Source organism: Rivularia sp. UHCC 0363, assembly GCF_034931125.1.
Taxonomy (GTDB): domain Bacteria; phylum Cyanobacteriota; class Cyanobacteriia; order Cyanobacteriales; family Nostocaceae; genus Rivularia.
This window is the reverse complement of record NZ_JAYGHM010000002.1, coordinates 160,180-206,844: the sequence shown is the minus strand read 5'-3', so window position 1 is coordinate 206,844 and position 46,665 is coordinate 160,180. Positions and strand designations below refer to the sequence as shown.

General features: G+C 38.5%; 38 protein-coding genes and 1 tRNA gene. 21 read left to right on the top strand and 18 right to left on the bottom strand.

Features of this window, described 5'->3' with window-relative positions:
• Window positions 1–139 precede the first annotated feature (139 nt).
• Window positions 140–769, bottom strand: coding sequence for a phosphoribosylglycinamide formyltransferase (gene purN, locus VB797_RS02125; RefSeq protein WP_323235969.1), 630 nt, complete (start codon window positions 767–769; stop codon window positions 140–142).
• Between the two features lie 111 nt (window positions 770–880).
• On the opposite strand from purN, the gene VB797_RS02120 reads away from it, so the two are divergent.
• The 3 genes from VB797_RS02120 to VB797_RS02110 all read left to right on the top strand — a co-directional run bounded on the left by VB797_RS02120 (window position 881) and on the right by VB797_RS02110 (window position 3,509).
• Window positions 881–1,441, top strand: a complete 561-nt coding sequence (locus tag VB797_RS02120) for a putative dsRNA-binding protein (RefSeq protein ID WP_323235968.1) — start codon at window positions 881–883, stop codon at window positions 1,439–1,441.
• Between the two features lie 37 nt (window positions 1,442–1,478).
• A complete protein-coding gene (locus VB797_RS02115) occupies window positions 1,479–2,378 on the top strand; it encodes a sugar ABC transporter permease (RefSeq protein ID WP_323235967.1) in 900 nt (299 codons plus the stop codon).
• A 477-nt stretch (window positions 2,379–2,855) separates the two neighbouring features.
• Entirely contained in the window at window positions 2,856–3,509 is a 654-nt protein-coding gene (locus tag VB797_RS02110; RefSeq protein ID WP_323235966.1) for a pentapeptide repeat-containing protein, read from the top strand.
• Window positions 3,510–3,798: 289 nt separating this feature from the next.
• Here the strand turns inward: VB797_RS02110 and VB797_RS02105 are convergent, their stop codons facing one another.
• The 3 genes from VB797_RS02105 to fraC form a co-directional block, all read right to left on the bottom strand.
• Window positions 3,799–4,578, bottom strand: coding sequence for an ABC transporter permease (locus VB797_RS02105; protein WP_323235965.1), 780 nt, complete (start codon window positions 4,576–4,578; stop codon window positions 3,799–3,801).
• A gap of 69 nt (window positions 4,579–4,647) precedes the next feature.
• Window positions 4,648–5,709 (bottom strand): septal junction protein FraD, encoded by a 1,062-nt coding sequence (gene fraD, locus VB797_RS02100; RefSeq protein WP_323235964.1) that lies wholly within the window; start codon window positions 5,707–5,709, stop codon window positions 4,648–4,650.
• 61 nt (window positions 5,710–5,770) lie between these two features.
• The gene (gene fraC, locus VB797_RS02095) at window positions 5,771–6,343 is read right to left on the bottom strand and encodes a filament integrity protein FraC (protein WP_323235963.1); all 573 of its coding nucleotides are present in this window, start codon (window positions 6,341–6,343) and stop codon (window positions 5,771–5,773) included.
• 208 nt (window positions 6,344–6,551) lie between these two features.
• Between fraC and VB797_RS02090 the strand changes: the two genes are divergently transcribed.
• Window positions 6,552–7,688 carry a cob(I)yrinic acid a,c-diamide adenosyltransferase gene (locus VB797_RS02090; RefSeq protein WP_323235962.1) on the top strand — a complete coding sequence of 379 codons (1,137 nt, stop codon included), beginning with the start codon at window positions 6,552–6,554 and terminating at the stop codon, window positions 7,686–7,688.
• 384 nt (window positions 7,689–8,072) lie between these two features.
• Entirely contained in the window at window positions 8,073–10,643 is a 2,571-nt protein-coding gene (locus VB797_RS02085) for a penicillin acylase family protein (protein ID WP_323235961.1), read from the top strand.
• On the opposite strand, the gene VB797_RS02080 is transcribed toward VB797_RS02085, so the two are convergent.
• Both VB797_RS02080 and VB797_RS02075 read right to left on the bottom strand, forming a co-directional pair.
• Window positions 10,640–10,909, bottom strand: coding sequence for a type II toxin-antitoxin system RelE/ParE family toxin (locus VB797_RS02080; protein ID WP_323235960.1), 270 nt, complete (start codon window positions 10,907–10,909; stop codon window positions 10,640–10,642). The genes VB797_RS02085 and VB797_RS02080 overlap by 4 nt on opposite strands.
• On the bottom strand, window positions 10,902–11,120 hold the full coding sequence (locus tag VB797_RS02075; RefSeq protein WP_323235959.1) for a hypothetical protein: 219 nt from the start codon (window positions 11,118–11,120) through the stop codon (window positions 10,902–10,904). The genes VB797_RS02080 and VB797_RS02075 overlap by 8 nt, the downstream gene beginning before the upstream one ends.
• A 197-nt stretch (window positions 11,121–11,317) precedes the next feature.
• Here VB797_RS02075 and VB797_RS02070 point away from each other — a divergent pair, with 197 nt between their 5' ends.
• Complete coding sequence (locus tag VB797_RS02070; protein WP_323235958.1) at window positions 11,318–12,520, top strand: metallophosphoesterase; 1,203 nt, start codon at window positions 11,318–11,320, stop codon at window positions 12,518–12,520.
• A gap of 162 nt (window positions 12,521–12,682) precedes the next feature.
• Entirely contained in the window at window positions 12,683–13,753 is a 1,071-nt protein-coding gene (gene pstS / locus VB797_RS02065) for a phosphate ABC transporter substrate-binding protein PstS (protein WP_323235957.1), read from the top strand.
• 223 nt (window positions 13,754–13,976) lie between these two features.
• Here pstS and VB797_RS02060 read toward each other — a convergent pair whose 3' ends face one another.
• Window positions 13,977–14,309: a Mo-dependent nitrogenase C-terminal domain-containing protein gene (locus VB797_RS02060; protein WP_323235956.1), complete on the bottom strand. Its 333-nt coding sequence runs from the start codon at window positions 14,307–14,309 to the stop codon at window positions 13,977–13,979.
• A 319-nt stretch (window positions 14,310–14,628) separates the two neighbouring features.
• Between VB797_RS02060 and VB797_RS02055 the strand changes: the two genes are divergently transcribed.
• The 5 genes from VB797_RS02055 (at window position 14,629) to VB797_RS02035 (ending at window position 18,601) form a co-directional block, all read left to right on the top strand.
• Window positions 14,629–15,006, top strand: coding sequence for a hypothetical protein (locus tag VB797_RS02055; RefSeq protein ID WP_323235955.1), 378 nt, complete (start codon window positions 14,629–14,631; stop codon window positions 15,004–15,006).
• Window positions 15,007–15,788: 782 nt separating this feature from the next.
• Window positions 15,789–16,595 carry an Rpn family recombination-promoting nuclease/putative transposase gene (locus tag VB797_RS02050; protein ID WP_323235954.1) on the top strand — a complete coding sequence of 269 codons (807 nt, stop codon included), beginning with the start codon at window positions 15,789–15,791 and terminating at the stop codon, window positions 16,593–16,595.
• A gap of 57 nt (window positions 16,596–16,652) precedes the next feature.
• Window positions 16,653–17,291 carry a Uma2 family endonuclease gene (locus VB797_RS02045; protein WP_323235953.1) on the top strand — a complete coding sequence of 213 codons (639 nt, stop codon included), beginning with the start codon at window positions 16,653–16,655 and terminating at the stop codon, window positions 17,289–17,291.
• A 204-nt stretch (window positions 17,292–17,495) separates the two neighbouring features.
• Window positions 17,496–17,684, top strand: a complete 189-nt coding sequence (locus VB797_RS02040) for a type II toxin-antitoxin system HicB family antitoxin (protein ID WP_323235952.1) — start codon at window positions 17,496–17,498, stop codon at window positions 17,682–17,684.
• Between the two features lie 119 nt (window positions 17,685–17,803).
• Window positions 17,804–18,601 (top strand): class I SAM-dependent methyltransferase, encoded by a 798-nt coding sequence (locus tag VB797_RS02035; RefSeq protein ID WP_323235951.1) that lies wholly within the window; start codon window positions 17,804–17,806, stop codon window positions 18,599–18,601.
• Window positions 18,602–18,627: 26 nt separating this feature from the next.
• Here VB797_RS02035 and modB read toward each other — a convergent pair whose 3' ends face one another.
• From modB to alr, 10 genes are all read right to left on the bottom strand, one after another.
• The gene (modB, locus tag VB797_RS02030; RefSeq protein WP_323235950.1) at window positions 18,628–20,505 is read right to left on the bottom strand and encodes a molybdate ABC transporter permease subunit; all 1,878 of its coding nucleotides are present in this window, start codon (window positions 20,503–20,505) and stop codon (window positions 18,628–18,630) included.
• 94 nt (window positions 20,506–20,599) lie between these two features.
• Window positions 20,600–21,400 (bottom strand): molybdate ABC transporter substrate-binding protein, encoded by an 801-nt coding sequence (gene modA, locus VB797_RS02025; protein ID WP_323235949.1) that lies wholly within the window; start codon window positions 21,398–21,400, stop codon window positions 20,600–20,602.
• A gap of 365 nt (window positions 21,401–21,765) precedes the next feature.
• Window positions 21,766–24,636: a methyl-accepting chemotaxis protein gene (locus VB797_RS02020; RefSeq protein ID WP_323235948.1), complete on the bottom strand. Its 2,871-nt coding sequence runs from the start codon at window positions 24,634–24,636 to the stop codon at window positions 21,766–21,768.
• Window positions 24,637–25,352: 716 nt separating this feature from the next.
• Entirely contained in the window at window positions 25,353–28,403 is a 3,051-nt protein-coding gene (locus tag VB797_RS02015; RefSeq protein WP_323235947.1) for a hybrid sensor histidine kinase/response regulator, read from the bottom strand.
• A 344-nt stretch (window positions 28,404–28,747) separates the two neighbouring features.
• On the bottom strand, window positions 28,748–31,570 hold the full coding sequence (locus tag VB797_RS02010; protein ID WP_323235946.1) for a methyl-accepting chemotaxis protein: 2,823 nt from the start codon (window positions 31,568–31,570) through the stop codon (window positions 28,748–28,750).
• A 62-nt stretch (window positions 31,571–31,632) separates the two neighbouring features.
• Window positions 31,633–32,136 (bottom strand): chemotaxis protein CheW, encoded by a 504-nt coding sequence (locus VB797_RS02005; RefSeq protein WP_323235945.1) that lies wholly within the window; start codon window positions 32,134–32,136, stop codon window positions 31,633–31,635.
• A 4-nt stretch (window positions 32,137–32,140) separates the two neighbouring features.
• Window positions 32,141–32,518: a response regulator gene (locus tag VB797_RS02000; RefSeq protein ID WP_323235944.1), complete on the bottom strand. Its 378-nt coding sequence runs from the start codon at window positions 32,516–32,518 to the stop codon at window positions 32,141–32,143.
• A gap of 82 nt (window positions 32,519–32,600) precedes the next feature.
• On the bottom strand, window positions 32,601–33,677 hold the full coding sequence (locus VB797_RS01995) for a response regulator (protein WP_323235943.1): 1,077 nt from the start codon (window positions 33,675–33,677) through the stop codon (window positions 32,601–32,603).
• A gap of 1,442 nt (window positions 33,678–35,119) precedes the next feature.
• Window positions 35,120–35,201: transfer RNA gene (locus tag VB797_RS01990), tRNA-Leu, on the bottom strand.
• Between the two features lie 142 nt (window positions 35,202–35,343).
• Window positions 35,344–36,531 (bottom strand): alanine racemase, encoded by a 1,188-nt coding sequence (alr, locus tag VB797_RS01985; RefSeq protein ID WP_323235942.1) that lies wholly within the window; start codon window positions 36,529–36,531, stop codon window positions 35,344–35,346.
• 419 nt (window positions 36,532–36,950) lie between these two features.
• Here alr and VB797_RS01980 point away from each other — a divergent pair, with 419 nt between their 5' ends.
• The 9 genes from VB797_RS01980 (at window position 36,951) to VB797_RS01940 (ending at window position 45,750) form a co-directional block, all read left to right on the top strand.
• Window positions 36,951–37,448, top strand: coding sequence for an HNH endonuclease (locus tag VB797_RS01980; RefSeq protein ID WP_323235941.1), 498 nt, complete (start codon window positions 36,951–36,953; stop codon window positions 37,446–37,448).
• A gap of 773 nt (window positions 37,449–38,221) precedes the next feature.
• Window positions 38,222–39,517: a bifunctional oligoribonuclease/PAP phosphatase NrnA gene (locus VB797_RS01975; RefSeq protein ID WP_323235940.1), complete on the top strand. Its 1,296-nt coding sequence runs from the start codon at window positions 38,222–38,224 to the stop codon at window positions 39,515–39,517.
• 138 nt (window positions 39,518–39,655) lie between these two features.
• Window positions 39,656–40,150: a phosphohistidine phosphatase SixA gene (gene sixA / locus VB797_RS01970; RefSeq protein ID WP_323235939.1), complete on the top strand. Its 495-nt coding sequence runs from the start codon at window positions 39,656–39,658 to the stop codon at window positions 40,148–40,150.
• A 114-nt stretch (window positions 40,151–40,264) separates the two neighbouring features.
• On the top strand, window positions 40,265–41,404 hold the full coding sequence (locus VB797_RS01965; RefSeq protein WP_323235938.1) for a citrate synthase: 1,140 nt from the start codon (window positions 40,265–40,267) through the stop codon (window positions 41,402–41,404).
• 398 nt (window positions 41,405–41,802) lie between these two features.
• The gene (gene nuoH / locus VB797_RS01960) at window positions 41,803–42,921 is read left to right on the top strand and encodes an NADH-quinone oxidoreductase subunit NuoH (protein WP_323235937.1); all 1,119 of its coding nucleotides are present in this window, start codon (window positions 41,803–41,805) and stop codon (window positions 42,919–42,921) included.
• A gap of 186 nt (window positions 42,922–43,107) precedes the next feature.
• Window positions 43,108–43,689 carry an NAD(P)H-quinone oxidoreductase subunit I gene (gene ndhI, locus VB797_RS01955; RefSeq protein WP_323235936.1) on the top strand — a complete coding sequence of 194 codons (582 nt, stop codon included), beginning with the start codon at window positions 43,108–43,110 and terminating at the stop codon, window positions 43,687–43,689.
• A 126-nt stretch (window positions 43,690–43,815) separates the two neighbouring features.
• Entirely contained in the window at window positions 43,816–44,421 is a 606-nt protein-coding gene (locus tag VB797_RS01950) for an NADH-quinone oxidoreductase subunit J (protein ID WP_323235935.1), read from the top strand.
• Between the two features lie 95 nt (window positions 44,422–44,516).
• Entirely contained in the window at window positions 44,517–44,822 is a 306-nt protein-coding gene (gene nuoK / locus VB797_RS01945; RefSeq protein WP_323235934.1) for an NADH-quinone oxidoreductase subunit NuoK, read from the top strand.
• Window positions 44,823–44,826: 4 nt separating this feature from the next.
• Window positions 44,827–45,750 carry an NAD(+) kinase gene (locus VB797_RS01940; RefSeq protein WP_323235933.1) on the top strand — a complete coding sequence of 308 codons (924 nt, stop codon included), beginning with the start codon at window positions 44,827–44,829 and terminating at the stop codon, window positions 45,748–45,750.
• A gap of 445 nt (window positions 45,751–46,195) precedes the next feature.
• On the opposite strand, the gene VB797_RS01935 is transcribed toward VB797_RS01940, so the two are convergent.
• On the bottom strand, window positions 46,196–46,549 hold the full coding sequence (locus VB797_RS01935) for a phage holin family protein (protein ID WP_323235932.1): 354 nt from the start codon (window positions 46,547–46,549) through the stop codon (window positions 46,196–46,198).
• Between the last annotated feature and the right edge of the window lie 116 nt (window positions 46,550–46,665).

The following is a 46,665-nucleotide window of genomic DNA, read 5'->3' as shown; positions in this document are numbered from 1 at the left end:
GAGTTAGGAGTTAGGAGTTAGGAGTTAGGAGTTAATTAAGAATAATGTTCCCCTTGTCCCCCCATCTCCCCATCTCCCCATCCCCCCATCTCCCCATCCCCCAATCTCCCCATCCCCCATCTCCCCATCCCCCATCCCCTCACCCCTTCGCTGCTAAACCGATCGCTGCGGGCAAAATCCGATGTTCTTGAATTTGAATTCTGGTGTGAAGCGTATCGGGGTTATCGTCGGGTAGGACTGGTACGGCTGCTTGCATGAGAATTTTACCGCTATCCATTTCTAAGCAAACTAGATGTACGGTACAGCCAGTTATTTTTACTCCGGCTTCTATTGCTTGTTCGATTGCTCCTACTCCTTTGAAGCTGGGCAATAAGCTGGGATGAATATTAATTATTTTGTCGGGGAATGCATCGATTAAGGTTTGAGTTGCTAAGCGCATCCAGCCAGCCATAATTACCCATTCCACGTCATGGGAACGCAATGTTTGGACGATTTGCTTATCTAGGTCTTTTCGGTACTTGTAGTCGCGATGATTGATGAGTACGCTCTTGATATTCCATTTATCGGCTCGTACTGCGGCGTAAGCATCGGGATTGTTGTAAATTAAAACTTGAATCTGAGCGTTTAATTGTCCGTTTTGAATCGCTTGGGCAACTGCTTCAAAATTACTTCCACTACCACTTGCCATAATTCCCAATTTTAAAGGTGTTGATACCTGCGGCTGTGTGGGGATATCGGGAGATATTAAACTTGGGGATACAGAATTCATAGCTATAGAAAAATTGGTAACAGGTAAAATCTTAATTCTTTTCTTGCCCCCAACTCTATTCCCGACTTACCTTAAAGCTGGAACTAACAGGCTTGTTTAAGCTCAAATTAGATGAATGAAAATGCAATTAATAAACTTCTAGAATTATTTAAAAATCTTGGCTACCTTGAGAATGATGTTAAGTTTGAATTCAAATCCGCGTGTCCTGCTTTACACTACTGCACTGTAAAAATAAAAATAAATGGTCGTACATTTGAAGCAAATGGTGTAGGTCGAAGCAAAACCGATGCGAAGATTGCAGCAGCAGAGACTTTGCTCAAAGAATTGCAAAACCATCCAGAACTTGTAATTAATTGGGAAGAAATAAATGTCGATGCACAAAGGGGTGATGCTTTAATTAAGCTTGCAGTGTATCTTTGTGCGGAGTGGCAAAGTGCAGATGATAAATCTAAAAAACTACAGAATCTCGAAGCTGACTCTCACCTTGTAAAAGTATTCGATCAATGGAAATCAAATGGCGATCGAGATTTAGCAATTTGGGGAGGTCACTTAAGCGTAAAGCGTAAAGCTACATTAGTAGAAGCTTTGCTATGGCAACGTTTCAGGATGCAAGTTATGACTGCAAATGCACCTACACAACTAGAATCTCTGTTAAAAATTTTGCGATCGTAACGGTAAAATAGCTGTATGCCAAATATCACCGCATTTCATGCAGCAAAATACTAAGTCTTCCCATTCTTTCAAAAATCTACTAGACAACGAAACCTTTGCAGCTTGGTTTTTCCTCGCTCCCGCACTGATATTATTAGGTATATTTGTCATCGGTCCGATCGCCTATTTGTTTTACCTTAGCTTCACAAATGGTAGTTTTACGAATGTTGGTATGACTTGGGTAGGATTAAAAAATTATTTACGTTTAATACTCGATCCTGATTTTTATCAAGTGATGTGGAATACAGCTTATTTCACAATTGCGACGGTGATACCTAGTATCGTTATCCCTTTAGGATTGGCTGTGTTATTAAACCGGGATATCATTTTGCGGGGATTTTTACGAACTGCTTATTTTTTACCTTCGATTGTGTCTTTAGTGGCTGCTGGTCTGGGGTTTCGCTGGCTATTTCAAAATGACGGTCCGGTGAATGTACTTCTCTCAAATATTGGTATCGAACCTATTCCTTGGTTGAGCAGTACTGTATGGGCAATGCCGGTAATAATTTTATTAAGTATTTGGAAACAGCTTGGTTTTAATATGGTGGTGTTTCTAGCTGGTTTGCAAGCTATTCCAGTTAGCCGTTATGAAGCAGCAGAACTTGATGGAGCTAGCGGTTGGGAACAGTTTTGGTACGTGACTTTACCGGGATTGCGACCGACTTTGATTTTTACAACTATAACCACTGTTATTTTCACTTTACGCAGTTTTGAGCAAGTTTACGTAATTACTGGTGGTGGTCCTTTAAATTCGACAAATTTGCTGGTTTACTATATCTATCAAGAAGCTTTCGGTCAGTTTGATTTCGGTTATGCTGCTGCTGCTGCAACTGTATTACTTGCGATCGCAATGGTGTTGGTTTATTTCCAACTACGGACTTGGAGTGAAGATAGTTAATTTTTTGTTTGTAGTGAGGCTTTTAACCCTCTTGAATCGAAGACTAACAAAATCTTTCATCCTAAAAGTTATTTCTAATATCTTGGTTAATAAAACATTAAATTTTAATTAGGATTATTATAATTTTTGATACTAGTATCAATATGTTTTATATTGTTAAGTTTTTACTTTAAATTTAAAGCGCGATCGCCAATAAAATGAGTTAAAAATAAGACTCTCAAAAGTCATAATATCGTGACTTATTGTATTTATATATCTTTAACTGTGGGGTTTTGGTGATTTTATCAGGATGCTTTGACAAATGATTTTACTGTAAAACAGCTATTTTCAGTTGCTTGAAGATTCTTTGATGGTTTTTTTGCATAAATTTTAAAATTGATTGTTTCAATCTTTTACTTTTAGGGTGTAACCTCGAAATACAGTAATTGTCGGGATGGCGATTTGAAAAATTTACACTCAGAGGAAAGCAAAAAGAATATGAGTAATTGTGCTGACAAAGAATTTCTGTTAAGTCAAATTACTGACAGTTTTGGTCTAAGGGATTTTAGCGGATACGATTTAACTGGAATCGATTTAAGAGAAGTTGATTTGAGCGGAGTCAATTTTACAGGAGCGGATTTAAGTAATGCAAATTTAAGCGGTGCAATTCTTACTAGAGCTAAATTAGATCGTGCAAATTTAATTCAAGCTAATTTACGAGAAACTTATATGCACGAAGCATCTTTCCGTGAAGCAAATTTAACTAAAGCAGATCTAAGACAAGCTTCTTTATGTGGGACTATATTTTCGGGTGCAAATTTGTGTGGTAGTAATTTACGAGAAGCTTCGTTGTGCGATGCTGATTTACAAAAAGCAAACTTAAATCAAGTTGAACTAATAGAAGCATCTTTAATTGAAGCGAATTTATTCAAAGCTAATCTTCAAAAAGCTAAATTATGTGGTGCGAATTTATTAGAAGCAAACTTGAATCAAGCCGATTTAACTGATGCTGATTTAGCTTGGGCTAATTTGACACAAGCAAACTTAAGAGAAGCAAATTTACAAGACACTAACTTAATAAATGCTAATTTAGATCAAGCAATTATGCCTGATGGTAGAATTAAACAAGTGAGAATTTTCTGTTTTAGTTGATATTTAATGATCGTAACATTCACAAACCCGGCTTTTTCAAAAAATCGGGTTTCTCGATATTAGAAGAATAGGGAATAGGGAGTAGGTAATAGGGAATTGGTAATAAGTAATAGGTAATAGGGGATAAAAAAAATTAAATGAGCATACTAAGTTTACCGAAAAATCTGCCGATAAATTTTATATTGATTATAATTATTAACTCCTAATTCCTAACTCCTAACTCCTAACTCCTAACTCCTAATTCCTAACTCCTAACTCCTAATTCCTAACTCCTAACTCCTAACTTTTTTTAAAATTCCTTTTGTGAAAAGATTAAAATAGCTAAAGCTAGAACCATTGCAGTGTAAATCAAACTGTATCCAGCATTTATAAATAGTGTTGTAGAATCTGGTAATGCTGATAAACCGTATACAGCTTCATTTTTCAAATCTAAACGTGATAAATCGGGTAAAAGTAAATATAAAGCTTGAGCTATTCTTTTAAGACCGGGATTTTCACCAATCCGAGTCAAATTAAGTAAATCTTGGGTGATATTTCCCATTAAATATACTGCAAATGTTAAAGCTGTTGCTAATATCGAAGCCGTAAATACACCAAAAGTAATAGCGATCGCGCTAATTAAAGATAGCTGCAATACTAGAAAAATAGCATTGACTATAATACTTGTGGCTGAATAACTGATGTTATTGATTTGTAAGAAAATTAAATAAATAGCGGTCATTGCGGCGACAATTAATGTTATAACAGCCGATAACCCCAAATATTTACCGACAACAAATTCATTTCGACTTACTGGTTTAGCAATCAACATTAAAATAGTGCGTTTTTCTATTTCTTTGTTAATTAATCCCGTACCTACAAACACCGCAATAATTAGACACAGGATGCTCATTGCGGCCAAACCTACGTCTAAAAACATTTTATCTTCAGTAGTTGCTGCAATTTGCGGTAAGAAATTAACTGCAACTGCCAAAATAACTGCGTAAAATCCGATAATGTATAGTATACGATCGCGGACTACCTCCAAGAAAGCATTATTCGCGATCGTAAATATTCGATTGACATTCATAGTGATTTAAGAATTAATCATTTTCACATATCAGTTATCAGTTATCAATTGTTAATTGTCAATTTATTGCTACTGATTGGGAGGTTTTCCCGTAAAGTAAGATATTTTAGGTGAACACTCTACTTCTGCAACAGTTATTTTTTCGTTTTGAGGATTGAGGGTGTCAACAGGTTCTGCGATCGGTTCAATCTGACATGACTTTTGCAGATAATATCCATTAGGTGCAGCGCTTGGACCATCCCAAACACTAAATAAATCCAATCTGTATCCAGAATTTAAATCTTCTGGGTCAATATTCTCTACATTTGCTTGAGTTTTCCATAAATCTTTTTCTTCAAACTCAGCTAGATGAATTGCTATAACTGCTTCTCCAAGTTCATTAACTCTTTCATTGGCATTCTTTAACCATAGTTCGACGTTAGACCAAGATTTTCCTCTTAACGCTGTTTCTACCGCTGGCTGAAGTTTGTTTAAGATTAAAATTCCGTTTTGAGGAATTTGATCTTCAGGTCGTAAAAAGGTCAATAAATCATTACGTTGAGAATCTTTCTTGGTAGCAATCGGATATCTTGCGCTGGGATATTCCTTCATCCATTCATCTGAAACTTCGTAGATATTTAACCAACAACTTAATAACATACAGCAACCAATCAAAACTATGACACTTTCGCGGTCTTCTAATTTTGGTAGCTGAGCGTTAACATCCGTACCCGTTCCTTCAAAAAATTCGGGAACCGCAGCAATTAATGCAGATATTGTTGGCCAAAAAACAATTGTTCTAGATATAACTTGGTCGTTTTGTTGAAAAGCAAAAATGCTGACTATACCTCCTGTAATCACTGCTCCAACAGGCATAACTGTACCAGGTATATATAAAGGTTTATCGGTGGTATACCAAGAAGTACCGCCAATTAAAAACACCCAACCAAAAAAGGCAATAATATCTCGAATCGCTCCTTCATAAGCTAAAGATGACATCAACCAAGAAAATATACTTAAATAAATTAATGTTTGCCAAGAAAAAGCTCTTGGTGGAATAAAGAAACGTTTAATCCGCTCAATAGCATCTTTTAAAAAATCAAATAAAACTGCTAAACCAAGTAAATCTAGAGTCTCCTTTACTACGCCCATTTTTTTCTCCTATTAATTACTGTTATTCCAAAATTAAATACTTTAACCAAATAATTAGTGATCACTGTACATTTGTGCGAGCGAACATCCGAAAGATTAAAACCAAAGTAATCGCACTATAGCTAAGAGAATTAGCGATTAATGTAGTAGTCAACAAACTAGTAGCTTGAAAGCTTTTTCTGGAACCACGGTGCATTTTTCTCGATAAAAGAATTGTGTCTTCTGGTTCTGGTTCTGCATTCTTTTCTGGCGGATCGCTTAATGCTAAAATAAATAATCTTAGCAATCCAAACTTTACCATTAAAGTGCCAAAGAAAGCGATGAAAGCAGTAAGAACAATACTGCTGTAAACATTATCCCCTAAGCTATTGTAGAGTAAAAAACTTATTAACTCTAACTTATATCTATCAAATAAACTACTTGCCTCCACCAAAAAGAAAATTATCCAACCAATTACATTAGAAAAGACATTTATTGAGATTGCATAAAAAACACTAGTCCTTTTATCAAACTTCAGTCTTTTATTTAGAATGTATGCTTCTATTGGAATAGCTACTAATATAAATAGAAAGTCGAATAAAATTACCCCAAAAGGAAAAGCTCGAAAATATCCAGAAAAGTCATAACCTAACATATGTTTACTTCCAAATTGCTTGTAGTTTGATTTGTTACAAATGTAATACGATAGTTGTACCAAAAAATAATATTAAACGGAATATACGTGTTTTACCATTTTTTACACCGGAACCGGATTCCTATAGATAAAAATTTTTATCCCTTCCTGATGGTACATAACCTTCGGTAAGATAAAAGACTGCCACATTACAGCGAGTAGAGTTGAAATGACAAGGAACGGCATAGGTATTCGCACGGCACAACTGCGTCCCACAAGGCTTAAAGGTCAAATTCACATTTATGATGGCGCGGGTAAAGGTAAATCTCAAGCAGCCTTGGGAGTAGTTTTACGTTCAATTGGTTTAGGTATCAAGAACTTAAATAACTACAATCGGGTCTTGCTGCTGCGGTTTCTCAAGGGTCCAGAAAGAGATTATGACGAAGACGGTGCGATCGCCGCTTTGCAAAGAGGATTTCCCCATCTAATTGACCAAGTACGTACTGGTAGGGCAGAATTCTTTGATAAAAATGAAATTATCCCTTTCGATAAACTTGAAGCAGTCAGAGGCTGGGATGTTGCTAAAGGTGCTATAGCTTCGGGGCTATATTCGGTTGTTGTATTGGATGAAATCAACCCCGTATTAGACTTGGGTTTATTAGAAGTTGATGAAGTAGTAAAAACTTTAAAATCCAAACCTCAAGAATTGGAAATCATTGCGACCGGGAGAGGTGCGCCCCAACAGTTATTAGATATTGCTGATTTACATTCAGAAATGAAGCCCCAACACAATTCCGCAGCAAAACTATATGGTTTGGAAGGAATCGAAATATACACTGGCTCGGGTAAAGGAAAATCTACCAGCGCTTTGGGCAGAGCTTTAAAAGCCATCGGTAGAGGCATTAATCATCCCGGTTCCACTCGTGTATTAATTATGCAGTGGCTCAAAGGTGGCAGTGGATACACCGAGGATGAAGCAATTTCCGCACTACAGCAATCATATCCGGAAGTAGTAGACCATCAACGTTGCGGTCGGGATGCCATAGTATGGCGTAACTCCCGGCAGGAACTGGACTACATCGAAGCCGAAAGAGGTTGGGAAATCGCGAAAACAGCGATCGCTTCGGGATTGTATCAAACCATCATTCTGGACGAACTCAATCCCACTGTAGATTTAGAATTACTAACCGTCGAGCCGATAGTAGAAATATTACTTCGCAAACCGCGCCATACAGAAATAATTATCACGGGACGCTGCCAAAATCAGCCAGAATACTTTGAACTAGCCAGCGTTCATTCCGAAGTCTACTGTCACAAGCATTATGCCAATGATGGAGTAGAACCCAAGCGCGGAGTTGATTTTTAGTTTAAAAGGGAGTGGGGAATAGGGAATAGGGAGTATCTCGTTACAAGGCTCTGGCTTTATGCAGGTTCCCAGCGGTCGGCTAGGAACCAGTTACTATTAACTAATAGGTAAAAACTAAAAAACTAATCATGGAATACACTAACGTACTCGACTTAGTTACAGCGGGACTTGCATTATCAATTCTGGTGGGTGGCTTCTTGATGATGTTCACCAACATTTTTACTACCAAAGGAAAATAATTCGTAATTGACAATTAATTATTTCCTGCCCCTTTTCTTTTTCTTCTCATTCCTTCCCAATTACCGTTCAACAATGCCTGGAAAGCTTTATAATGTCGCTTGTTTAGCCGTAATTATACCGTTGGGAAGCTGATGGATAAAGTAAATGAATCATATCAACAAAGATGGGCTTGGGGCAGTATTTAAGAATATTGGAATATTAGTTCTGGTATTACTTATTACTTTGGCTGGTTTAACTACTTACACATTTAGAAAATCTTTTCCTCAAGAAAACGGCGCGATCGCAATTCCGGGATTGGAAAGTGAAGTGAAAGTGCTGCGAGATGAATGGGGAATCCCGCAAATTTACGCTGCATCTAACCACGATCTATTTTTCACACAGGGCTACGTCCACGCTCAAGACCGCTTCTGGCAAATGGACTTTTGGCGACATATTGGTGCTGGAAGACTGTCTGAAATGTTCGGTGAGTCGCAGTTAGACAAAGATAAATTTCTACGAACGATGGGATGGAAGAAGATAGCGCAGCAGGAATTTGCCACATTAGATACCGATACAAAGGCAAATTTACAAGCTTATGCAGCAGGGGTAAATACTTATTTAGCGAAACATCAAGGTAGCGCTTTAAGCTTAGAATATACCGTATTAAAACTCCTCAATCGCGAATATCGTCCGGAACCTTGGCAGCCAATACACTCTATCCTGTGGGGTAAAGTCATGGCTTACGACCTGAGTACGAATTTGGGTGATGAAATTGAGCGGACTATTCTTTTAAAATCTTTTCCCAAAGAGCGGGTAGATGAACTTTTCCCGCTTTATCCTGAAGATTTTCCCGTAATTGTACCTGAATTTAAAGTAGCGAAAAAAGCTGGGAAAATCAAAATAAACGAAGATATAGAAGATGTAAATTTACTTGCTCTTAAAGAGATAACACCTAATTTAAAATCTATTGCGAGTAACGTAACTGCAATGGAAGAAATTCTTGGTGGAACGGGAATGGGTGTAGGTTCCAACAGTTGGACTATTTCCGGTAAACGCACGGCTACGGGTAAACCGATTTTAGCTGATGACCCGCATTTATCGGTGCAAATGCCTTCAATTTGGTATGAGTTAGGTTTGCACTGCATTTCAATAAAAGATTCAGTTAGCAGCAATTGTCCTTACAACGTTACGGGTTTTACCTTTGCGGGAGTACCGGGGGTAATTGTCGGTCACAACAACCGCATTGCTTGGGGCGTAACAAATGTAATGTCCGATACGATGGACTTATATGTAGAAAAAATTAATCCCGCAAACCCCAATCAATATGAGATGAATGGTAAATGGGTAGATATGCAGCTTGTGACAGAAGAAATTCAAGTTGCTTCCGGAGAACCAATAAATCAAATTATCCGCTATACTCAACACGGTCCAATACTTTCCGATGTTGTTCCTTCGCTACAGCAATTCGGTGAAAACTCGACAGTAAAAGTCCCTGAGAAATACGCCGTTTCCTTGCGCTGGAATGCTTTAGAACCTTCCACCTTAATTACTGCTATTCAAGAAATTAACCGCGCTCAAAATTGGCAGCAATTTCGCACAGCTGCGAGCAAATTTGATATTGCCGCTCAGAATTTAATATACGCAGACGTTGATGGAAATATCGGCTACCAAATGCCCGGTAGAACTCCCATACGCAAACAGGGAGATGGACGTTATCCGGTACCGGGTTGGAATAATAAATATGAATGGCAAGGCTATATTGATTTTGAGGAATTACCTCACAGTTTTAATCCAGCGCGAGGATATATTATTACGGCGAATAATGCCGTAGTTGATGAAAATTACCCTTACGTAATTACTAAAGATTGGGTTCACGGCTATCGTGCAAAACGCATTGAAGAAATGATTACTCGTACAAATCAGCCGTTGACTTTGGCTGATATAGAATCAATTCAAGGTGATACTCTTGATATTAATGCGCGGGATTTGATGCCTATATTAAAGTCAATTTATTTTGATGATTCTCGGCTTGAAAATGCGCGTCAATTGTTAATAAACTGGGATTTTCAACTCAAAATAAAATCACCAGCATCCGCGATATTCGAGACATTCTGGAAAAAATTGTTAGCGCTGACATTCCACGATGAACTACCCCAAGATTACTATCCCGATGGTAGCGATCGCTGGTACGCTGTGATGAACAATTTAGCCGTACAACCGAATAATTTATGGTGGGATAATCGTAATACCCCGGAAGTAGAAAACCGAGATGAAATATTTAAGCAAGCTTTAGTAGCAGCAGTAGATGAACTAGAAAGTAATTTGGGTAATAACCCAGAAAAATGGACTTGGGGAAAGCTGCATAAAATAGACTTTCGCAACGTTACTTTAGGTAAATCTGGAGTCGCTGTAATTGAAAAACTATTTAATCGAGGAACATTCGCAGCAGCAGGTGATGGAGAAACCATTAATGCTAATCGTTGGAAAGCCAATCAATCAACTTTTGAAGTTACCCACATTCCATCATTGCGGATGATTGTAGACTTAGACTCATTCGATAACTCCCAAGCAATTCACAGCACGGGACAATCGGGACACGCATTCAACCGTCACTACACCGACATGATTAGACCTTGGCGCGATACTAAATATCATTCCATGCTTTGGGAAAATGAGAAGATTAATCAAAAGGCTGAATCAACGCTTTTATTAGTACCTGATTCTAATTCCTTCTAACTTTTATCTCGATAAACATCTTTACGATGTCCGATCCTAATAACGCTGATTAGAAGAATATCATCAAAAATATCGTATAAAACCCGATAGCTACCTACTCGAATTCGATAACTATTTTCCGAGTCTTTTAACTTTACAACTCCATCAGGTCGGGGACTATCACCTAGCCGATCAATTTGTTCTTTTACCCGTGTTTGTTCTTGTACAGATAACTTTTTAAGTTGTTTAGATGCAGCCTTGGTAAATTCTATTTGATATTCAGTCACTATCTAACTCTCGTTTTACTTGTTCCCAAGGAATAGAGCCATTTCTTTTTATATCTTCCCGGTTTTCTTGTATTGCTTTAATATCTTCTTCGTCTTCTGCTTTACGAATATCTAAAAGTTCTATGACATCTTCTAACGTGTCTTCGTAAGCGTCCTCTAGTCGCTCATTAATTGCTTTAAGCAATTCCCGTCTTCTAGTTGTAGTTTCCATTTTTTACCTTCTTTCTCAAACACAACACTAACAGGACTCATTTATTCCTACTTGAAAATGCTTACATAAATAAGGTTAAAGATCAATTAGAGTTAAGAGTTAGTTTTTTTGTCTCCTTCAAATTTGTATTCTGGTATAAAAATAAATGACCCAACTATCCGCTATATTTACGGTGTAGTTGACCGGGGACTCGAAAAATGCGTCGGCGAAGGTTTTTTATATTTGCCATTCTAGGATTAGCGCTGAGTATCTTCTGCTTCGCTTGTACAAGCATCAATCGGGAAGCGACACAAACACCTCAAACACCCGTTACACAACAAACTAATAAACCACGGGTTGCAAATTTACCACCAGAAACAGAAGCAATTGTTAAAAGTGCTGGTGCGAATGGTTTATTCGATCCCCCTCGTGGAGATGTGCGGTTAGCAGTTATTAGCGACTTGAATTCAGCTTATGGTTCCACTGACTACGACCCAGAAGTAGATAAAGGAATAAACTTATTACCATTTTGGCAACCAGATATGGTAGTTTGTAGCGGGGATATGGTAGCCGGTCAAAAACCGTCGCTTACCGAAGCGCAAATTAAAGCCATGTGGGCAGCATTCGATGTTCATGTAGCAGCACCTTTACGTAAAGCAAACCTACCTTACGGCTTCACAGTCGGCAATCACGACGCTTCTAGCGCTAAAGGAGTAGGAGGAAATTTTCTGTTTCAACAGGAAAGAGATTTAGCTTCCGACTACTGGAATAATCCCGAACACGATCCAGGAATTGAATTTATAGACAAAAACGAATTCCCATTTTTCTATACCTTCAAGCATAAAGATATATTCTTCATGGCTTGGGATGGTTCATCACATATAATTCCCCCCGAAAAACTGGCTTGGATAGAAAAAGCTTTAGCTAGTCCCGAAGCGCAACAAGCTAAAATGCGGATATTACTCAGTCATTTGCCTTTATATGCAGTTGCGATCGGTCGCGACCAACCAGGTGACGTAATGGAAAACGCCGACCAATTGCGAGTAATGCTAGAAAAAAATAACGTTCATACCTATATTAGCGGTCATCACCACGCTTATTATCCCGCTCATCGCGGTAAATTACAGCTACTCCACATGGGTATTTTAGGTTCGGGTCCCCGTCCGTTAGTTGACGGCAATTTACCACCAACTAAAGCAATCACGGTCGTTGATATTAACTTTAACTCCCCAGAATTAACGACTTATACCACTTACGATATCAGAACTTTAAAACTAATCGAGAACGAGCAACTTCCCCGTTTTTTAACAGGTCATAACGGTATAGTTTTACGCCGCGATGTAGAATATCAAGATTTAAAACCAGAAGAAAAAGCCACTTGTGAAGCAAAAATCGGTGTGAAACTCTGCACTAATCAGTGACCAATTTGATTAAAATTCATCCGATTTTGGATTGATTTTTGAAAGTCTTAATTTCGTAGTGCGAGCATCTTGCTCGCTATATCTCTCATTCGAGCAAGATTTATCTCTGTAAGACACGCTACGAAGACGGACTACCTAACTTGAATTAGATATTTATTAATCATGCTCAAACATTTTTTCTCAAATAAATTCTTGGTTTTATTCACTTCTGTAATCTTAGTAATAGTAGGTTGTCAATCTCAACCACAAACTAATACTAACCCTGCAACAACTCCCGAACTTGCAGAATCTGTGTCTCTTAACGGTGCAGGTGCAACTTTTCCCGAATTTCTCTACCAGAAATGGTTTCAAGAATATAACCAGCAGCATCCCAACGTCCAATTAAATTATCAAGCTATAGGAAGCGCAGCAGGAATTAAACAAGTCATCTCTAACACCATTGATTTCGGTGCTAGCGATATAGCGATGAGCGATGAAGAAATCAAGCAGGTAAGCAAAGGTGTTGTTTTACTTCCCATGACTGCTGGTAGCGTTGTTATTGCCTATAATTTACCCAATATCAAAAGCGGTTTAAAACTTTCGCGACAAGTTTATGCGGATATGTTTTTAGGGAAAATTACTCGTTGGAATGATTCTCAAATCAAAACATTAAATCCCGATATTAACTTACCCGATCTACCAATTCTTTTAGTTCATCGTTCCGATGGAAGCGGGACAACTGCTGTATTTACAAAACATTTAAGCGCTATCAGTCCCGAATGGCAAAAAAAAGTAGGTTCTGGTTTAAACGTTCAATGGCTTACTGGTGTCGCAATTAAATCAAGTTCCGGAGTCACCGCTCAAATTCAACAGCAACCGGGGACTATTGGCTACGTAGAATCTACTTACGCGGCTGAGTCAAATTTATCAACCGCTGCGCTACAAAACAAAGCCGGTAATTACATCGAGCCAAATACCCAAAGCGTTACCGAAGCACTCCGCAGCAAACCATTATCAGATGATTTACGAGTATTTATTACCGACCCCGAAGGAGATAATTCTTATCCTATAGTTACCTATACTTGGCTTTTGGCTTATAAGAATTATGCGGAACCGAATAAAGCCAAAGTATTTAAAGATGTAGTTAAATGGTGTCTTACAGATGGTGAAAAATTTGCGACAGAATTGGGATATATTCCTTTACCAAAAGATGCGATAGATAAAGTTGAAAATGCTTTGAAAGAGATTAAGTAAATAATTTGTAGGTTGGGTTAAAGGCGCACGAATAATATTTATAATTGACACAGAGTATAGATACGCCGTAACCCAACATTTGTCATTTGATTTTATATGAGATTATTTTACATATACTCATGTATAAAGTGCATTGTTCAATTGTATTTTGAATATTAATTTTAATTATTTAGTTGAGCATTCTAGATTGTGTTGGATTTAGTTCCTCAACCTAACCTACAAACTAGCAATAGCAACGTACATCTTCACCACATTCATCGGCTAAATAACAAAGCGCTCGGAACCGTAAGACAGTCAATTCCTCATACAGTGGATTAAGTTTGCATAAGGGTGGAATATGTATAAGGTTACGACCAAATAAACAAATATCTCGCTCAAAAGGACACTGCACGGGAATCATCTTACAGATAAAATGAGCTAATGCAACATTATTAATCTCAAGTTTATTCAGCCAGTGACGTATAGGATTTAATCCACCGAATAAAGGCTTTAAAACATTGATTAAATCAATTGAATAAAAGGTTGCTTGAGGAGTACGTTTGATTAAGTTCAACATGACTGCATCCAAATTTATCTAATTTTTAAGCTATATCTGTAGTTTATTCATAAGCTATACGAATGTAAACATCTGATAAATATAAAAATCATTTATGTAATATAAGTTTAGCTTAACACTGTTTTTTTTACCTATATAAGGAATGTCCCATTCAAGCGAATTGTAAATTTACAAAGCTTTCTCGTCGCGAAACAACAGTTGGCGATCGCCGATTATTCTCGTATTTACGATTTACGAAAAGTACTTGCGTGCAAATGTAGATATTCATTATTAATTGCATCAATCCTCAAACATACTGCTGCAATTAGGAGTAGCAAAAATGAGTGAAAATGATGAATTCAAGCAATTTCTTCCCGATGCAGAATTTGAACCCGAACAGATTGTTTATTCCGTTCCTCCCAACGATCAACCTCTTGATCGGGAAAAAATGCCATCTGGGTACGATCCAATGGGTAGAATTAAATTAGAAGGAATAGCTTTTAGAGGTTTAGCAGCAGGAAGAATTCCTTGGTGGGTGCTGATAACAGGCTGGTTCGTCTTTGGAATTGTGACTTTTGCGATGTTAATTCCTGCGATCGCGCTATTCGCTTCCGATCTGATTATGCTATTACCAACCTTAGTTATTAGTTCCATTCCTTTCGTAATTCTATGGAGAGGGACAGCTGCAAAGTTATCTGTTAAGAAAAAATTAAAATAGAAAAATGCCGGTTAGGTTAAATCTCACTGCTTCTTAAGCTAAGCTGATGTGCAGCTAAATTAGATAATGCGAAAATTTGAAAAGGTTGTAGTGCGGTAGCGCAGCGTGTCCGTAAGGACATGCATCTTGCTCGCTAGTACTATACAAATTAAATGCGTAGCAGCTTAGCATCTGGCATAATTGTGTCGCAAAAAATGGCATCTACCAAGTAGGGAGCGCTTTCCATATGGAACACGTCTTCACTAGAGCGATTCACTAGTAGTCTTGACTTTCATCATTGGCTTTTCAAGAAACCGATCGATCACCATTAATAACTTATTTTCTTCTGGTTCAAAATATTTCTCGGTCGTTGTAACGGGGAAAATAGGCATATGAAAAATCAGAAAGTATCGTAACTTAGCATTTATATATTTTTTTTAATATCAAAATATTGAAGTTACTTTCCTTGAGGAATAGAATTCATAAATTAAAATTATCTCAAGAGTTAGATGTAAAATTGGCGCTTTAATGGAACAATACAATAACAAAAATTAAACGTATAATTATTTAGGATGAATAGGTTGAATCGTCATTTTTATAGAAGCATAAAACAGGGATTTTCTTATTTGTCAATCGGAATATTTAGCAGCATTATCCCTTAACCATATCTCGCCCTGCTAGCGCCCAAAATTATTCTGATATCAACGGTCATTGGGCAGAAGAATGCATTTACATTTAAATAAATTTTTAAAATCTCCAAATATGGTAATTTCATAATAATCTGTTTTTCAATCATCCAATAAGTGAAAACCGACAGCATCTTCTACCGTCTTTTCCAAGAATTTCCCAACATATTCTTTGAATTAATTGGTAATCCCGCAACTGCCACGGGGTATCAATTCTCATCAATTGAAATCAAGCAAACTGCTTTCCGAATAGATGGTGTATTTCTCCCAAACCAAGAGGAAAAGCCCATTTACTTTGTCGAAGTTCAATTTCAAGTAGATTCAGAGATCTATTCGCGGCTGTTTACAGAAATCAATTTATACCTGCGCCAAAACCAACCAAAAAATGATTGGTTTGCTGCTGTTATTTACCCAACCCGCAGCATCGATAGCGCACCAATCAAACATTACCGCGAGTCCTTTGCATCGGGTAGAGTTACCCGTATTTATTTAGATGAGTTAGGAGAAAATGCGTCATTACCTATTGGAATTGCTACGATAAAATTAGTTATAGAAAATGAAGACAAAGCTGTACAAGAAGGCAGAGAGTTAATTACTAGAACTAGCCAGGAAATAGAATCAGTAAAGCAGCGGCAACAATTATTACAATTAATTGAGACGATTTTGATTTATAAATTACCCAGCATGGATATCAAGGAGATACAAGAAATGTTTGAATTGAGCGATTTGAAGAAAACACGAGTGTATCAGCAAGCGTTTGAAGAAGGAGAACTTAAAGGAAAAACGGAAGGAATAGAAGAAGGAGAACGTATAGGAAAGCTACAAGCAGTACCACCAATGCTAGCTGCTGGATTGACTGTGGAACAGATAGCACAAGCTTTAAATTTAACTGTTGATGAGGTGAGACAAGTAAGCCAAGAATAATCTTCTAAATAAAGGCGATCGCGCATTACAACAAAATATAACGAGCAATAAATACCCATGTACGCTGTAATTTCCCGTCAAAAAACCCAACTTCCTCCCGGAACCGTAGTGCGAATGCCCGGAACATGGCAAGATTATTGCTATCTGCGGGATAGTCGAGGTGATGGTTCTATTCCCAGGATTAAGTATCGCAATGGCGAAATTTTACTTATGAGTCCCTTACCCCGACACGGACGTGAAGCCAACATTTTGGCGGATATTGTCAAAGCATTACTTGATAGCGAAAGCCGCAATTACGAAGCTTTCACGCCGATTACAATGGATATTCCCTTATATGGTGGAATTGAGCCAGACTACTGTTTTTATATAGATAATTGGCAAGCTGTGATAGGTAAAGATAGGATTGATTGGCAAGTTGACCCACCACCCGATCTAGTAATTGAAATTGATGTCACTTCCTACACTGCGGCTGAGGATTTTCTTCCTTACAAGGTTCCAGAAGTTTGGTTATTTAAGAAAAGTGGTTTAAGTATTTATGGATTGTCGGGGGATAGCTATCAAGAGCGATCTTTTAGCCGTTATTTTCCAGATGTTAATTTGTCTGCAATTATTAATCAAGTGCTGAAAGTTGCATCTGAGCAAGGAACTGGTGTCGCAATTAGGGGTTTGCGTACCTCATTGAGTGGGGAATCGTGATACATAACGAGCAACAGATTTTACAAAAGGGCTTACAGATTCTTTTCTTGAACATGGAGCCATCCGAGGTTGCGCGGTTCTGTGCAGCGTGCAATATCGGTAGTGGAGATTATCTTAAACTTAAAGATGAGCTTTTTGCTAAAGAATCTGTAGAGAGTTTGTACTATAAGATTTTAGAGTTTCAGGAGTCCAAGGTAAAACACGATGAAAACTCGTAGCTTTACGGTAATTGTGTACAAGGAAGAAGATATGTACATTGCCGAATGTCCGGAAGTTGGTACGGTAGATCAAGGTGAAACCATTGAAAAAGCTGTTGCAGGACTTAAAGAAGCAACGCGGTTTTACCTTGAAGAATTTCCTTTGCCTGAAGCTATTTCCAGGTTGGCACATTAAGCAGCATTCTCAAGCAAGCACAAGTCATTCCTGAATAGTTTATCGAGAATCTATGAGAGTCTTTATCAAACCTTATAATGTGCTGTAGACCTTTATAGCTTGATATGGAGTTTGATTGAGTGGGAAAACCTAACTATTACGATAATATTGCTGATGTCTATGACCAAACTCGCTGGTTAACAGAATCAATCGCTGAGGAAGTTGCAGATTTTATTGTTGAATTAGTTCGTGCAACACCTGAGACATCTTTTCTAGAACCTGGTGTTGGGACTGGCTTGAATGTTTTTCCTTTAGTCAAACATGGCTATTCTGTAACAGGAATAGACGTGTCTCTAGAAATGCTCAACCAATTTAGGCAAAAACTGGACGAAAATCCTCCAAATCTGAAATTAATACATGGGGATGCTTCACAATTGCCTTTTACAGATCGGAGTTTTGACGTTGTGTTAACTGTCCATATGGTTCACACTGTTTCAAATTGGAAGTTATTTCTTGATGACATTGATCGCGTATTGAAACCGCAGGGATTTTATCTCAATGCTCAATGGATTACTCCACCCGCACGCATAGAATTTGAGCGTCATTTCAAAGCCATTTTATCCAAGTTTGAAACAGCACAAACATCAAAAGGAGTCAATGCATTAATAGAAGAAATCAATATAGAAGATTATTTTTGCCGCAAAGGTTATCAGTCAAACTATGTAATTGCGAAAGAATGGACAGTAAGCAACACGATTGCTGAACTACTTAGTTTTTTTAGATTGCGACCATATGGTTTATGTTGGCGAGTGTCAGACGACATTTTCGGTCTTGTAATGAATGAGTTCGAAGAGTTTTGTGCCGAATATTACGGTTCCTTGCAAGCAGAGTTATCATCTGAAGCAAAGTTTGAGATATGGGCTTATAGCGCAAGCTAACCAAAATATTTCCAAATCTCCCACAATCAACTCTCCATCAACATCAACCGCAACGCATCTAAACGAACGTACCAAGGAAAAGGTCTATCTTTAATAACTTCCCATTTCTCCTTATAAATTTCCACCTGCAAATCGTAATCTTCCAAATCTCTACAAGGATTATTCAACTTCAAATATACGCTAACTCGGTGCTGGGTTTCACTAATATCGGCAACCCAACAAGGAAAGGTATTCTCACGATTTTGATCGTTGGTAAAAGTAATGTGATGAGCGCGTATTCCTAAGTATTTCAAGTTACTAGGAATCGATTCTACTACTTGTAAATTACAGTTCCAATCCAAAGCCTTAACTTGATGAACATCAACAAATTGAGCGCGAGAAATATTTTTACACTCAGTTACTTTAGCTACAACTAAATTTGGCGATCGCTCAAAAATATTCTCTTTTGTATCGTTAGCAATTACTTTTCCTTCTGACATTACTAAGATATTGCTGCTCACACGGTAAGCTTCTTCTAATTTATGGGTAATAAATAAAGTTGCACCTTGATAAGATGAAAGCACTTTTCTGAGCAACTTTTCAATTTGATTACGCAGATAAGTATCGAGTGCGGAAAGTGGTTCATCTAATAATATTGCTTCCGGTTCAATTACCAAAGCCCTTGCTAAAGCGACTCTTTGCTGCTGTCCTCCGGATATTTGATGTGGGTAACGGTTTTCTAAATTTTGCAACTGCATCATATTAATATATTGCTGCACTCTTAATATGCGTTCTTGTTTTGAAATCTCTTGCAAACCAAAGCCAATATTTTGCGCTACGGTCATATGAGGAAACAACGCATAGTTTTGAAACAGAAAACCAATCCGACGTTTACGACTGGGAAGATTAATTTTACGTTTAGCATCAAATAGAACTCGTCCATTTAAAATAATACATCCACGAGTTGGCTTTTCTAATCCAGCGATGCAGCGCAAAGTCAAACTTTTACCGGAACCAGAAGCACCTAATAATCCTAATGTGTTGTTATCTGCGGTGAATTCTACTTGTAATTGAAAGCTGTTTAAATTCTTTTCAATATTAACTATAAGTTCTTTCCTTAACTCGCGTAGACGGATTTTCTCTGTGTAATCACGGTTGACCGTTACCAAATTATCCGAAAATTTAATATCTCCAAACTGACCATAAATCACAAAATTTAAAATATTTCTAATTAAATTTGCACCTCTGACATCTTTATTTTTAGAGATACGTTGCGATTCATCCCAAACATTGATAATCGCGATCGCAACTAAAGAAATTGCCACCATTATCAATACCCAAATCAAAGCTTTATGCATATTCCCGGCTTCAGCAGCAAAAAAAATTGCGATCGGCATTGTCTGGGTTTTACCCGGTATGCTACCAGCTAGCATTAAAGTAGCACCAAATTCTCCCAAGGCTCTGGCGAAAGCCAAGATTATTCCCGCGACGATTCCCGACCAAGATAACGGTAAAGTAATTAACCAGAAAATTTTACCCTCAGAAGTCCCCAAAGTCCGAGCGCAATTAGTTAAATCACTATCAACTTGCTCAAAGGAACTGAGTACAGTTTTATACATCAAAGGAAAAGCCACAACCGTCGATGCAATTACAGTAGCCCACCAAGAAAAGATAACGGGAATTCCTAGTTGCATTAAAAGTTGTCCGACAGGACTATTAATTCCAAACAGCAACAGTAGCAAAAACCCTACGACTGTAGGCGGTAATACCAAGGGTAAAGTGAAAATACCATCAATTATTCCTCTGGCTTTACCTTTATATTCCTTCATCCAGGCTGCTGCTGCAATTCCCATAAAAAAGGCGAAGATCGTAGCGACTGTCGCTGTTCTCAGCGAAATCCACAGGGGAGATAAGTCAAATTCCATACGCAGATAAATGGGAATAAAAAAAGTCCCCAAATTTTAGATTAGTTTTCATCAAAATCCTCCGCAAAACGCAATGATTTCTCCGAAATATCTATCAACCAGCAATTTTAAAACCATATTTTTTAAACGTATCTTTTGCGCGATCGCCATTTAAAAACTGAATAAATTCTTTGGCTGCTTGTGGATTTTGAGTACGTTTAATCGCTGCAACTGGATAAATAATTGGTTTATGAGTATTTTCTGATGCGGTAGCCACAATCTTAACTTTGTTGGAAATTTTGGCATCTGTAGCATAAACAATGCCTGCATCAACATTACCCAATTCTACATAAGATAAGACTTGACGAACATCTTTGGCAAATACGGTTTTTGGTTTAAGTTGGTCGTAAATTTTTAAAGAAGTCAAAACTTGTTTTGCATATTCTCCAGCAGGTACACTTTCTGGTTCTCCAATGGAAAATCTTTTGATATTAGAATTTGTCAACTGTTGAAAGTTAGAAATATTAACGATATTAGCTTTATTCGGTACAATTAAAACCACATCATTTTTTAACAAATTTTTGCGAGTTTCTGGAAGTAAAAGGTTTTCTTTATTTAGCTCATTTATAAATTTCTCATTTGCTGATATAAAAATATCAACCGGGGCCCCTTGTTTGATCTGTTGTGTCAAAGTACCCGAACTGCCAAAATTATAGGTAATTGTAGTGTTTGGTTTTTCTTTTTGGTAAACTTCTCCTACTTCTTTGATTGCATCTTGCATACTAGCAGCAGCCGATACCGTTAATTCTACGCTTTGATTTGTAGGGGTAGTTGATGTAATTTGATTACAGCCAACAACTGTGAAAAATGAAACAAATATCCCAGCAATTAACGCAAAAAAACGTCTTCTATTCATTCGCTTGATTCTAGTGTTGCTGAAGAATAAATTCCAGCACCGTAAAAAGTTAATAGTTAATATTGAGACATGAATCTTAAATTACATTCTGTAGCGCAAATAACTAAAACGGTGACAAAATACTTGCGTTTACACGGTATTTAGATATAAATAAAGACGCGATATATCACGTCTCTAAATCAATCTTTATTATTAACTTTTAATTCTAATAGGACTTACGTTAGCGGAGCGTGACGCGGTAGCGTCATTATTGTCACAGTCACGGGGAAGGTGCGTGACGCTACAAGTCTTATTACTACGTTCAAATTTTTTCATAGCGTCACAGCACCCTACAAGAAAATATGCCTTTTTGCTAACTCCTAATTCTAATTAACCTTAAACGTACCTACACTTTCTTGAAGACGCTGGGAAATTTCTACGGTTTGCTGTAGTGAGTGGGATACTTCCTCAGAATAAGTTGTAGTACGTTGCGAGATGTCGGCAATGTCTTTCATCAAGTGACTAACTGCTTGAGATGTTTGCACTTGAGATGCAGTAGCTTCAGAAATAGAATTTACTAAGGAGTCAATTTGACGCGAAACCTGTAAAATCTGGTTCAAGGAATACTTGGCATCTTCAACAATGCGGGTTCCTTCGACTACGCTAGTAACTCCAAATTCAATCGACTCTACTAGATCGCTGGTTTCTCTCTGGATATTTTCTACTATTTGCTGGATTTCCTTAGTAGCAGAAGCACTTCTGGCTGCAAGTTCTCCTACTTCTTCAGCGACTACCGCAAAACCTTGTCCTTCTTCACCAGCACGAGCTGCTTCAATTCCAGCGTTGATTGCGAGTAGGTTGGTTTGCATGGAGATTTGGTTAATTAATGCTACAACTCTACTAATTTCTTGAGTAGATTCACCCAAACGTTTAACTTTTTTCGCCGTTTCACCAACGGTTTCTCGTAAATTAGCAATATTCTGTACTGTTAAATCCATTGCTGCACCGCTTTGTGTAGCCGCGATCGCCGTAGAGTTAGCAACTATAGCAGCTTCATGAGCGTTTTGTGCTACTGCTTTCATGGAATCAGTCATGCTATCAACGGATAATAGAGTTCGGTTGATTTCCGCTGCTTGAGTTTTAGCTTCCGTTGCTAAGAGAGCGATCGCGCTGGAGTTGGAACCCAAGGACTCATTCACCTGAGCGGCTGATGTTTTGACCTCGGTAACAATTTCTCGCAAATTTTCGACGATGGAGTTAAAAAAGTCGGCAACGGTACCAATTTCCCCTTCAATTACATCAGCACGTACCGTTAAATCTCCCATTGCTGCACCTTCGATATTTTCGAGCAGTTCCAAAAGCTGTGTTTGCAGTTTTTCTTTTTGCTGTCGTTCAATCTCTGAAGTTGTTACAGCGATGTTTCGTCCCTGCTGTATCTGCTGTAAAAGTTCTGCTTGCTCTAAAGCGTAACCAATTTGAATCGCGACTTGTCTAAATAAGTTAACTTCTATTTCTTCCCAGGAGCGTATACCCGCACAGTCTTGAGCGACAAATAAACCGTGTAATTTTTCGTTGACAAAAACTGGTGCTAATAAGAATGCTTTAACATCCAACTCTTGAAGCTGTTGGAGGTAAGATTCATTCAACCGTAAATCTTGAATATTTTCGACTACTTTAATGCTGCCAAATTCATATTCTTCAGGATACTCGCTAACTTGATAGGGGTCGTTAACTTTCAATCCCATCACAGCATTTAAAGTATAATCAACAGCTTCGGCAATTATTTCACCCCTGGAATCTTCTAACCGATAGAAAACTACTCGATTTACTTGTAAAGTTTCTCGCGTAGTTGTGACAACTGTTTTGAGAATTGTTTCGCTGTTGAGAGTTTCCCTAATACGACTGGTAATTTGGTTTAATTGCAGTGCTATTTTTGCTTCTAATTCTTGACGGCGGACTTGTTCGGTAATATTGTCTGCCATTGTATTAAAATTAACAGCTAAATCACCAATTTCATCAGTAGCAAAAACCTCCGCACGAGAAGTGCGATCGCCCGAAGCAAATTTCTGTGTAGTTTCTTGCAGGTTTTCGATGGGACGAATCATTGCTCTACGTAAAATTACTGACCAAAAACCAACTAGTAATAATGCTATTAAGACAGTTACAGCTTGTTCTAACAAACTTTCTGTGAGCAAACTATTAAGTGCTGTTTCCGGAGTTCCTCGGACCAAAATTGCAGGGGATATTTCTGAGTAAACGGCTTTTTTACCTTCTGCTTCTTCAATAATTTGATTGGGAACAGCTTTAGCCGCAACCGTATAATTTATACCTTCAACATTCATGCGTCCGGTAACGACTTTACCTTTAGCTTTTGCTGCTGCTTCTAATAAAGATTGACCTTGGGGAGATAAAGGAACATTCGGTGTAGCTCGATTAATGTTTCCTTCGGTAGTATTTTGAAGAGATGCTGCTAAATCAAATCTCCCTGTCGGTTGGTTTAAATAAATTGCGCTGTAACCACCATTCATTGCTTGTAAAGTTTGCTTGACAATCGCATCTTTGCCGTTGACAATATCCCCGGAAATCAAAGCACCAACAACTTCTTGGGTTTGAGGATTTTTTACAGGTGTAACGGTGTAGCGAATTAAAGCATCTTTCTTTTTCAGTTCGGGTAGCGGTGGTGATTCTTTGCTCAACTCTGAAGCAGTAACAATCGCACTCGCTTTAATTTGTCGGGGATTCTGCAATACCTGACTAACCAAATTATTTGGGTTAAAAGTCTCACCCGCGCGGTTAGCATTAGCACTAGCAATAATTTTTAAATCCGTACCAACCAAAGTCGCATATTCAATATTTCTAGCTTTAATCTCGTTTTGCAAAATTCGCTCAACAGAAGTTATTAAAGTTCTGTTTAAACGATTTTCAGCTTTCAAAGTAGCTGCTGCAATAATCGCAGCATTATCTGACTGTCCCCGAAAGCCAAAACCCATTTGATCGATCTTGATATTGTAATTAATATCCGATACTGCAACTTCTGACTTGGCTTGTTCGAGCAATTGATTCCGCAAACCTTGAGTAATAATTAACGTACCTCCGATACCTATCCCCAAAATAGATACCAATTGACAGAAAATTAACGCAATCAGTTGTTTGTGGCTAATTGGTAGGTTATAAAACTTTTTTAGCCAAGTATTTCGCGTCTTCGATGAAGTTGTTTTAACAGAAATTTGTGGCGATACTTTAGAAGTATAGTTCATTGCTTTGGCTAAGGTTTTTTTCAGGTAAATATCGGAAATATTCTGATGATTTTATTGATTAGAAATATTAACCATAAACCGAAACGGGGATATTTCGTAAGCTAATTTCAGACAATATTTAATAAATTTATATTTATATTTGTATTTTTACTTAATTTGTTTTTATTTAATTAATAAAAATATCCCGTGCATAGCTGATAGAAAATTGTACCTAATATTAAATGTGGTTTTCACGACCAATTTACAATATTTTAGTCAATTTTTATGTATATTAAATCACTCAGTTTTTATCGTTAAACTAAAAAATTAGTAAATATTTATGTGAAACGGCGCTGCGTTAATCATAATTATGACTGAACAATCAAGCTAATAGCTGTAAGTTTGCTTTAAAGATATTTGATTTTTTAGTAAATTTATTAATAAGACAATAAAATAGACAGTACTTACGCACGGACTAAGTGTTTACGTCATTACGAGCGTAGCGAAGTAATCGTAAAGCCTTATTTCTCGTTACGAGTGCGTAAGTCCTAATAGAACCAGAAATTTTATTTATGATTACAAGTAAAAACCAAAAAGCCCAATATCTTAAAGATACCGGGCTAATTTATTTTGACAAATTATTTAGAAAATACGTGTAAATTTATTTATTTTCAAGGTAAAGAAATGGAATTATGAGTCGATGAAATAATCAACTCATAACTTAAACAATCCCATCATCAACCCTTGCTAACTCCAGCTACAGAAAAAATAATGTCGTCCAAAGTTCGTAGTAATTCTTGTTCGTTGTAAGGTTTGGAGAAGTAAGCCCTCGCACCTAACTGCATGGCTAACTGTCTGTGCTTATCGCTACTGCGAGAGGTCAGCATCGCAACGGGGATATTTTTAAAATCGTCGTTTGATTTGACCCGACCTAAAAAGCCGTAACCATCAACCCGAGGCATTTCAATATCACAAATTACAGCCTGTACGCTTAAACCACTTTGAAGTTTTTCCAAAGCATCTTGACCGTCTTTTGCTTGTTCTACTTGGTACCCACCCTTTTCTAAAGTTAATGCTAAGAAGCGGCGGACGTTGATCGAATCATCTACAATCAAAATCGTACCTTTGCCCTTAGTTACGTGTTCTACAGTTTGTTCCTCTGTTTGATTGAGGAAAGCTGTTTTTAACTTTGTTGATGGTAGTTGATTGTTTTTAGGAGTACGTTCGTTAGCAGCTATCCAGTAAAGTAATTCTCCAGCATTCACTAAAGCTACTACCCTACCATCACCAAGAATCGTACAGTTGTTAAAACCTGCTGGTAAAGGTATGTCTCCTTCAACCCGACGAATCGCAACTTCCATTTCTCCCCAACAGCGGTCAATTTGTATTGCTACCAACTGATTGCTGTTTTTGACAATTAACACGCTACTGGCATTAATTGCTGGAGGAGTTTCCAAGTCCGGGTTGTTATAACGAGGACAGTTAAACTGTAGATAATCAGCAAGTCCAATTAAAGGTAAAGTATTTCCTTGCCAATTTAGAACTTCCCCACCACCTACAGAGACAACTTGTTCTTCATCAAGTAAAAATATCTCCTCTACCACATCCGTTGGGAAAGCTAATAACATTCGACTGCTTTCTACCAACAAAACTCGGGAAACCGATAACGTGAAAGGCATTGACAGCGTAAATGTGGTTCCAACTTGGGGTACTGTATCAACTTTGATATCTCCCCGTACTTGCTTGAGGTTGTTACGAACCACATCCATACCCACACCGCGACCGGATAATGCTGTAACTTGGTCTGAGGTAGTAAATCCAGGCTCAAAAATTAACGATAATATTTCTTCATCGGTAGCCTGATTAATTAAAGATTCATCCAACCCCATTGCGATCGCGCGTTCGCGAATTTTATCGAGTGAAATACCGTTACCATCGTCGCTCATGGTAATTACGGTACGATTGGAACGGTTGATAGCTTTGATTTCAATTAAACCTTGCTCTGATTTGCCTTGCTTTTTTCTGGTGATGGGGTCTTCAATCCCGTGGTCAAAGGCATTTCTGAGCAGGTGCATCAAGGGGTCGTTTAAAGCTTCTAAAATTCTCCTTTCAATTAAAATACTAGCTCCTTCTATTTTTAACTGAGCATTTTTACCGTATTCTACGCACAAATCGCGTAAAGCTCTGGGAAAACGGTCGGTTAAATCTGCTAGCGGACGCATCCGCACTTGAGTCAGCTTGCGCTGTAATTGTTTTGAGGTTTTATTTAATTTCCGCGAAATATTATCTGTATCGTCAAGACCAATTTGAACATCTGTTGTTACCTCTTGCACCATGACGATGGTTTCCATCACTTCTTGGGAAAGCAGGCTCATTTCGCTATAACGATCCATTTCTAAAGCATCAAATCCGTTATTGATGCTATCCGATTCATACTCGTTGCGATCGATGTTCGTACCTTCTCCCGGAATCAGTGCTAAGGATGGAACGGGATATGGTACTGTAGCTTGGGTGGCAATTTTATCGTATGAAGTACGCAAACGTTGATTTTCGCGATCGAGAACCTGTACCCTTTGGCTGAGATTGCGAACTAGCTTACGCAATCTTTCCATTTGCAAGTTTAGTCCGTTGCGCTGAATAATCAGTTCGCCAAATAAATCGTTAATTTCTTCGAGTTGCTTGCTCGGTACCCGGACTGTATTTTCTAACGGTTCGCTGCTTCGAGCCGCAACTGGTTCGGGTTTGCGTTCGACAAATGGTTGGTTTACAGCAGGAATTTCTTGAGTGGTTTCGAGTGTATGTACCTCGACTTCATCAAACTCAGAAACAGCGCTTTCTTGAGCAAAAGCCGCTTCTAAAGCTTCAAAATCTGCGGTAATTACATCGTCAACAAGCCAATTTTCCGTATCTTCTACTAATTCTATTTCTTCTATGACTCCGGCTTCCTCTACTTCTGCTGGTTGTGTAAAATCTGCTTCTACAACATCAGTGATAGATTCAGCTTGCTCTATTTCACCCAACTCTAGGTGTGTAGGTAGACTTTCAATCTGCGAAGTTAGCACCAAAGCTTGGGAACGTCGCCATCCAGCAAGGGCTGCACGGGCAATTTCTTCGACTTGCTCCTGGGGAACAATTTCTAACAAAGAGCTAACCGACTCGCAAAAGCCGCTGAAAGCCTGCAATTGCAGCATTTCGCCCAACCCAGCCAACTCCGCCGCCATAATCGCAACTTCTTCCTTAAGACAAGGTTGCTCGCGATCGGCTAATACTGATTCCAGACGCTGCAAACACCCTTCGACTTCCGTTTCAAATAGCAAGGGTATGATATCTTGCCCATCTTCAGGGGATAGCATTGAAGAAGCATCTTCTGGACTGGGGTCTCCCAAACGCTCGTGCAACTCTTCAAAAACCGGGTAGCAGAAACTTGCTAACCACTGCTCGTCTAATTCATGAGATTCTGAATGCAGTTCTACTATCTGCCGTAGCCAATCGACTCCAGATAAAAGTAGACTTTGTAATTGGGTATCTACTTGTAACGAGCTTTTCCTAGTTTTAAGAACTTTGAATGAATCTTCCAGACGGTGAGCCAAATCGCTCAGAGAGCGAAATCCCATCATTGCCGCTCCTCCTTTAATCGAATGAGCGGCTCGAAGCGCGGAGTTGATCTTTTCCAAATCGATGCGATCGCTGGTGTCGATTTCTAGCAATACCCCTTCAATGGTGTTGAGGTAATCGCTAGCTTCCTCCAGAAACTGCATTTGGATTTCAAATTCTTTGTCCTGTGACATATTATTTGTCCCTAGCCATTAGTCATCAGTTATTAGTTCTTAGTCACTCAATTTTGGATTTGCGATTTTGGATTTTGGATTGTCCCCATGAATAAATATGCCTTTGGTACGCTGCGCGTTAACCAAGCCTGCGCTTTCCGCTTACGGGGGGCTTGCCGACTCTACGATGCAAGAATTTTGGATTGCTGATTTTATGATTTGGAAATTTTAAAATATTTACATAACTAAAGTTAGGAGCATATTCTTTAAAATCCAAAATCTAAAATCTAAAATCTAAAATCGGTTTAGTTGTTAGTTCTTAGTTATTTATAACTACAAACTCAATTACTAGTAACCAATTACTCTTAACTGACCTTGAATGTACCGACACTTTCTTGTAATTGTTGGGAAATTGCAACAGTTTGTTGCAGCGATTCGGAAACCTGACGGGAAGAAGCACTAGTACGCTGGGAAACAGCAGCGATTTCTTTCATCAAAGCGCTAACCTGGTGAGATGTTGCTACACCACGATTTGTAGTTGTAGAAATTGACTGTACCAAGTCATCTATTTGACGCGAAACCTCTAGAATCTGATTTAATGACAGCTTAGCATCTTCCACAATATGTGTCCCTTCGACCACCTGAGATACTCCTACTTCCATTGCCTGGACAACATCAGTAGTTTCACGCTGGATATTTTCCACGATTTGTTCTATCTCGTTGGTGGCGGCGGCACTTCTTGCTGCTAATTCTCCGACTTCTTCGGCTACTACTGCAAAGCCTTGACCTTCTTCACCAGCTCGGGCGGCTTCAATTCCGGCGTTGATTGCCAGCAGATTGGTCTGCATGGAAATCTGGTTGATCAATGCTACCACACGAGAAATTTGTTGCGTAGATTCACCCAAACGTTTGACTTTTTTAGCAGTTTCGCCTACGGTTTCACGCAAACCAAAGATGTTTTGTACTGTCAACTCCATTGCTTTTCCGGAATTCGCAGCGGTGCTTCTAGCGGTATTAGCAATCACGGCTGCTTCTTTAGCATTTTCCGCCACTGCTTGCATTGATTGTGTCATCTCGTCAACGGCATCCAAGGTGTAAGTGATTTCCGCAGCTTGAGAAAGCGCTTCTTCTGCTAAAAGGCTAATAGCACCAGAGTTATCACCAATAGCTTGATTCACCTTGGTAGCAGAGGTTTTAACTTGAGTAACAATGTCGCGCAAACTTTCTACAATGGAGTTGAAAAAGTCGGCAACCGTACCGATGTCACCCGCAGTTACGTCAGCACGTACCGTTAGGTCTCCCATCGCTGCACCTTCTACTTCACTCAACAACTCAATTAACTGCATTTGCAGTTCTTCTTTTTGGTGTCTTTCGTCGTCGGAATCAGTTTGAGCTAGTTGTCGTGCTTTCTCAACCTCTTCCAAAAGTTTGGCTTGTTCTAAAGCAAAACCAATTTGAGTTGCCAGTTGTTTAAACAAATCAACTTCTTGCTGCTGCCAATCTCGCGGAGTTTCACAATTATGAGCAATCAATAGACCCATTAAATTGTCTTGAATTAAAATCGGTGCAACTAAATTAGCCTTGACCCCAAACTGTTCCAACATTTTTATGTAGCAACTGGCTTGCTTCAAACCTTTGTCTTCATAAATGTTGGCGATCGCTCTGACCCGCCCGTTTTTATACATTTCAACTTGACGTTCGCGGAAACAAGGGTCTTCGATGTAAACCCCCATCATTTTGGGAAAGCCAGCGCTTACGGATTCGGCAATCACCGCTCCATCCCAGGTTTCGGGGTTGAATTCATAAATAACTACTCGATCTGTTTTCAAAGCTTGACGGATTTCTCGAACTGCCGTTTTAAGAATATCGTCGGCTTTGAGGCTTCTACGGATACGCAGGGTAATATCTGCTTTTAACTTTTCCCTTTGTGCTTCTACTTCTTGTTCCTTAATTAGCAACTGCAATTGAGATGCCATTTGATTGATATTGGTATTTAACAACCCAATTTCATCTTCTGCTCCCACATCCAAACGGGTGTTAAATTGACCTTTACCTAATTTAGCAACTGCCTGTGTAGCATTCAAAATCGGCTGCGTAGCCTGTTTCGCTAACCATGCTGCAATAAATGCCACAGCCAAAGCCGTTAATCCTGTCCCTAAAGCAATGGTTAACAGCAAATTTCTTTGCGGTGTAAATGCAGTAGAGGCATCGGTTGCTAAAACTACATCCCAATTCAAAGGCTGCAAACCTGGTACTTGAATTTGCTCTGACGAAGGTATGTAGCTTACCAATTCAGATTCCGCATTTTTATGTTTTATAACATCTGTAAAAGCTTTTTCTGTAACGGGTTTTTGAGGTATTTCTGGATACTCTTCTGTCAGGTTTTTACCTACATATTTTTCTTCTTCACTCAGAAAGATTTGATTTTGAGCATCAGCAATATGATATTCTTGCCCCGGACTGGCATAATTTTTAACTACGTTTTTCAACGATTTAGCAGGTATCCGCGCTATCACTACAGATGTAGTTTCCCCGGTTTGAGGATTCTTAATTGGAGCAGCGGTATAAATATTGAAGCTATTACTAGACTTAGAAAATACTGGCTGACCGATCGCAGGATTGCCGGTATTTTTAGCATTCTGAAAAGAATTTAAATTACTTTGATTGCCAAAATTATTCCCTTGGGACTCAACGAGTACATCCCCATTCAAATTAAAAACACCAATCCCATCGTATACTTGATAAATCTCCACATAGTTATCCAGCACCGCCCTTTGCTCGCTAGAATTCCCAGTTCTAATAGTCGGCAGATTCGCTAATACCTGAATATCTCCATAGCGTTCAAACATGAAACGGTTGATTTTGTCCGCAAAACCACTTGTTTGTGCTTGCTGCAACTGAGAAATCTTGTTACTTACAGATTGGCTAGCAACGATGTAGGCTCCCGCACCAATTATTAATACGGGAAACGTGCCTATTGCGATCGCCAAAATTGTTGTTTTTGTACTTAAGCTCAGCCGTTTAAATCGAGACATTAAACTATTAGAGCTATTAGAAATGTTGTCGGTATTTCCTCCAGTCATTTGTATAGAAGATAGTTGTACTGCATTATCAGTCTTACTAGAAGATGAAAGTGATGCCCTCTCTTGAGCATCACCACTTTTAGCCGAATCTGTTTTATTAAGCATAAATTAATTGCCCGGTCGTGGTAAATTATTACACTAAATGTCCATTAATTTTGTAGTACACCCTACTCACTGCGGAGATTAGAAGAATGCACTATGGCTTGTGCATCTAATACCAGTAATATTTCTTTTTGTTGCACGACGCATCCGCGTAAATAGGGAACTAAACTAGATGCAACCTGACCTACAGGAGAGCGAATTTCATCGCTATTAAACCTGAGAGTACCGATAATTTCATGCACTACCAAGCCTAAAATCATCGATTGAGTCCGAACAATTATTACACTATATTGTCGGGGACGATTCTGGGGGGATTGTAGATTGAGTATCTTAGGTAAGTCAACTACCCAAACGATCCGACTTCGCCAATTCATTAACCCCAAAATTCCAAAAGGCATATTAGGCATGGCTGTAACGGACTCCACAGACACTACCATTGCCTCCTGCGTCTGCTTCATCGATAAAATAGCAGGAGTTTGTGGATTTATAAAAAACTTCAGATAACCATCTCCCAAGTTTTGTGTATCCTGGTTTTGCCCTGCTCGTAATGTAATGCTTGAATTATTCATTTATTCAAATTGCTATTGATTTAATCGCACGTAAAAGTTCTTCACGAGTATAAGGCTTGGTAAGATAAGCATCAGCACCTTGTCTCATCGCCCACAAACGGTCAATTTCCTGATTTTTAGAACTACAAATCACAATGGGAACTTTCTGAGTCGCTGGATTTTTTTTCAATGAGCGACAAAGCTCAAAACCACTCATTCCCGGCATCACTACATCAGTAATAATTGCATCCGGTTTTTCTAATTCTAGTTTTTCTAATGCCTCTACACCACCTGTAGCTTTTATTACTTTATATCCACTCTCGTTTAAAAAATGACTGATTAATTCCAATTCACTAGGTGAATCTTCTACTACTAAAATCGTTCCGAGCAAAGTAATACTCATTTTTATCTATCCTTAAAAATCGATCGGTATCTATTAAATTAGGTTACTATTATTCGCGTTACTCGCGGTAAATATTGATAAATCAACTGATATGTTTAAAAACTATCTTTAACAACTCCGATTGTGTAAAAGGTTTGGTCAAATAGCCAGAAGCTCTGACCATCTTTGCTTTCGCTCTATCTATAAATCCAGTCCTCCCAGTTACCATCACGATCGGAATGTTTTTAAAAGCTGAATGTCTTCGTAGCAAGGAACACAATTCATAACCATCTAAATTTGGCATTTCTACGTCTAATAAAATTAAGTCTGGTTTGCTACGCAGAATTTGCATCAAAGCTTTTACCGGGTCATTAATCATCACAACCGAGAAATTATCTTCGTCCAAAAAATGCTTAATCGATTTCAAGATTGTTAAACTATCATCAATACAGGCAACTGTATATAACCGTTCTTTGGGACTATTTGAAATATTTATATTTTGATTCTCTTTATTCTCCTTGACAATTTCTTTTATAGTAAGATTTTCTAATTCTTTTTCAACATCTGGATCGGGTTTAACCTCTATAGATGCCGCGTTTGTTTCCTTTTCTATAGATAGCGGTTCCCCTGATGTCGCTTTTTGTTGGCTAATGCGGCGACTTCTCAACTCTTTTTGCACGTTCTCTACCACAGAACGTAAATCTAAATGGCAGAATATTGGCAGGTCTTCTAAAGCATTCTCATTCCTAAATTCGTAACTTCCTTCTTTTATTGTAAGAAACGATTCCAATACTTCCTTCGCTAATTCATTTACTAAAGTTGCTGCTTGAGGATAAGTGATGTAATCACCATCAACTAACCAGCAAATTGCTTGATAATCTGCTTGAGAAACTGACTCCTCTTTGTCTTCAAACTTCATACGCATTTGTATGCGTGCCGAACTATTCAAAGTCGGGATTTGCTGGTTCAATTGTCGTAGGTGAGTATCAAGTCGTTCAAACAACTTATCCGAACAAGAAGCATAAGTAAGTTTTCCTTCCTCCAGATAAATGCTCCACGAATTTGAGTTAGTAAATACTCTTAAACAACCTGTAGCATGACGACTGCTTAGCTGTGCCAGCAAAGATAAAGGATGAAGTTTCTGGAATAATTTGTAACCATCTATAGGAATTGTACTCATTTTGACGTTACCACTGCTAAATTCAATCAATTTAAGTCTAATTTTTTCCGATTTTTCTCTGAGATAAAAAAATCAAATCTATATATTTTAGTAATAAATAAAACCAAGCCTACTATCTGTATGTGTGACAAAATCTTGATTAACAAACGTTTAAGAATAATTTCTTTCCTCGACCGTTTAATTCTAGTTATATAGCTTACTTGTACTGAGGTTAACAGAGATTTTTAGATAGGAAGTAAAAAAACTATGAAGACTACTTAAAGGTACTGAGTTAGGACTTAAGTACGCAATTTAAAGATTTGAGTCATTAATGCCGATTGAATGTTATTTTATCAAGTTATTGCTTAAGTATTACTACTTAAGTATAGTACGGCTACTTTATTACGCTCCTTACTTATGTAAAATATTTCTAAATTATTATTTACTCTCAGATAATCAAAGCTAATTAGATATCTCCGAAAGCAAACAACGATTGTAGCCTTTATATTAAGGTAGCTATCGGTAAATATAAAGTTTAAGTTTATACATTACAAAAAATTATGATTTTTAAATCGGCTGCAAGTTAGCTTTATTTATATAGTTAATTACGAACATTCAGAAATTAATTATGATAGATACTTAGTAAAATTTAGTATTTTAAGCCTTTTTATTCCCGATTACACGCAAACCTTCTTTCTTGAATAATTTGGCTAGATACTTGATTTATGCTCTAGGAAGGGTCTAAACCCTTATGTTAGACGTTTTCGATAAGTTTGAGCTAGTTACTGTAGCCCCAACACTAATTAGCCTTAAAATTTATATATTTTGTAAATCTTAACTATTTTTAATATACTTTAATCAAAAATTTACAGCCGATTTCATTTGAGTGAGGTGAAAGACATATCGTTATAAGGGAGTAGGGGAATATACCTCATTTATTTGCAAACTGCTGTATTTATAGATTCGCCGGATTGCAATCTTAAGTACTGAAAATTTCTTTGGTATGATTTAACTAGCACCCCACGGTGTAAATAAAGTACCTATTTTTTTTACCCCAATTGAGATCGTAATTAATGTGATTTCAATAGAACTAACTCAATGGTCAGAAGTTGGGTTTTTATACTACCCGCTGCGCGTATTACAGATACTTGTTCTAAAAACCCGACTTTTCAACGACGAGTGTCGCGTCTCAAAGCTGGTCTAGAAGTCGTTTCAATGCGTTATCACGGTTACTATGTGGGTACCTGACTTACGCAGAACTGTACTAGATCAATATTTTGCGTGTTTGATGCCCGTTATTTAAACCTGCTCAAATATGGAACTGAGTATTAAAAGCTCTGTGAGCAAAATTATAGTCTTATGTTTAGCGATAGAAGATGAAGCGCACTTCTTTGTGATATCTGATCGGATAAACGCCTACAGAAAAAGGCTTTATCCTACAAAAACCAAGGAAAAATAAAAAATGCGGATGAAAGGACTTGAACCTTCACGCCCGAAGACACTAGAACCTAAATCTAGCGCGTCTGCCAATTCCGCCACATCCGCATCCGCATTTAGCATACCATAAAAAAACATTTTTCAGAATAATTATTTTTTTATTTTGAAATTCACCTAACAGGCGCAATATTTTGGCTCGCAGTAAGGACTTGATTCTTCGGGATGAGAAGACAGTCCTTGCCACAAATAGCTAAATAATATTCACGCGAGGTAAACGATGTTTGAAAGAGCAAAGAATTTCCCAAGAAATAGTGTTTAATTGATTTGCCCAATCCTCGGCAGTAATATGGTGTTGACCTTCAGACCCAAGAATAGTCGCGATTTCTCCTTCTTGTACGTCAGGTATCGCACTAATATCTATCATTATTTGATCCATAGTAATTGCACCAATTTGAGGTACCTTTACTCCTCGGAGCAAAACTTGCATTTTATTAGAAAGATTGCGCGGTATTCCATCTGCGTAACCAATTCCTACGACTGCTAAACGCATTTGCTCGTTCGCAATAAATGTATGTCCGTAACTAACACCAACACCTTTTTCAATTGTTTTAACGTGAGTGACTCGCGCTTTTACCTGCAAAACCGGCTTTAAGTCAATAGTCGAGCGCAGATGAACTGATGGGTAAAGTCCATAAACCGCCAACCCTACCCGAACCATGTCGTAATGTAAAGATTTATCGCTTAAAGTACCGGCAGAATTTGCTAAATGCAGCCTGGGTATTTCTATCCCAATCTCTTTGAGAATGGCGATCGCACTTTCAAAGCGCTGATGTTGCAGTTTCATTACGGTCGGATCGGGGCTATCAGCGGTTGCTAAATGAGAATAAATACTGGCAATCTGAAGATGGGGCAATCGTGCAACTAACTGGACGAACTCAGCACAATTGTGCCAATCAGTACCCAAGCGCGACATTCCGGTATCCAATTTCAGATGTACCTGTAAAGGTGAGTCAAAGTTTATCGCTTCTAAAATATCGGAAAATACTAAAGCTTGTTTCGCACTACAAAGTGTCGGTTCGAGATGCCAACGAGCAATTGCCTGAACTTGTTCATTCGTATAGGTAGCACCTAAAATCAATATACGTGCTTGAATGCCAGCTTCTCTTAACTCAATTCCTTCTGGAACTGTGGCAACACCAAGCCAATTCGCTCCCGATTTTAAGGCCGTTTGGGCAACGCTCGCAGATCCATGTCCGTAAGCATCTGCTTTAACCACAGCCATCAACTGAGTGCCTGGTGATAACAGCTTACGTATTTGAAGTACATTATTAGATAAGGCTGTTAAATCAATTTCTACCCAAGCACGTTGCGAAAACCAAGTATAAGTATCACTCTTATCAGTCCAACTGACGATTTTGTTTTGTTCGTGACTTAACATTTACTATCTCCCATTCACAACACTTCCATGTAGGCTTCCGCTATGAATTTATTCTTTTTTATAGAAGCCGCTCGGGTCAATTTGGAAGTTTACCGTTATTCAGACGGAGAACACAAGAATTATAATTATTAATTCTTAATATATTTTGTTACGGTGGCTTATTTCCGAAATCGTGAATTGCACAATTCTATTGGCTCTTATTGATTCTTATTAATTGTTTTAACGCTTTTCATCTCTTAGCAAGACGCGAAATCCAACCAAATCAACATTGCAACTTACTGTCAAACAGCCTTGATTTAAGTATTGATTGCGTTCCGAGCAAGTGCCTATATGCCACAAGCAGTATAAATTTAACTCATTCCCAAATCGAAGCCAATTTGTGTTAATATATGTAAAACTAATACCTTGAGCGACTATCAATGGGAAAGGTTTTAGTCTTAAACGCTTCTTACGAACCGCTCAATATTACGAGTTGGCGACGTGCTGCGATTTTACTAATTAAAGGAAAAGCAGAACGGGTAGAACATAACGGTAAATTTATTTACGCGGATTTTCCAGCCCCTACTGTTATCCGGCTGCGCTATTATGTGCGCGTCCCTTACAAAGAAATTCCTTTAACCCGTCGGAATATATTGCATCGCGATGGTCATACTTGTCAATACTGCGGCTACAAGGGCGACGACTTAACACTAGATCATGTAATACCGCGATCGCGTCGTGGAGGCGATAGCTGGGAAAACATCGTTACAGCTTGCGTCCGCTGCAACGTTAAGAAAGGAAATCGAACACCGCATGAAGCTCATATGCCACTGCATCATACTCCACGCCGACCTTATAGTAGCCTCTACTTTGAGGTCAGTAAACATCTTAAAAGTGGCTTGCATCAAGAATGGCAAAAATATGTTATCGGACTTTGACATAAACCCATTTGTCACAAGTTAGGCATAAATTGCTTTGTAAGGCAAATTAAGAAGCTTATATGCGAGCGACAGTTTAAATATTGCCGTTTAGATTTTGCCCTGGAAATTGGCTTAATTAAAGATAGGCTTCTGAACTATATAGTTACACGACTATTAGATCCGAGCAGCACAATCCACCAGCAAAAGCCGTCTTTCCATTGGTCAGTGACAAGAACTATAACATTTTACATCAACTTTACAAAACGGCAAGTAGGGTGCATCTAAATATTATTCTGAATATCGTGGAAAAAGTTAAATGAAATTACTTTAAAAGAATCAACAACTTTATCTGTTGAAATACTTTTGTTTAGAAAAATAGCAGTATAATATTGTGTAGAGCAATCTGTGTGACGTTTGCAGTCAAATGGTAAGCGGCGAATAAACGGATTTAACAGCCGAGCTTCTAACAGCTTTTGTCGGTACTAATAAATCGAAATGTGCCATGTTAATAAAAGTAAAGTTACTAAAATAGTTGCTTTTATAAGGTTTATGTGCGGGATTATGCTTCCGAGATAAAATGCTAGTGAAACCCGTTCTACTAAGCTTCGGACAAGTAGCTTAGCTCTGATTGAAATAGGAAATTAAGTTAGCCTAGTTAAGTTAACAAATTAGAAATATATTTGATATTAGCGCTTTGCTACATAGAGTGCGAAAATTGTAGTATGTGCCAGGTGAAAGCATTTATTATTCAAACTTGAATCCCAACCTCTCACCTACGACAAACCTTTTCTATGCAAATAAATTATCACAATAAGCAGGTTGAGAAATTGCAATTGACCCCAGATTCAGCCTTAAGAAGTGTTGAAAGTAATCAAAATTCGTTAGAAGAATCGCTTCCATCGAAAAAACTGTCTATTGGGACAGTGATTGAGAGCGGTAATTTTGGAGCAGGCTTTCGTACTAATTCTGTAACTGTTCAAAAATCAGAACAATTATTAGAAACGCTCAAAAAACATAAGCACGAGCGTCAAATAATTATTTTACAGGATTTCCCCGACCCCGATGCTCTTTCTTCAGCTTGGACTTATCAGCTGATTGCCGAGCAATACGATATTAAATGCGATATTAGTTATGCTGGGACTCTTTCCCATCAAGAAAATATTGCTTTAGTCAAGCTGACTAACTTACCAGCAACACGTACCCCCTTACAAAACTTTAAGAAACGCGATTTATCATCCTACCAAGGTTATGTTTTAGTCGATAATCAAGGTACAACCTCTGCTTTAGTAGATGTAGTTAAAGAAGCAGGAATTCCGCTGATTGTGATTGTAGACCATCATAATTTGCAGGGTGATTTTAAATCAGAGTTTGTTGACATCCGTCCCGGAGTCAGGGCAACGGCAACAATTTTTACTCAGTACTTGCAAACGGGGTTATTGCAGCTAGATAGCAGTATAAGCGAACACGTTAATTGTGCAACAGCCTTGATGCACGGCTTGCATTCAGATACAAATCGACTGATGCAGGCTAAAGAAGAAGATTTCATCGCAGCAGCTTATCTAAGTCGATTTTATGACGGTCAGTTGCTTAACACGATACTGCGGGCAACTCGTTCCAAGCGAGTCATGGATGTTATTGAACGCTCTTTAAAAAATCGAATTGTGCAAAATAACTTTTCAATTGCTGGTGTTGGTTTTTTGCGTTATGAAGATAGAGACGCAATTCCCCAAGCTGCTGATTTTTTAGTGACAGAAGATAACGTACATACCGCACTTGTTTACGGTATAGTTCACGATGAAGATGAAGAATTGGAAGTAGTTATTGGTTCTTTGAGAACGAATAAACTAACTTTAGACCCCGATGAATTTATTAAAGAAGCCTTTGGACAAGATAGTATGGGTCGTTTTTTCGGTGGTGGACGTACCAGTGCGGGAGGTTTTGAAATTCCGATGGGTTTCTTGTCTGGAAGTAACGAAGACTCGGGTTACGCCAAAATGAAATGGGAAGTATACGATACCCAAATCAAGCAAAAATTATTGAAATTGGTTAATCCAAAAGATAATCCAATCTCGTCTGATGATGAGTAATCAGGAGTTAGGAATTAGGAGTTAGGAGTTAGGAGTTAGGAGTTAGGAATTAGATAATTACCTATCAATTCAATCCAACATAAAAGCATCCGTTGTTAAAATCCAAAATCTAAAATCTAAAATCTAAAATTTGACTTTGTGGAAATATATTTGATTCGTCATGGTATTGCACAAGATGCAACAAGCGAGATGAAAGATGAAGAACGAAGCCTCACTGAAGATGGACGAAAAAGAACGCAAAAAGTAGCTCAACGTTTAAAAGACTTGGGTTTAAGTTTTGACTTAATTGCTGTAAGTCCTTTGACGAGATCGCAACAAACGGCGCAAATATTGATTTCAACAGGTCTAAGTTCGCAGTTAGAAGAATGTTCTTACCTTGCTCCTGGAGGTAGTATTCAAGATTGGATTGCACAATGGTTAATCCCCAAAAACTATTCATCTTCCACGCGCTTGGGGTTGGTCGGACACGAACCTTGCTTAAGTAATTGGGCAGAAATTTTAATTTGGGGTGAAGCCAAAGATAGCTTAGTCCTGAAAAAAGCAGGTACTATCGGAATAGAAACACCAGAAAAAGGCTCTTTTGTGGGTCAATGTCAGATGTTTTGGTTGACACCACCCAAATACTTGCTTTGAGTGCTATGTAACCTTTATCCTTTGAAGTTTTGTAATAATGGATACTGTTATGATAGTAAAACTTTCTGGTAAGTTAGCTCTATAGAATCTTTCAAACATTCGTATGGTATTGCCATGATGGTGTCCGAATTTAAGCCCGGATTGGATGGTGTTCCCGCAGCCCAGTCCAGTATCAGTCATGTTGACGGGCAAAAGGGAATATTGGAATATCGTGGCATCCGAATTGAAGAATTAGCAAAAAAGAGTACTTTCCTCGAAACTGCTTATTTGCTAATTTGGGGCGAATTGCCCACTAAAGAAGAGTTAGCACTGTTTGAACATGAAGTCCACCAAAATAGACGGATAAAATACCGCATTCGGGACATGATGAAGTGTTTTCCCGAAAGCGGTCATCCAATGGATGTTTTGCAAGCTTCAGCAGCAGCATTAGGTTTATTCTACTCGCGCCGCGATTTAAACAATCCAGCATACATTAGAGATGCGGTTGTCCGTCTGTTAGCAAGTATTCCGACAATGGTAGCGGCATTTGAACTGATGCGACGAGGTGATGACCCCGTGCGTCCTCATGATGACTTAGACTATGCTGCTAACTTTTTGTATATGCTGCATGAAGAAAAACCAGACCCGCTAGCAGCGCGGATATTTGATGTCTGCTTGATACTTCATGCCGAACACACCATGAATGCTTCCACTTTCAGCGCTAGGGTAACGGCTTCTACTCTTACAGACCCCTATGCAGTAGTTGCAAGTGCGGTGGGAACCTTGGGTGGACCTTTACACGGTGGTGCTAACGAAGAAGTAATTTGGATGTTAGAACAAATTGGTTCTGTAGAAAACGTCCGTCCTTACGTTTTAGACTGTATTCAGCGCAAATCTAAGATTATGGGTTTTGGTCATCGCGTCTATAAAGTAAAAGACCCACGCGCTACAATTTTGCAAGACTTAGCAGAACAACTATTTGCTAAGTTTGGGTATGACAAGTATTATGACATTGCCCAAGAAATGGAACGAGTTGTAGAGGAAAAACTAGGTCACAAAGGAATTTATCCTAATGTTGATTTCTATTCCGGCTTGGTGTACATCAAACTAGGTATTTCCACAGACTTTTTTACACCAGTGTTTGCGATGGCTCGTGTTGCTGGTTGGTTAGCGCATTGGAAAGAACAGATTGCAGAAAATCGAATTTTCCGTCCCAGCCAGGTTTACAACGGTCGCTACAACGTTGAATACGTAGAGATGGCGGAACGTGGTTAAATTGGGAATTGGACCGCAGGGCTTAAGAGTAAGGAGTTAAATTGTTTCATAAAAATTATCTCCCCATTTCCTTATTCCCTTGTCCTCTTCTCTACTATCTTCCAAAATTTCGGACATAGTTATCCATAACATAAGCAGAAACTCTCATTGGGATGAGATAACACCAAGCCTTAGAGCGATATACTAAGCATGGTTATTGCCCTATATGTTGAATTTTGCCTTTTTTAGGTAAAAATATTGTTGGGTTCATTTACAGTTATTAATAACTATAGATAGTTGTAAATAACCGTCAGGGAACACGAAGTAAGAATAATTTTCTTTCTTCTTATACTTCATGAGTAATCCCGCGTTTGATCGCGGGTAATGTCAAGCTTAAGTTAACTTCAATCATTTTAAAGATGAATCCAGGAATTGATCTGCAAGGAACTTTTATTCAAAGCTTGATGGACTTAGGACTGCCAGCGGGTACAGCTAAAGCCATTTGGATGCCCCTGCCAATGATTTTAATGCTTATTGGTGCCACAGTCGGGGTGCTGGTATGCGTTTGGCAAGAGCGAAAAATTTCAGCAGCAGCCCAGCAGCGGATTGGCCCAGAATTTATCGGACCTTTGGGTTTGCTTGCGCCAGTAGCGGATGGTTTGAAATTAGTCTTTAAAGAAGATATCGTACCAGCAAAGGCAGACCGCTGGTTGTTTACCCTTGGTCCCATCATTGTTGTGCTGCCGGTATTTCTATCCTATTTAATTGTGCCGTTTGGGCAGAATTTATTAATAACTGATGTCGGAATGGGAGTTTTCCTCTGGATTGCTCTTTCTTCGGTGCAGCCGATTGGTTTGTTGATGGCTGGCTATGCATCAAATAATAAATACTCTCTCTTAGGAGGGTTGCGAGCCGCAGCACAATCGATTAGTTATGAAATTCCGCTGGCATTTGCTGTATTGGCGATCGTCATGATGTCGAACAGCCTTAGTACCATTGATATTGTCAATCAACAATCGGGTTACGGCATTCTGGGCTGGAACATTTGGCGACAACCAGTAGGTTTCGTTATCTTTTGGATATCAGCCCTCGCAGAATGTGAACGTATGCCTTTTGATTTACCAGAAGCAGAAGAAGAACTGGTAGCAGGTTATCAAACCGAATATTCTGGCATGAAGTTCGCTTTGTTTTATCTGAGTTCTTACGTAAACTTAGTGTTGTCTGCTTTATTGGTATCTGTTTTATATCTTGGTGGTTGGGATTTTCCGATCCCCATTAATTTGCTCGCTGGTTTGTTGGGAGTGAGTGAAGCTAATCCCGTTTTGCAGATAGTCACTGCCTCTTTAGGCATTACTATGACTGTACTCAAAGCCTACTTTTTTGTATTCCTCGCAATTTTGTTACGCTGGACAGTGCCAAGAGTTCGTATTGACCAACTGCTAGATTTGGGGTGGAAATTTTTGCTACCCATCGGCTTAGTTAATTTACTGTTAACCGCAGCTTTAAAACTAGCTTTTCCCGTTGCTTTCGGTGGATGAACCGATTTTGGATTTTAGATTTTGGATTTTGGATTATTCCTAAGATCTAAAATCTAAAATTTAAATCTAAAATCTAAAGCTGAAAGTAGCTTTGAGCTTTGCTTTTAGTAAATAAGCTAATTAAAGATTTTGGAACGGTTCTTAAATCCAAAATCTAAAATCCAAAATTCAAGAAGAGACACTACTATGTTAAAGTTCCTCAAGCAAGTTGTTGATTACGGTAAAGAAACGTGGGAAGCCACTCGTTATATCGGTCAAGGTTTGGCTGTTACTTTCGACCATATGCAGCGTCGTCCCGTTACAGTCCAGTATCCTTACGAAAAACTGATTCCTAGCGAACGCTTTCGCGGTAGAATTCATTTCGAGTTTGATAAGTGTATTGCCTGTGAGGTTTGCGTTCGGGTATGTCCTATTAACCTACCTGTAGTGGACTGGGAATTTGACAAAGCCAACAAAAAGAAAAAGCTTAATCACTACAGTATCGATTTCGGAGTTTGTATATTCTGCGGGAATTGTGTAGAGTATTGTCCGACAAACTGTCTATCAATGACGGAAGATTACGAGCTTGCTACCTATGACCGTCACGAATTGAATTATGACAGCGTTGCTCTTGGTCGTTTGCCTTACAAAGTTACAAATGACCCAATGGTAACACCGTTACGCGAACTAGTTTACCTTCCTAAAGGCGTTATGGAACCCCATGATTTACCCGCAGATGCCCCCCGTGCTGGTGCTTTTCCACAAGACCTGATGGAAGATGAAAAGTAAATGTATATGAGTTAGGAGTTAGGAGTGATGAGTTATGAGTTAAAAAACAACTAATATCTAACACCTAATAACTAATAACTAATAGCTAATAACTAACCATCAAAAAATCAACAAAGGACGAAAAAAGTGAATTTAGCTGGTGGAGTACAGATAGTTTCGTTTGCCATCCTGGCTGCGATGATGATTGGATCGGCGTTAGGAGTTGTGCTGTTTAGCAATATTGTTTACTCTGCTTTTTTGTTAGGGGGCGTATTCGTTAGTATATCGGGATTGTATCTGCTGTTGAATGCGGATTTTGTCGCAGCAGCCCAATTACTAGTTTATGTCGGAGCGGTAAACGTACTAATTTTGTTTGCCATTATGTTGGTAAATAAACAAGAAGATTTTGTCCCTTTACCAAAAGCCTGGGCAAGAAAAGCATTAACAGCATTGGTGAGTGTGGGATTGTTTGTGCTTTTAAGTACGATGGTTCTAGCAACTCCTTGGAGTTATTCAACTGCGACTCCTGTTAATAACTCTATCGTTTTAATTGGCGAACATTTCTTTACAGACTTTTTGTTACCTTTTGAACTGGCTTCTGTTTTACTATTAATGGCAATGGTCGGAGCAATAATCTTAGCCCGTCGCGAGTATTTGCCTCCTGAAGCGACTTCAGATCAAATGCCACAAACTGTTCTACAATTGCCCGAACGTCCGAGAGAATTAGTATCAGCTGCAAGCGACGATAAATAACAATTATCAATAAACAATGAACAATTGATGATTTACAAATCACACCTTCGGGTTAAAAACTGATAATTGATTGCAAACAGGAATAGCAAATAATCATGCAACTTCAGTACTTTTTATTACTATCTGCCGCTCTATTTTGTATCGGTATTTTTGGGATTGTCACCAGTCGGAATGCGGTACGAGTGTTAATGTCAATCGAACTGTTGTTAAACTCAGTTAATTTGAATTTAATGGCTTTTTCCAACTATTTAGACCCGACATTAATTAAAGGTCAGGTTTTCACCGTATTTGTAATTACTGTAGCTGCGGCTGAAGCAGCTGTAGGTTTAGCGATCGTACTGGCAATCTATCGAAATCGCGATACTGTTGATATGGAGCAATTTAATCTCCTCAAGTGGTAATTTCGTGGAGCTTAAGCAAGTAATTATTGCCTATAAGGCGCGAGACCCCCAAAGCAAACGCTGGGCTGAAATCTGTGCCAGCCAGTTGGAACATCGTAAATGTCATGTACTAATAGGTCCTAGCGGTCCAAAAGATAATCCATACCCGGTTTTTTTGGCCTCTGCTGCTGAACAAATTGATCTAGCTATAGTGCTTGGTGGTGACGGTACGGTTCTAACTGGTGCCAGACATTTAGCCCCTGCTGGAATTCCCATTTTGGCTGTAAATGTGGGGGGTCATTTAGGATTTTTAACTGAGTCGGTAGAAGAGTTTCAGGATACCGAAAAAGTTTGGGATAGACTTTTTGAAGACCGCTATGCTATACAGCGGCGGATGATGTTACAAGCAGCAGTGTATGAAGGACATGGTTCTAATTTGGAGCCGATTACCGAGAGCTACCTGGCTTTGAACGAAATGTGTGTCAAACCCGCTTCCGCAGACCGCATGATTACGTCAATTTTGGAGATGGAAATTGATAATGAGGTGGTCGATCAATATCAGGGAGACGGGTTAATTATTTCTACTCCTACGGGTTCTACAGGCTATACGGTTTCTGCTAACGGTCCGATAATGCATGATGGTATGGAAGCGATTACCATTACTCCGATTTGTCCCATGAGTCTTTCAAGTCGTCCACTTGTCTTACCTCCAGGTTCGGTGGTTAGCATTTGGCCTTTGGGCGATTTTGATTTAAGTACTAAACTATGGACTGATGGTGTATTAGCAACTTCGATATGGCCCGGACACCGTGTAGATGTACGGATGGCGGAATGCCGATCTAAGTTTATTATTTTACGGGAAAATTATTCGTACTATCAAGTTTTACGAGAGAAACTACTTTGGGCGGGTACTAGGATTAGGTATAACACTAAACATAATACGAATTGAGATACGTAAAGGTTTGTAGTTGAGCTTTAGTTCACATCTTGCACCAAACCCGCCTTGAAATCAATTGATGCGGCTGATATACAGCGTAACTAAAAACATAACTATTTGAAATTATGGCGTTGCTTATTCAAAATATAATCTAAATTTAGGATGTAAATATAGACAATAAAGATGTTGGGTTACGACGCAATAATAGCTATTAGTTTAATTCTGTATTCTGCGTGCGTCTAACCCAACCTACCCGCTTTGATTATGAGCCTGGGAATTTATTCCAAGGCGGTTGTGAAGGCTAAATTTAGGATGTAAATATAGACAATAAAGATGTTGGGTTACGACGCAATAATAGTTATTAGTTTAATTCTATATTCTGCGTGCGTCTAACCCAACCTACCGCCTACCGCCTACCGCCTAATGAGAATTGTAATTAACCTGTAATCATAATCTTTCAATCAACTGCTCTTAATAGATAGTTAATTACGCTAGAAACTATTGCTAAGACGATTGAACCGAGTAAAGCAGCTAAAGGTCCGCTAATGATAAAACCATAACCTGGAGTAAATATACTTGCTAGCCAAAGGGTAAATCCGTTGATGATAAAGGTAAATAATCCAAAGGTAAGCAAGGTTATCGGCAGTGTTAAAATGCTTAGGATAGGTCTGACAAAAGCATTAACTAATCCTATAATTACAGCCGCAACCAAAGCTGCAACAAAACTTTTAATCACGAATCCAGGAACAATATAAGCAGTAATTAACAATGACACCGCAGTGCCAAGCCAAGTTAATAGAAAATGCATCATAGGCTTTGTGTACGAAAATTATTGATTTGGCTAAGGTAATTCACAATAAACTTTTCAGTATCTATTTATGCGTGAAAGCTGAGAAATAAAGCTTTCCATTAGTTAGGCATCCAATG

Bases quoted from the DNA above. Each gene is read 5' to 3' on its own strand.
- VB797_RS02120 (WP_323235968.1), top strand. From the start codon at position 881: ATGAATGAAAATGCAATTAATAAACTTCTAGAATTATTTAAAAATCTT.
- modB (WP_323235950.1), bottom strand. From the start codon at position 20,505: ATGGAATTTGACTTATCTCCCCTGTGGATTTCGCTGAGAACAGCGACA.
- VB797_RS01965 (WP_323235938.1), top strand. From the start codon at position 40,265: ATGATGGTGTCCGAATTTAAGCCCGGATTGGATGGTGTTCCCGCAGCC.
- nuoH (WP_323235937.1), top strand. From the start codon at position 41,803: ATGAATCCAGGAATTGATCTGCAAGGAACTTTTATTCAAAGCTTGATG.
- VB797_RS02105 (WP_323235965.1), bottom strand. From the start codon at position 4,578: ATGAATGTCAATCGAATATTTACGATCGCGAATAATGCTTTCTTGGAG.
- VB797_RS02070 (WP_323235958.1), top strand. From the start codon at position 11,318: ATGCGTCGGCGAAGGTTTTTTATATTTGCCATTCTAGGATTAGCGCTG.
- fraD (WP_323235964.1), bottom strand. From the start codon at position 5,709: ATGGGCGTAGTAAAGGAGACTCTAGATTTACTTGGTTTAGCAGTTTTA.
- VB797_RS02110 (WP_323235966.1), top strand. From the start codon at position 2,856: ATGAGTAATTGTGCTGACAAAGAATTTCTGTTAAGTCAAATTACTGAC.
- ndhI (WP_323235936.1), top strand. From the start codon at position 43,108: ATGTTAAAGTTCCTCAAGCAAGTTGTTGATTACGGTAAAGAAACGTGG.
- VB797_RS02045 (WP_323235953.1), top strand. From the start codon at position 16,653: ATGTACGCTGTAATTTCCCGTCAAAAAACCCAACTTCCTCCCGGAACC.
- purN (WP_323235969.1), bottom strand. From the start codon at position 769: ATGAATTCTGTATCCCCAAGTTTAATATCTCCCGATATCCCCACACAG.
- VB797_RS02075 (WP_323235959.1), bottom strand. From the start codon at position 11,120: ATGGAAACTACAACTAGAAGACGGGAATTGCTTAAAGCAATTAATGAG.
- VB797_RS01995 (WP_323235943.1), bottom strand. From the start codon at position 33,677: ATGAGTACAATTCCTATAGATGGTTACAAATTATTCCAGAAACTTCAT.
- VB797_RS01935 (WP_323235932.1), bottom strand. From the start codon at position 46,549: ATGATGCATTTTCTATTAACTTGGCTTGGCACTGCGGTGTCATTGTTA.
- VB797_RS02015 (WP_323235947.1), bottom strand. From the start codon at position 28,403: ATGTCACAGGACAAAGAATTTGAAATCCAAATGCAGTTTCTGGAGGAA.
- VB797_RS02000 (WP_323235944.1), bottom strand. From the start codon at position 32,518: ATGAGTATTACTTTGCTCGGAACGATTTTAGTAGTAGAAGATTCACCT.
- VB797_RS02040 (WP_323235952.1), top strand. From the start codon at position 17,496: ATGAAAACTCGTAGCTTTACGGTAATTGTGTACAAGGAAGAAGATATG.
- pstS (WP_323235957.1), top strand. From the start codon at position 12,683: ATGCTCAAACATTTTTTCTCAAATAAATTCTTGGTTTTATTCACTTCT.
- VB797_RS02115 (WP_323235967.1), top strand. From the start codon at position 1,479: ATGCAGCAAAATACTAAGTCTTCCCATTCTTTCAAAAATCTACTAGAC.
- VB797_RS02010 (WP_323235946.1), bottom strand. From the start codon at position 31,570: ATGCTTAATAAAACAGATTCGGCTAAAAGTGGTGATGCTCAAGAGAGG.
- alr (WP_323235942.1), bottom strand. From the start codon at position 36,531: ATGTTAAGTCACGAACAAAACAAAATCGTCAGTTGGACTGATAAGAGT.
- nuoK (WP_323235934.1), top strand. From the start codon at position 44,517: ATGCAACTTCAGTACTTTTTATTACTATCTGCCGCTCTATTTTGTATC.
- modA (WP_323235949.1), bottom strand. From the start codon at position 21,400: ATGAATAGAAGACGTTTTTTTGCGTTAATTGCTGGGATATTTGTTTCA.
- VB797_RS02085 (WP_323235961.1), top strand. From the start codon at position 8,073: ATGAATCATATCAACAAAGATGGGCTTGGGGCAGTATTTAAGAATATT.
- VB797_RS01975 (WP_323235940.1), top strand. From the start codon at position 38,222: ATGCAAATAAATTATCACAATAAGCAGGTTGAGAAATTGCAATTGACC.
- VB797_RS02090 (WP_323235962.1), top strand. From the start codon at position 6,552: ATGACAAGGAACGGCATAGGTATTCGCACGGCACAACTGCGTCCCACA.
- VB797_RS02055 (WP_323235955.1), top strand. From the start codon at position 14,629: ATGAGTGAAAATGATGAATTCAAGCAATTTCTTCCCGATGCAGAATTT.
- VB797_RS02020 (WP_323235948.1), bottom strand. From the start codon at position 24,636: ATGAACTATACTTCTAAAGTATCGCCACAAATTTCTGTTAAAACAACT.
- VB797_RS01980 (WP_323235941.1), top strand. From the start codon at position 36,951: ATGGGAAAGGTTTTAGTCTTAAACGCTTCTTACGAACCGCTCAATATT.
- fraC (WP_323235963.1), bottom strand. From the start codon at position 6,343: ATGTTAGGTTATGACTTTTCTGGATATTTTCGAGCTTTTCCTTTTGGG.
- VB797_RS02060 (WP_323235956.1), bottom strand. From the start codon at position 14,309: ATGTTGAACTTAATCAAACGTACTCCTCAAGCAACCTTTTATTCAATT.
- VB797_RS02005 (WP_323235945.1), bottom strand. From the start codon at position 32,136: ATGAATAATTCAAGCATTACATTACGAGCAGGGCAAAACCAGGATACA.